At 69.0% G+C, this 52910-nt stretch carries 48 protein-coding genes and 1 pseudogene (1 of these 49 cut by a window edge); 26 read left to right on the forward strand and 23 right to left on the reverse strand.

The features are described 5' to 3' along the window. The 6 genes from DID96_RS06475 to DID96_RS06500 all read left to right on the forward strand — a co-directional run. Window positions 1-1381: the 3' portion of a circularly permuted type 2 ATP-grasp protein gene (locus DID96_RS06475; RefSeq protein WP_185732185.1), read on the forward strand. Its footprint begins 35 nt before the window's first position; only the last 1381 of its 1416 coding nucleotides appear in the window; its start codon lies off the left edge, out of view; its stop codon occupies window positions 1379-1381. Window positions 1382-1448: 67 nt separating this feature from the next. After that, window positions 1449-2390, forward strand: a complete 942-nt coding sequence (locus tag DID96_RS06480) for an alpha-E domain-containing protein (protein WP_124598433.1) — start codon at window positions 1449-1451, stop codon at window positions 2388-2390. Window positions 2391-2398: 8 nt separating this feature from the next. Beyond that, complete coding sequence (locus tag DID96_RS06485; protein WP_124598435.1) at window positions 2399-3373, forward strand: transglutaminase family protein; 975 nt, start codon at window positions 2399-2401, stop codon at window positions 3371-3373. An 81-nt stretch (window positions 3374-3454) separates the two neighbouring features. Then, window positions 3455-6865: a DUF2126 domain-containing protein gene (locus DID96_RS06490; RefSeq protein WP_124598437.1), complete on the forward strand. Its 3411-nt coding sequence runs from the start codon at window positions 3455-3457 to the stop codon at window positions 6863-6865. Between the two features lie 85 nt (window positions 6866-6950). Beyond that, window positions 6951-9683, forward strand: coding sequence for a circularly permuted type 2 ATP-grasp protein (locus tag DID96_RS06495; protein ID WP_409333760.1), 2733 nt, complete (start codon window positions 6951-6953; stop codon window positions 9681-9683). Then, the gene (locus tag DID96_RS06500; RefSeq protein WP_124598439.1) at window positions 9677-10720 is read left to right on the forward strand and encodes a transglutaminase family protein; all 1044 of its coding nucleotides are present in this window, start codon (window positions 9677-9679) and stop codon (window positions 10718-10720) included. Before DID96_RS06495 ends, DID96_RS06500 begins: the two co-directional genes overlap by 7 nt. A gap of 60 nt (window positions 10721-10780) precedes the next feature. Here the strand turns inward: DID96_RS06500 and pip are convergent, their stop codons facing one another. After that, window positions 10781-11713 carry a prolyl aminopeptidase gene (gene pip / locus DID96_RS06505; RefSeq protein ID WP_124598441.1) on the reverse strand — a complete coding sequence of 311 codons (933 nt, stop codon included), beginning with the start codon at window positions 11711-11713 and terminating at the stop codon, window positions 10781-10783. A gap of 337 nt (window positions 11714-12050) precedes the next feature. On the opposite strand from pip, the gene DID96_RS06510 reads away from it, so the two are divergent. Next, entirely contained in the window at window positions 12051-13202 is a 1152-nt protein-coding gene (locus DID96_RS06510) for an acyltransferase (RefSeq protein WP_124598442.1), read from the forward strand. A gap of 26 nt (window positions 13203-13228) precedes the next feature. Here the strand turns inward: DID96_RS06510 and DID96_RS06515 are convergent, their stop codons facing one another. The 4 genes from DID96_RS06515 to DID96_RS06530 form a co-directional block, all read right to left on the reverse strand. Continuing rightward, window positions 13229-14431: an acyltransferase gene (locus DID96_RS06515; protein ID WP_124598526.1), complete on the reverse strand. Its 1203-nt coding sequence runs from the start codon at window positions 14429-14431 to the stop codon at window positions 13229-13231. Continuing rightward, window positions 14431-15303, reverse strand: coding sequence for a class A beta-lactamase (bla, locus tag DID96_RS06520; RefSeq protein WP_260463817.1), 873 nt, complete (start codon window positions 15301-15303; stop codon window positions 14431-14433). Before bla ends, DID96_RS06515 begins: the two co-directional genes overlap by 1 nt. Before the next feature lie 64 nt (window positions 15304-15367). Further along, on the reverse strand, window positions 15368-17197 hold the full coding sequence (locus tag DID96_RS06525) for a M56 family metallopeptidase (RefSeq protein ID WP_124598444.1): 1830 nt from the start codon (window positions 17195-17197) through the stop codon (window positions 15368-15370). Beyond that, window positions 17194-17577, reverse strand: a complete 384-nt coding sequence (locus DID96_RS06530) for a BlaI/MecI/CopY family transcriptional regulator (protein ID WP_124598447.1) — start codon at window positions 17575-17577, stop codon at window positions 17194-17196. The genes DID96_RS06525 and DID96_RS06530 overlap by 4 nt, the downstream gene beginning before the upstream one ends. Window positions 17578-17716: 139 nt before the next feature. Here DID96_RS06530 and DID96_RS06535 point away from each other — a divergent pair, with 139 nt between their 5' ends. Beyond that, a complete protein-coding gene (locus tag DID96_RS06535) occupies window positions 17717-18061 on the forward strand; it encodes a carboxymuconolactone decarboxylase family protein (RefSeq protein ID WP_221624573.1) in 345 nt (114 codons plus the stop codon). A gap of 101 nt (window positions 18062-18162) precedes the next feature. Here DID96_RS06535 and DID96_RS06540 read toward each other — a convergent pair whose 3' ends face one another. The 7 genes from DID96_RS06540 to DID96_RS06570 are packed head-to-tail and all read right to left on the reverse strand — an operon-like array spanning window position 18163 to window position 25393. Continuing rightward, a complete protein-coding gene (locus DID96_RS06540; protein ID WP_124598450.1) occupies window positions 18163-19227 on the reverse strand; it encodes a 2-aminoethylphosphonate aminotransferase in 1065 nt (354 codons plus the stop codon). Further along, window positions 19227-20417 (reverse strand): phosphonopyruvate decarboxylase, encoded by a 1191-nt coding sequence (gene aepY / locus DID96_RS06545; RefSeq protein WP_124598452.1) that lies wholly within the window; start codon window positions 20415-20417, stop codon window positions 19227-19229. The genes DID96_RS06540 and aepY overlap by 1 nt, the downstream gene beginning before the upstream one ends. Next, window positions 20414-22102, reverse strand: coding sequence for a phosphoenolpyruvate mutase (aepX, locus tag DID96_RS06550; RefSeq protein WP_124598454.1), 1689 nt, complete (start codon window positions 22100-22102; stop codon window positions 20414-20416). Before aepX ends, aepY begins: the two co-directional genes overlap by 4 nt. Further along, window positions 22099-22866 (reverse strand): NTP transferase domain-containing protein, encoded by a 768-nt coding sequence (locus DID96_RS06555; protein WP_124598456.1) that lies wholly within the window; start codon window positions 22864-22866, stop codon window positions 22099-22101. The genes aepX and DID96_RS06555 overlap by 4 nt, the downstream gene beginning before the upstream one ends. A 42-nt stretch (window positions 22867-22908) precedes the next feature. After that, window positions 22909-23910, reverse strand: a complete 1002-nt coding sequence (locus tag DID96_RS06560; protein WP_124598458.1) for an HpnL family protein — start codon at window positions 23908-23910, stop codon at window positions 22909-22911. Next, window positions 23907-24716: a 2OG-Fe(II) oxygenase gene (locus DID96_RS06565; RefSeq protein ID WP_124598460.1), complete on the reverse strand. Its 810-nt coding sequence runs from the start codon at window positions 24714-24716 to the stop codon at window positions 23907-23909. The genes DID96_RS06560 and DID96_RS06565 overlap by 4 nt, the downstream gene beginning before the upstream one ends. Then, window positions 24713-25393: a CDP-alcohol phosphatidyltransferase family protein gene (locus DID96_RS06570; protein WP_124598461.1), complete on the reverse strand. Its 681-nt coding sequence runs from the start codon at window positions 25391-25393 to the stop codon at window positions 24713-24715. The genes DID96_RS06565 and DID96_RS06570 overlap by 4 nt, the downstream gene beginning before the upstream one ends. Window positions 25394-25840: 447 nt before the next feature. Here DID96_RS06570 and DID96_RS06575 point away from each other — a divergent pair, with 447 nt between their 5' ends. Further along, a complete protein-coding gene (locus tag DID96_RS06575; RefSeq protein ID WP_124598463.1) occupies window positions 25841-27355 on the forward strand; it encodes an acetyl-CoA hydrolase/transferase family protein in 1515 nt (504 codons plus the stop codon). Window positions 27356-27416: 61 nt separating this feature from the next. Here DID96_RS06575 and DID96_RS06580 read toward each other — a convergent pair whose 3' ends face one another. Then, window positions 27417-28904 carry an MDR family MFS transporter gene (locus DID96_RS06580; RefSeq protein ID WP_409333761.1) on the reverse strand — a complete coding sequence of 496 codons (1488 nt, stop codon included), beginning with the start codon at window positions 28902-28904 and terminating at the stop codon, window positions 27417-27419. A 186-nt stretch (window positions 28905-29090) separates the two neighbouring features. Here DID96_RS06580 and DID96_RS06585 point away from each other — a divergent pair, with 186 nt between their 5' ends. Continuing rightward, on the forward strand, window positions 29091-29531 hold the full coding sequence (locus DID96_RS06585) for a MarR family winged helix-turn-helix transcriptional regulator (protein WP_124598467.1): 441 nt from the start codon (window positions 29091-29093) through the stop codon (window positions 29529-29531). A 97-nt stretch (window positions 29532-29628) separates the two neighbouring features. Here the strand turns inward: DID96_RS06585 and DID96_RS06590 are convergent. Further along, a pseudogene (locus DID96_RS06590) lies at window positions 29629-29760 on the reverse strand (DUF2938 family protein); the annotation flags it as partial. A gap of 108 nt (window positions 29761-29868) precedes the next feature. Here DID96_RS06590 and DID96_RS06595 point away from each other — a divergent pair. Together DID96_RS06595 and DID96_RS06600 are read left to right on the forward strand one after the other, a co-directional pair. Further along, window positions 29869-30303 carry a helix-turn-helix domain-containing protein gene (locus tag DID96_RS06595; protein ID WP_124598470.1) on the forward strand — a complete coding sequence of 145 codons (435 nt, stop codon included), beginning with the start codon at window positions 29869-29871 and terminating at the stop codon, window positions 30301-30303. Between the two features lie 62 nt (window positions 30304-30365). Beyond that, entirely contained in the window at window positions 30366-30980 is a 615-nt protein-coding gene (locus DID96_RS06600) for an HAD family phosphatase (RefSeq protein ID WP_124598473.1), read from the forward strand. Between the two features lie 46 nt (window positions 30981-31026). On the opposite strand, the gene DID96_RS06605 is transcribed toward DID96_RS06600, so the two are convergent. Further along, entirely contained in the window at window positions 31027-32355 is a 1329-nt protein-coding gene (locus DID96_RS06605) for a PLP-dependent aminotransferase family protein (RefSeq protein ID WP_124598475.1), read from the reverse strand. Window positions 32356-32437: 82 nt separating this feature from the next. Here DID96_RS06605 and DID96_RS06610 point away from each other — a divergent pair, with 82 nt between their 5' ends. Together DID96_RS06610 and DID96_RS06615 are read left to right on the forward strand one after the other, a co-directional pair. After that, window positions 32438-33067: a LysE family translocator gene (locus tag DID96_RS06610; RefSeq protein WP_124598477.1), complete on the forward strand. Its 630-nt coding sequence runs from the start codon at window positions 32438-32440 to the stop codon at window positions 33065-33067. 48 nt (window positions 33068-33115) lie between these two features. Beyond that, window positions 33116-33511 carry an antibiotic biosynthesis monooxygenase gene (locus tag DID96_RS06615; protein WP_124598479.1) on the forward strand — a complete coding sequence of 132 codons (396 nt, stop codon included), beginning with the start codon at window positions 33116-33118 and terminating at the stop codon, window positions 33509-33511. Between the two features lie 12 nt (window positions 33512-33523). Here the strand turns inward: DID96_RS06615 and DID96_RS06620 are convergent, their stop codons facing one another. Then, window positions 33524-34405 carry a helix-hairpin-helix domain-containing protein gene (locus DID96_RS06620; RefSeq protein WP_124598480.1) on the reverse strand — a complete coding sequence of 294 codons (882 nt, stop codon included), beginning with the start codon at window positions 34403-34405 and terminating at the stop codon, window positions 33524-33526. Window positions 34406-34618: 213 nt separating this feature from the next. Here DID96_RS06620 and DID96_RS06625 point away from each other — a divergent pair, with 213 nt between their 5' ends. Both DID96_RS06625 and DID96_RS06630 read left to right on the forward strand, forming a co-directional pair. Then, window positions 34619-34819: a DUF2905 domain-containing protein gene (locus DID96_RS06625; RefSeq protein WP_124598482.1), complete on the forward strand. Its 201-nt coding sequence runs from the start codon at window positions 34619-34621 to the stop codon at window positions 34817-34819. Then, window positions 34816-35952: a CapA family protein gene (locus DID96_RS06630; RefSeq protein ID WP_124598483.1), complete on the forward strand. Its 1137-nt coding sequence runs from the start codon at window positions 34816-34818 to the stop codon at window positions 35950-35952. Before DID96_RS06625 ends, DID96_RS06630 begins: the two co-directional genes overlap by 4 nt. A gap of 12 nt (window positions 35953-35964) precedes the next feature. Here the strand turns inward: DID96_RS06630 and DID96_RS06635 are convergent, their stop codons facing one another. Next, window positions 35965-37488 carry a sigma-70 family RNA polymerase sigma factor gene (locus DID96_RS06635; RefSeq protein ID WP_124598485.1) on the reverse strand — a complete coding sequence of 508 codons (1524 nt, stop codon included), beginning with the start codon at window positions 37486-37488 and terminating at the stop codon, window positions 35965-35967. A 368-nt stretch (window positions 37489-37856) separates the two neighbouring features. Between DID96_RS06635 and DID96_RS06640 the strand changes: the two genes are divergently transcribed. Next, complete coding sequence (locus DID96_RS06640) at window positions 37857-38264, forward strand: hypothetical protein (protein ID WP_185732186.1); 408 nt, start codon at window positions 37857-37859, stop codon at window positions 38262-38264. Between the two features lie 125 nt (window positions 38265-38389). After that, complete coding sequence (locus tag DID96_RS06645) at window positions 38390-39262, forward strand: SH3 domain-containing protein (RefSeq protein WP_124598489.1); 873 nt, start codon at window positions 38390-38392, stop codon at window positions 39260-39262. Between the two features lie 38 nt (window positions 39263-39300). Here the strand turns inward: DID96_RS06645 and DID96_RS06650 are convergent, their stop codons facing one another. From DID96_RS06650 to DID96_RS06670, 5 genes are all read right to left on the reverse strand, one after another. Continuing rightward, window positions 39301-39852 (reverse strand): cytochrome b, encoded by a 552-nt coding sequence (locus DID96_RS06650; RefSeq protein WP_124598491.1) that lies wholly within the window; start codon window positions 39850-39852, stop codon window positions 39301-39303. A gap of 144 nt (window positions 39853-39996) precedes the next feature. Further along, complete coding sequence (locus tag DID96_RS06655; RefSeq protein ID WP_124598492.1) at window positions 39997-41016, reverse strand: Ldh family oxidoreductase; 1020 nt, start codon at window positions 41014-41016, stop codon at window positions 39997-39999. After that, complete coding sequence (locus DID96_RS06660; RefSeq protein ID WP_124598494.1) at window positions 41009-42604, reverse strand: aldehyde dehydrogenase (NADP(+)); 1596 nt, start codon at window positions 42602-42604, stop codon at window positions 41009-41011. The genes DID96_RS06655 and DID96_RS06660 overlap by 8 nt, the downstream gene beginning before the upstream one ends. A gap of 71 nt (window positions 42605-42675) precedes the next feature. Next, window positions 42676-44301, reverse strand: coding sequence for an APC family permease (locus tag DID96_RS06665; protein WP_124598496.1), 1626 nt, complete (start codon window positions 44299-44301; stop codon window positions 42676-42678). A 236-nt stretch (window positions 44302-44537) separates the two neighbouring features. Further along, window positions 44538-45458 carry a dihydrodipicolinate synthase family protein gene (locus tag DID96_RS06670; RefSeq protein ID WP_124598498.1) on the reverse strand — a complete coding sequence of 307 codons (921 nt, stop codon included), beginning with the start codon at window positions 45456-45458 and terminating at the stop codon, window positions 44538-44540. A gap of 250 nt (window positions 45459-45708) precedes the next feature. On the opposite strand from DID96_RS06670, the gene DID96_RS06680 reads away from it, so the two are divergent. From DID96_RS06680 to DID96_RS06710, 7 genes are all read left to right on the forward strand, one after another. Continuing rightward, window positions 45709-46641 (forward strand): 4-hydroxyproline epimerase, encoded by a 933-nt coding sequence (locus DID96_RS06680; protein ID WP_124598530.1) that lies wholly within the window; start codon window positions 45709-45711, stop codon window positions 46639-46641. Then, window positions 46638-47765, forward strand: a complete 1128-nt coding sequence (locus DID96_RS06685; RefSeq protein ID WP_124598499.1) for an FAD-binding oxidoreductase — start codon at window positions 46638-46640, stop codon at window positions 47763-47765. Before DID96_RS06680 ends, DID96_RS06685 begins: the two co-directional genes overlap by 4 nt. 61 nt (window positions 47766-47826) lie before the next feature. Continuing rightward, a complete protein-coding gene (locus DID96_RS06690; RefSeq protein ID WP_124598501.1) occupies window positions 47827-48060 on the forward strand; it encodes a 2Fe-2S iron-sulfur cluster-binding protein in 234 nt (77 codons plus the stop codon). Continuing rightward, on the forward strand, window positions 48057-49364 hold the full coding sequence (locus DID96_RS06695; RefSeq protein WP_124598503.1) for an FAD/NAD(P)-binding oxidoreductase: 1308 nt from the start codon (window positions 48057-48059) through the stop codon (window positions 49362-49364). Before DID96_RS06690 ends, DID96_RS06695 begins: the two co-directional genes overlap by 4 nt. 157 nt (window positions 49365-49521) lie before the next feature. After that, window positions 49522-49872 (forward strand): metalloregulator ArsR/SmtB family transcription factor, encoded by a 351-nt coding sequence (locus DID96_RS06700; RefSeq protein ID WP_124598505.1) that lies wholly within the window; start codon window positions 49522-49524, stop codon window positions 49870-49872. Next, on the forward strand, window positions 49862-50296 hold the full coding sequence (locus DID96_RS06705) for a YeeE/YedE family protein (protein ID WP_124598507.1): 435 nt from the start codon (window positions 49862-49864) through the stop codon (window positions 50294-50296). The genes DID96_RS06700 and DID96_RS06705 overlap by 11 nt, the downstream gene beginning before the upstream one ends. 1 nt (window position 50297) lies before the next feature. Next, the gene (locus DID96_RS06710; protein ID WP_124598508.1) at window positions 50298-50720 is read left to right on the forward strand and encodes a DUF6691 family protein; all 423 of its coding nucleotides are present in this window, start codon (window positions 50298-50300) and stop codon (window positions 50718-50720) included. A 48-nt stretch (window positions 50721-50768) separates the two neighbouring features. Here the strand turns inward: DID96_RS06710 and DID96_RS06715 are convergent, their stop codons facing one another. Continuing rightward, a complete protein-coding gene (locus DID96_RS06715; protein ID WP_124598532.1) occupies window positions 50769-51101 on the reverse strand; it encodes a hypothetical protein in 333 nt (110 codons plus the stop codon). 202 nt (window positions 51102-51303) lie between these two features. Between DID96_RS06715 and DID96_RS06720 the strand changes: the two genes are divergently transcribed. Then, window positions 51304-52824: a PLP-dependent aminotransferase family protein gene (locus tag DID96_RS06720; RefSeq protein WP_185732187.1), complete on the forward strand. Its 1521-nt coding sequence runs from the start codon at window positions 51304-51306 to the stop codon at window positions 52822-52824. The last annotated feature ends 86 nt before the right edge of the window (window positions 52825-52910 follow it).

A 52910-nucleotide genomic window follows, 5' to 3' on the forward strand; every position in this document is an offset into this window, starting at 1 on the left:
CATGGTCAGGGCGCCTTACGCGCGCCTGAAGCAGTGGCTCGACACGCAGAACCCCGCGAGCCTCGCCCAGAAGGCCCGTGACGCGGAGAACGTATTCCGCAAGACGGGCATCACGTTCGCCGTCTACGGCGATTCGGAAGCCGCCGAGCGGCTGATTCCGTTCGACATCGTGCCGCGCATCCTCTCCGGGCGGGAGTGGAGCCGGCTGTCGCTCGGCATCGAGCAGCGCGTGATGGCGCTCAATGCGTTCCTCGACGACATCTATCACCGCCAGGAAATCGTGCGCGCCGGGATCGTCCCGAAGCACCTGATCACGCACAACGACGCGTTCCTGCCGGAGATGATCGACTTCCGGCCGCCCGGAAACGTTTACACGCACATCATCGGCGTCGACATCGTGCGCACCGGCGAGAACCAGTTCTACGTGCTGGAGGACAACGCGCGCACGCCGTCCGGCGTGTCGTACATGCTGGAAAACCGCGAGACGATGATGCAGCTCTTTCCCGAGCTGTTCCAGCAGGTCAAGGTGCGGCCGGTCGAGACCTATCCGCAGATGCTGCGCCAGTCGCTCGCGGCCGTCTGCCCGCCGGGCGGCAACGCCGACAACCCGACCGTCGCCGTGCTGACGCCCGGCATCCACAACTCCGCGTACTACGAACATTCGTTCCTCGCCGACCAGATGGGCGTGCATCTCGTCGAGGGCAGCGACCTGCAGGTGATCGACGGCCGCGTCGCGATGCGCACGACCGAAGGCTTCCGGGCGATCGACGTGCTGTACCGCCGCGTGGACGACGCATTCCTCGACCCGCTGACGTTCCGGCCCGACTCGGTGCTCGGCGTCGCGGGGATCATGGACGTCTATCGCGCGGGCAACATCACGATCGCGAACGCGCCCGGCACCGGCATCGCCGACGACAAGGCGATCTACTCGTACATGCCGGAGATCGTCGAGTTCTACACGGGCCGCAAGGCGCTGCTCGAGAACGTGCCGACCTGGCGCTGCGGCGATGCGGACAGCCTGAAGTACGTGCTCGAGCATCTCGACGAGCTGGTCGTGAAGGAGGTGCACGGCTCGGGCGGCTACGGGATGCTGGTCGGGCCGTGCGCGTCGAAGGCCGAGATCGACGCGTTCGCCGCGAAGCTGCGCGCGCGCCCGGCGAACTACATCGCGCAGCCGACGCTGGCGCTGTCCACGACGCCGATCCTGACCGAGGCCGGCCTCGCGCCGCGCCACGTCGACCTGCGGCCGTTCGTGCTGGTGTCGGACCGCATCCGGATTACGCCGGGCGGCCTGACGCGGGTCGCGCTGAAGGAGGGTTCGCTCGTTGTCAACTCGAGCCAGGGCGGCGGCACCAAGGACACCTGGGTGCTGGCCGACTGAGCGGAACACGGCGACAGCGCGCGCCGGCCATCACGGCGCGCGAACGGAACAACGACGGAGTGGACAGATGCTTCTTGGACGCACTGCGAGCGGTCTCTACTGGATGTACCGCTATATCGAGCGCGCGGAGAACACCGCGCGGATCGTCGATGCCGGGCTGCGGATGGCGCTGACGCGCACGTCCGACGCACCGGCGGAATGGTCGTCGGTGCTCGTCAGTTCGGGCGCGGACGACGCCTACCGGCAGAAATACGACGCGTACGCGGCCGACACCGTGACCGACTACCTGCTGCGCGATCGCGAAAACGCGTCGAGCGTGCTGGCGTGCATCGAGGCCGCGCGCTCGAACGCGCGGATGGTGCGCACGGCGCTCACGCGCGAGGCGTGGGAGAGCGTGAACGGCGCGTGGCTGTCGCTGAAGCGCGTGCTCGCGCAGCCCGTGCCGGAGGGCGACCTGCCGGCCGTGCTCGACCAGGTCAAGCGCGAGACCGCGCTGATCCTCGGCAGCTTCTACAGCACGATGCTGCGCAACGAGATCTTCGATTTCGCGCAGATCGGCGCATTCGTCGAGCGGGCCGACAACACCGCGCGGATCCTCGACGTGAAGTACCACCTGCTGCTGCCGTCGGTCACGCACGTCGGCACGATCCTCGACAACTACCAGTGGGAAACGATCCTGCGCTGCGTGGCCGCGCATCGCTCGTACCGCTGGGTGTACGACGTGCAGTACAAGCCGCTCAACATCGCCGACTATCTGATCCTGAACGGCCGGATGCCGCGCTCGCTGCGCTATTGCTACGGCCGCGTCGTGTCGAGCCTCGACCTGCTCGCGAAGGATTACGGCGTCACGCACCCGTGTCACGACACCGCCACGAAGATCCTGCAAATGTTGTCCGACACCAGCGTCGAACGGATCTTCAAGAATGGCCTGCACGAATTCCTGACCGACTTCATCGGCCGCAACAACAGCTTGGGGCTCGAAATCGCCCAGGCGTACAACTTCGACTGAGACTTGCCATGCGACTCGCCATCCGACACATCTCGCGTTATCAGTTCGACGATCAGGTTACCCACGTGCTGCAGCGGCTGCGGCTGCGCCCGCAATCGGGGCCCGGCCAGACGGTGCGTGCATGGCAGGTCACGATCGACGGCGTCGAGCCGACGCTCTCCTACGCTGACGGGCTCGGCAACCGCATCGATCTCGTGCGGCACGATCGCGGCGCGAAGCCGGAGATCGTGATCGTCGCGGCGGGCGTCGTCGAGACGCAGGACCGCGCGGGGATCCTCGGCCAGGTCGAAGCCTATGCGCCGCCGTGGATCTTCGAGCGCGAGACCGAGCTCACGAAAGCGGGCGACACGGTCCGTGCGCTCGCCGACGCGCTGCCGATCGAGCAGCGCAGCCTCGACGCGCTGCACTGGCTGATGACCGAAGTGCACGGCCGCATCGCGTATGCGCCGAATGCACCGGACACGCCCGTCGACGCCGAAACCGCGCTGCAGAGCGGCGAGGGCACGAGCCGCGATCATGCGCATGCGTTCATTGCCGCCGCGCGGGTGCTGAAGATCCCGGCCCGCTACGTGTCCGGCTACGTGCTCGCCGACAGCGCGATGCAGCGCATCGCCGACGCAAAGCAGCACGGCGGCGGCGCGGACGAGGAGGAAGCCGTCGCGCTGCAAAGCGGCGAACGGATGCAGCAGGCGCTCGCCGCGTCGCACGCGTCGCAGTCGCAGGGCATGCCGCGGCCGGCGCTCGGCGCGCAGCAGCAGGCGGCCGCGCTGATGCAGCCGCCCGCCGGCCATGCGTGGGCCGAGGCGTATGTCGACGGGCTCGGCTGGGTCGGCTTCGATCCGTTCATGAACCGCTGCCCGGACGAGCGCTACGTGCGCATCGCGGTCGGCCTCGACTATCGCGACGCGCAACCGGTGACGGGCTCCGGCACGAAACCGCTCGGCGTCGACATCAGCGTCGTGCAGTCGCCGGAGTTGGTCTGACGCACCCCCGCCGCGCCGCGCGGCCGCGCCCGACCGGGCGCGACCGCCGGCCCGACCCACCCTGAACCGAGCCGTCCAGCCATGCCCATTCACGTTGCGCTGCATCACACCACCCGTTACCGCTACGACCGGCTTGTCAATCTCGGTCCGCAGATCGTGCGGCTGCGCCCCGCGCCGCACTGCCGGACGCCGATCGTCGCGTATTCGATGACCGTCCGGCCCGCGCAGCACTTCGTCAACTGGCAGCAGGATCCGTTCGCGAACTACCTCGCGCGGCTCGTGTTTCCGGAGCGCACGCGCGAATTCGAGATCACGGTCGATCTCGTCGCCGAGATGTCGGTCTACAACCCGTTCGACTTCTTTCTCGAGAGCAGCGCCGAGCAGTACCCGTTCCAGTACGACGACGCGTTGCGCACCGAGCTCGCGCCGTATCTCGCGTGCGATCCGCAGACGAGCGCGGCGCCCGTGTTCCGTGCGTATCTCGATGGCGTCGACCGCACGCCGGCCGGCACGGTGAACTTCCTCGTCGCGCTGAACCAGCAGTTGCAGCGCGACATCCGTTACCTCGTGCGGATGGAGCCGGGCGTGCAGACGCCCGAGCAGACGCTCGAACTCGCGTCCGGCTCGTGCCGCGACAGCGGCTGGCTGCTCGTGCAGCTGTGCCGGCACCTGGGGATCGCCGCGCGTTTCGTGTCGGGCTACCTGATTCAGCTCGCGCCGGACGTGAAATCGCTCGACGGCCCGAGCGGCACGACGGTCGACTTCACCGACCTGCATGCGTGGTGCGAGGTCTATCTGCCGGGCGCGGGCTGGATCGGCTTCGACCCGACGTCGGGCCTGCTTGCCGGCGAAGGGCACATCCCGCTCGCGTGCACGCCGCAGCCGACCAGCGCGGCGCCGGTCGAGGGGCTGATCGACGAGTGCGAGGTCGCGTTCGAGCACGAGATGGCGGTCACGCGCGTGTACGAATCGCCGCGCGTGACGAAGCCGTACACCGACGCGCAATGGGGCGCGGTGCGCGCGCTCGGCGCGCAGGTCGATGCGGAACTGGCGGCCGGCGACGTGCGGCTCACGCAGGGCGGCGAGCCGACCTTCGTGTCGATCGACGACCGCGACGGCGCCGAATGGAACACCGACGCGCTCGGGCCGACCAAGCGCGGCTATGCGACCGAGCTCGTGCAGCGGCTGCGCGCCGAGTACGGCGAGGGCGGCTTCCTGCATTTCGGGCAGGGCAAGTGGTATCCGGGCGAGCAACTGCCGCGCTGGGCGCTGTCGATCTTCTGGCGCGCGGACGGCCAGCCGGTCTGGCACGATCCGGCGCTGTTCGCGGACGAGCGCGAGCCGTCTGCGCAGTCGACCGACGACGCGAAACGCTTCATCGATGCGCTGGCCGCGCGCCTGAACCTGAGCGGCGAGCATATCCGGCCCGGTTACGAAGACGTGTGGTACTACCTGTGGCGCGAGCGCCGGCTGCCGGTCAACGTCGATCCGTTCGACTCGCGGCTCGACGACGAGCTGGAGCGCGCGCGGCTGCGCAAGGTGTTCGAGCAGAAGCTCGACAGCGTGGTCGGCTACGTGCTGCCGCTCAAGCGCGCGGACGAGGCGCCAGGCCTCGAAGGCCCGCGCTGGCAGACGGGCCCGTGGTTCTTCCGCGACGAGCGGATGTACCTGATGCCCGGCGATTCGCCGATGGGCTATCGGCTGCCGCTCGATTCGCTGCCGTGGGCGAGCCGCGGCGACTATCCGTACCTGGTCGAGCGCGACCCGTTCGCGCCGCGCGAGCCGTTGCCGGGCGCCGACGCCTTCCGCGCGCGCTACGTCGCGGCGGGCGATGCGCCGCGCTATCTGGCCGGCGTGCACCGCGAGGCGCCCGCGCAGACGATGATGCAGTGGCGCGACGACGGGACGGCCGGAGACGGCCGCGCGCAGCGGGACGCGAGCCGGCATCCGGAGCGCTTCGAGTCGGCCGCGTGGATCACGCGCACCGCGCTGTGCGTCGAGGTGCGCAACGGCATCCTCTATGTGTTCATGCCGCCGCTCGCCGCGCTGGAGGACTATCTCGACCTGCTGAACGCGATCGAGCTGACCGCTGGCGCGCTTGGCGTGAAGCTCGTGCTCGAAGGCTACCCTCCGCCGCGCGACGCGCGCCTGAAGCTGCTGCAGGTGACGCCGGACCCGGGCGTGATCGAGGTCAACATCCACCCGGCGCACGATTTCGACGAGCTCGTCGGCCATACCGAGTTCCTGTACGACGCCGCGTGGCAGTCGCGGCTCAGCAGCGAGAAGTTCATGGTCGACGGCCGCCACGTCGGCACGGGCGGCGGCAACCACTTCGTGCTCGGCGGCGCGACGCCGGCCGACAGCCCGTTCCTGCGGCGCCCGGACCTGCTCGCGAGCCTGATCGCTTACTGGCACAACCATCCGTCGCTGTCGTACCTGTTCTCGGGGCTGTTCATCGGCCCGACGAGCCAGGCGCCGCGTGTCGACGAGGCGCGCAACGACCAGGTGTACGAACTGGACATCGCGTTCGCGGAGATCCAGCGCAACAAGCTCCTGTATGGGCAGGACATGCCGCCGTGGCTCGTCGACCGCGTGCTGCGCAACCTGCTGATCGACGTGAGCGGCAACACGCACCGCAGCGAGTTCTGCATCGACAAGCTGTATTCGCCCGATTCGGCGACGGGCCGCCTCGGGCTGCTCGAACTGCGCGCGTTCGAGATGCCGCCGCATGCGCGGATGAGCGTGGTCCAGCAATTGCTGCTGCGCGCGCTGATCGCGCGCTTCTGGGCGCTGCCGTACACGACGCCGCTCACGCGCTGGGGCACCGCGCTGCACGACCGCTTCATGCTGCCGACGTTCCTGAAGATGGACTTCGACGACGTGCTGACCGAGCTGCGCGATGCGGGCTTCGCTTTCGATCCGGCCTGGTTCGCGCCGCACTTCGAGTTCCGCTTCCCGCAGTTCGGGCAGATCGCGGTGAACGGGATGCAGCTCACGCTGCGCGGCGCGCTGGAGCCGTGGCACGTGATGGGCGAGGAGGGCGCGAGCGGCAGCACGGTGCGCTATGTCGATTCGTCGCTCGAGCGCCTCGAGGTGCGCGTGACCGGCCTGAACGACAACCGCCACGTCGTGACCGTCAACGGCCGCGCGCTGCCGCTGCAGCCGACCGGCACCGCCGGCGAATACGTCGCGGGCGTGCGCTACAAGGCGTGGTCGCCGCCGTCCGCGCTGCATCCGACGATCGGCGTGCAGGCGCCGCTGACGTTCGACATCGTCGATACGTGGATGCAGCGCTCGCTCGGAGGCTGCCGGTATCACGTCGCGCATCCGGGCGGGCGCAACTATGCGACCTTCCCGGTCAACGCGTACGAGGCCGAGAGCCGGCGGCTCGCGCGCTTCGTCGCGATGGGGCATACGCCGGGCCGGATGGATGTCGCGGCGGCCGCGCCGAGCCGCGAGTTTCCGTTCACGCTGGACCTGCGGCGGCCCTGAGCGCCGCATGCACGAGGAGGAATCGCGATGCGCGGGCGGCGACGATACCAACCCGCCGCGGCCGGAATGTTAGGATGCCGGCTGAATGCGGCCGCCCGCCGCCGCGCGCCCGTCGCGCGGCGCGCGTGCGTGGCCGATCGCTGATTCACGACGGACCGACACCGTGCCGCCCATCCACCCCGACGATCTCGCCGCCGCCGACGCGATGCATACGCTTTTCGATACCGGATCGCAGCCGGACGCCGCCGAGCTGGCCGCCGCGCTCGCCGCACCGGCGGCCGCCGGCCGCTACGACGAACTGCGCGGCAGCGCGGCCGGCCTGCAGGCGCCCGCGCTCGCGCCCGCATGGCGCGATTTCTTCACGGCGATCGGCAGCGACGGCGTCGCCGATCTCGACCGCCGCGCGGACGCGCTGCAGCGGCGCATGCGCGAGAACGGCCTGTTCTACCAGCTGCACGAGCAGCGCGTCGGCGACGGCGCGACGGGCCCGTGGTCGCTCGACCTGCTGCCGCTGATCGTCACGCCGCAGGACTGGGTGGCGATCGAGCGCGGCGTGCTGCAGCGCACGCGGCTCCTGAACGCGATGATGGCGGACCTGTACGGGCCGCAGACGATCCTGCAGCGCGGGCTGTTGCCGCCCGCGCTCGTCACCGGACATCCGGGCTACCTGCGCGCGATGCGCGGCGCGCGGGTGCCGGGCGATACGTGGCTCCATGTCGTCGCCTTCGACCTCGCGCGCGGGCCCGACGGTCAGTGGCGGATCGTCGCGCATCACACGCAGGGTGCGGCGGGGCTCGGCTATCTGCTGGAGAATCGCCTGATCGTGTCGCGGCTCTTTCCGCGCGGCTTCCGCGGGCTGCGCGTGCAGCGGCTCGCGGCGAGCTACCGCGCGCTGCTGCAGAGCATGCAGGCGCTGAGCCCGGCGCGGAAGAACTCGCGGATCGTGCTGCTGACGCCGGGGCCGCACAGCGCAACCTATTTCGAACATGCGTATCTCGCGCGCTACCTCGGCCTCACGCTGGTTGAAGGCGGCGACCTGACCGCGCGCGACAACCGCGTGTTCCTGAAGACGCTGCGCGGGCTCGAACCCGTGCACGGGATCCTGCGGCGCGTCGACGACGCGTGGCTCGATCCGCTCGAGCTGCGGCCCGATTCGTTGCTCGGCGTGCCGGGGCTGCTGCAGGCCGTGCGCGCCGGCAACGTGCTGCTCGCGAATGCGCCGGGCGGTAGCTTCCTCGAATCGCCGGGCGTGCTCGGCTTCCTGCCGCGTCTCGCGGAAAGCCTGCTCGGCGAAACGCTGACGCTGCCGGCCGTGCATTCGTGGTGGTGCGGCGAGCCGGCTGCGTGCGACGACGCGCTGCCGCAGCTCGCGCGCTGCATCGTCAAGCCGGTGTTTCCGCCGGACGTGCAGGCGGGCGGCGGGTTCGAGCCGGTGATCGGCGCGCGGCTCACGCAGGCGCAGCTCGCCGCATGGCGCGCGCGGATACTCGCGCAGCCCGAGCACTACACGGTGCAGGCCGACCTGCCGCTGTCGCAGGCGCCGACGTGGCCGGGAAGGGGGGAATCGAATGGGCTGGGCCATGGCGGTGCGCGGATCGTGCCGAAACCGCTGCTGATGCGCGTATTCGCGCTCGCCGACGGCGCCGCGCGCTGGCGCGTGCTGCCGGGCGGGCTGTCGCGGGTCGGCACGCGCGACGCGCTGTTCAACGCGCCGATGCCGCGTGGCGGCAGCACGATCGACACGTGGGTGATGACGGAAGGCATCGTCGATTCGACGACGCTGCTGCAGACCCGTCTTGGCCCCGACGACCTGACCGCGCAGCCGCGCGCGATCGCGAGCCGCGCGGCGGAGAACCTGTTCTGGCTCGGCCGCTACACCGAGCGCGCGACCAACCTGATGCGGCTCGCGCGCGCCGCGCTCGAACGGCTGCGCGGCGAGGACGATGCGGACAGTCCCGCGCATCTGGAGCTGCTCGACACGCTGTGCCGCGACACGGGGCTGATCGCGGCCGATGCGCCGAGCGCGGTCGATGCGCCGCGCGCGTTCCAGCATGCCCTCGCCGCGTCGCTGACGCGCGGCGCGGATCGCGCGTCAGGCATCGCGGCGTGCCTGTTCGGGATGCGCGGCGCGGCGGCTGCGATCCGCGAACGCCTGTCGAGCGATCAATGGCGGCTGATCGACGACGCGACGCAGCTGTTCGCCGACAGCGCCGGCCACCCGGAAGCGGAAGAGCAGCTCGGCAACGAGGCGCTGCAGCTGCTCGAACGGCTCGGCTTGCTGCTCGGCGCGATCACCGGCGCGCAGACCGACAACATGACGCGCGACGACGGCTGGCGGCTGCTGTCGATCGGCCGGCAGATCGACCGGCTGGATTTTCTGTGCAGCGTGCTGCGGTTCGCGTTCGACGAAGGCGCGGTGCTCAAGCAGGACGGCTTCGAGCTGGTGCTCGAACTGTTCGACAGCGCGATCACGTTCCGCTCGCGCTTCCAGCGCGGCTTCGACGTCGCGCCGCTGTTGTCGCTCGTCGTGCTCGACACCGACAATCCGCGCTCGCTCGCGTGGGTCGTGCAGGCGATGCGCGGGCGCCTGACCAAGGTCGAGCACAGCGAAGGCTACGCGTTGTCCGAACTGGCCACGGCGATTCCGGACGTGCCCGGCTGGTCACTGCACGAACTGTGCGAAACCGGCGACGACGGCCGCCACGACCTGCTGCTCGACCGCCTGCTGGCGACCGCGAAGGCCGTGTGGGACCTGTCGAACCGGATCGGCGAACGCTATTTCAGCCACGTGCGCGAGGCGGGCAGGACGTTATGGTGACGAAGCTCTCGACGACGACGCGGCCCGCTGCAGCGGGCTCGCCTGCGCCGGATGGCGCGGCTTCGGCCGGCGCAGCTTCGGCCGGCGCGCCGCAAGGGCGGTTGCTGCGCGTCACGCACGATACCGAGTACCGCTACGCCGCGCGGGTCGAATCCGCGCAGCACCAGGCACGGCTGACGCCGCTCGCGACGCCGCGCCAGCAGGTGCTGTCGTTCGCGCTCGAGATCGACCCCGCTCCCGAGCACGTCGGCACCGAAATCGATGCGTTCGGCAACGCGCGCGCGTCGTTCGCGCTGAACCAGCCGCACGACGCGCTGCACGTGCGCAGCCGCAGCGTCGTACGGGTGACGCCGCCCGTCTGGTCGGCCGGCGCGCGCGGCGAGCCGCCACCCGCGATCGCCGCGGCGGACGCCGCGCATGCGAGCGCGTGGGAAGCGGTGCGCGAGCGCTTCCGGTTCCGCGCGGGGGAGCCGTATGACGCGGCGAGCGAATTCGTGTTCTCGTCGCCGCATGTCGCGTGCGATCCGGCGCTGGCCGCGTACGCGGCGGCCAGCTTCACGCCCGGCCGGCCGCTCGTGCAGGCGGCGTGGGAGCTGATGCGGCGCATCCACGCGGAATTCGTGTATACGCCGAACAGCACCGACATCACGACCACGGCACTCGATGCGCTGGCGTTGCGCAAGGGTGTCTGCCAGGACTTCGCGCACGTGATGATCGGCGCATTGCGTTCGCTCGGGCTGGCGGCGCGCTACGTGAGCGGCTATCTGCTGACGCAGCCGCCGCCCGGGCAGCCGCGCCTGATCGGCGCGGACGCATCGCACGCGTGGGTCGAGGTGTACGACCCGGCGTGGCCGGAGGATGGCGGCTGGCTGCAGCTCGACCCGACCAACGACCGCGCGCCGGGCGACGACTACGTGATGCTGTCGATCGGGCGCGACTACGCGGATGTCACGCCGCTGCGCGGCGTGATTCGCGGCGGCGGGGCCGATCAGGAGCTGAAGGTGGGGGTGACGGTCGAGCCGCTGGACGCCGTGTAACCCCGTCCGCACATTGCGGCGACGCGCGTCGCGGTGATGTTCCCCGCCCGCGCGTCGCGACTATCCCGCAAACCGGTCCGTCGCCGCGAGCAGCGCCTTCAGGATCCCGGGTTCGTCGTACGCATGCCCCGCGTCCGGCACGATCTCGAGCGACGCATTCGGCCAGGCCTTCGACAGATCCCACGCGCTGCGCGCGGGCGTTGCGACGTCGTAGCGGCCCTGGACGATCACGCCCGGGATGTTCGCGAGCCGATGCGCGTCGCGCAGCAGCTGGCCTTCGTCGACGAAGCCTTCGTTGACGAAATAGTGGTTTTCGATCCGCGCGAACGCCAGCGCGAAATGGCCGTCGCCGAAGTGATCCGCGAGCGCCTGGTTCGGCAGCAGCGTGATCGTGCGGCCTTCCCACTTGCTCCACGCACGCGCGGCTTCCAGCTTCGCGGCTTCGTCGTCCCCGGTCAGCCGGCGATGGTAGGCGGAAATCAGGTCGCCGCGCTCGTCGACGGGGATCGGCGCCAGATATTCGTCCCACAGATCCGGGAACAGCCACGACGCGCCTTCCTGGTAGTACCACTGCAGTTCCGCACGCCGGAGCGTGAAGATGCCGCGCACGATCAGCGCGCTCACGCGTTCGGGGTGCGTTTGCGCATAGGCGAGCGCGAGCGCGCTGCCCCACGAGCCGCCGAACACGAGCCATTGCTCGGCGCCGACCATCTCGCGCAGCCGTTCGATATCGGCGACGAGATGCCAGGTCGTGTTGTTGTCGAGGCTCGCGTACGGCGTCGAGCGGCCGCAGCCGCGCTGGTCGAACAGCAGGATGTCGTAGCGCTCGGGGTCGAACAGGCGGCGATGCTCGGGGCTGCAGCCGCCGCCCGGGCCGCCGTGCAGGAATACGGCCGGCTTGCCGGCCGGGTTGCCGCAGCGCTCCCAGTACACCTGATGGCCGTCGCCGGTGTCGAGAAAGCCGTGCGCGTAGGGTTCGATCGGTGGGTACATGACATTTCCCGGATTGAGGGGTCGACAGGATTCCGGCCGGGTGCGGAGCGCGTGGCGCGAATGGCGCGAATGGCGCGAACGGGACGCGGGATCGCGCGGATGCCGGCGCAATGACGCCGAGCCGAACCTGGCCGGAACGGAATCGCCATTATGCCGCCGGATTCAGGCCGGTATGCGCCGGCCGTCAATTCCGGCATTCCGTGAGCGGAATTCGCAACGATATTTTTGGCAATTTTGTTTCGATATTTTTTTGCGGAGACTAATGGCTGCATTTCGGCATCCATTCGAAAACACCAATCAATAACCGGCCATTCGCCATTGCGACGGAAACCAATAAATGAAACATCGCGTGATGCAGCTTACGGGGTTGCGCGCCGTCGCGGTGGCGATGGTCGTCGTCGGGCATGCCGAGCACGTGGTTCCCGGCGGCTATACGGGCTGGCTCGCGCCGCTGCGCGCGATCGCCGACGGCCGGCTCGGCGTGCTGATCTTCTTCGTGCTGAGCGGCTTCCTGATCACCAACGTGCTGAAGGCGGAACTGAAGCGCACGGGCGACATCGCGCTGACGGCGTTCTATGTGCGGCGCGCGTTGCGGATCTGGCCGGCGTGCTACGTCTATCTCGCGGCGGTCGCGATCTTCGCCGCGGCGGGGTGGATCGACGTCGACCGCAACCAGTGGCTGTATGCTGCGCTGCACTTGTGGAACTACTCCGCGTGGCTCGGGCTGAACCCCGACAACGCGCTGCATCCCGACGGCGCCTGGTATCTCGGCCATTTCTGGTCGCTTGCGCTCGAAGAGCAATTCTACTGGTTCTGGCCGCTGCTGTTCCTTTACCCCGTCCGCCGCTTCGGCACGCGCTGGCTCGCGGCGCTGATCCTGGTCGTGCCGCTGGTCCGGGCCGGCACCTATTTCGCCGCGCCGGCGCTGCGTGGCCAGCTCGGGATGATGTTCCATACGGGCATCGATCCGATCCTGATCGGCTGCTTCGCCGCGCTCAACCAGGAGCGGCTGGATGCGTGGATCCGCTCGTGGCCCGGCGAGTCCCGCATCGTGACCGCGATCATCGGCGTGGTGCTGTTCGTGATGCCGATCGCCGAGTCGAGGCTCGGCGGGTTCTGGAATGCGACTTACGGCGTGACGCTGGAAGCCGCCTTGATCGGCATCGTGATCGTCGTGCTGAATTTCCGCAGTGAATTCTGGTGTGCGCGATTGCTGCGAATGAAACTGCCGGTATTTATCGGCACGATTTCATTCAGCCTGTATCTGTGGCAACAGCCGTTTGCTTATTCGCACCTGCCGATCGCGCATGGTTTTCCGCTCGGTATTTTGTGGGCGCTGACGGCGGCGACGGCCAGTTATTTCCTGATCGAAAAGCCGTTCCTGCGGTTGAAGGATCGTTATTCGGCGAGCATGGAGCGGTCGCCGAATAACGCGACGCCATTGATGCCGGCGGCGACGGAGTGTCTCGGCGCGAAAGTGGCCGAGTAGGGGGGAACCGGCAGCCGGCATGTGCTTCATGCGTCGGGGCCGGGAACCGCCGATCCATCCCGGCTCCGCTCGCCGAATTCGGGCGTCGGGCGCCTGTTCCCGGGCCGGTAAAGTCCCGGAACCAGCCGCTGCCGGATGCTGCGATTCAACGGCTCCGAATAGAGCCGCGCGATCGACAGGCTCAACCCGGCGGAGAGCAGCAGATAGCTGGCCAGCAGTGCCAGCTTCACGTCTCCGGTCACGCTCGACGGCGGGAAGATCGTCCGCAACAGGCCCAGCACGATGAGGTGGAACAGATAGAGCTCGTAGCTCAGTCTGCCGAGCCAGCCGAACACCGCAGGCACGCGCGCGCGTCGAAACCCGGACTCCGCCGGACGGTCAGCTGCGGCCAGCAGCAGGACGGCGGTTCCGATGGCCATCGCGGTGACACCCAGCACATTGCCATCCGCGATCGGCCGATAGAGATAGACGAAGGTCATCGCCGTTGCCGCAAGCCATTGCAGCAAGGTCCGCGACCGGCCGCGCCACGCGATCCGCTCGGCGAGCAATGCGGTGAAGCAACCCGTCGCGATCGCATCGAAGCACGCGAAATATGCATAGAGAAAGCCCCCTTCATCGCCTTGATGGGCGAACCGGTACACGGGACCGACGACGATGATCGCGCACCAGAAGGCAACGAGCCGCGACTCCCGGCGAAGCGCGACGCAGAGCAGCGGGAACGTCAGGTAGAACACCTCCTCGACCGACAGCGACCACAGCACGCCCAGCGGATAGTTGACCCACCCGTGCGCGCCGACGAGCACGTTCATCCAGAACGTGACGGATGCGAGATTCACGAGCCAGAAGGACAGCGGCGTGCCCGTCGGTGCATGGTTCTGAAAGATCGCAATACCGGCGCGCGCGAGCAGATTGACGGCAACCAGCAGCAGAAGCAGGCACGGGATGATGCGTGCGACGCGCAGGCCATAGAACGCCCGCGCGTCGATGTTGCCGAGTCCGGACCAGCGCCGGTTCGCATTCGTCGTGATCAGGTAGCCCGAGATCACGAAGAACATCGTCACCCCGTAGTTGCCGTTCCGGGCGACGGCGCGCACGGCTTCCCATCCGAATGCGCTCGCCAGCGACGTGTCGTTCAGGCGGTAGCCGATATTGAAATGGTGAAACAGCACGAGGAGGATCGAGATGCCGCGAAGCAGGTCGATCCTCGGGTTGCGGGCGTCGGCGCTCATCATGCTGCGGTCGTGGCCCATTGCACGAATGCGGTGCCGGCCTCGCGCAACACGGCCTCGCGAGCATCCATGCCGACGCCTGGCGCGTCGTAGTAGGCGGCGACGAGCAATGGCGCGCGGCCGGGCGGACGCACGAGCGCGTAATCGTTGGTTTCGCCCTGCAGGCTCGTACCCGGCCGGTCGCCTGCCTGCCAGCCTGCTGGCAAGACGGCGCGAATCCGGTTGAGTCCGGGCTTGCAGTCGATCATCCCGCGTTCCAGCCGTTCTCGCGAGCCGGGGCTCAGGACATTGCCGAGCAGAACGCTGCGGGCCAGCGTCACGATGGCTCTCGGGGTCGTCGTGTCGCGCTCCCCGCCGTAATCGTTCGAGTCGGGCTCATAGCGGTCCGAGCGGGTCACCGTATCGCCGAGCCCGCGTGCGAACCCGGTCAGTCCGGCAGGGCCGCCGATGCTACGCATCAACAGGATGGCGGCCGTGTTGTCGCTATAGACCAGCATTGCATCGCAGAGCGCCGCGACCGACATCTCGCCTCGCGCGACATTGGCCTTGGTGATGGGAGACGTGAAGATGAGGTCCTGTTCCGTATAGCGCACCAGGCGGTCGAGCTGCTCGTTGCCGGCATCGACGCGCGCGAGCACCTGCGCCGCGAGTATCCCCTTGAAGGTGCTGCACATCAGGAAGCGTTCGTCGGCGCGATGGCTCAGCGTACGCCCCGAACCCGTATCGACGGCAAACACGCCGAGGCGCCCGCCGTGCCGGCGCTCGATGTCGGCGATCGGGGATTCGGCCGCGCGCAGCACGGGCGCAACGCCCATGCCGACGAGCAACGGCAGTCCAATCATCAGGTTTCGACGCATGATCGAATGAGTCACGGGATTGTCCTTTTTATTTGGAGTGCAAAATGGTGGAGGCCGCTCGATGGTGGCAGGTCCGGCGTCAAGCCAGCTTGCCGGCCAGCAGCATGCGGCGAATGTTGGTGGCATCGCGCGCGGGGAATGCGGCCGGATCGGCGTCCAGCAACACCACCGTCACGTTCTTTTCGACGGAGCGCAGCCGCATGGTCAGGCAACGTCCCGCTTCGCTGTTGAAGCCGGTCTTCGACAACGCGATGTCCCAGCCTTGCTGCCCGACGAGCGGATTGGTGTTCCGGTACTCGACCGGCATGCCGTTGATCCTGACGACGCGGCGGGAATCGGTGGTCGCCCGCGCGATGGCCGGATAACGCGCCGCCGCGTTCACCATGGCCGCGACATCGCTTGCCGTCGACGTGTTGAGCGGCGACAGGCCGGTAGGCTCGTCGATCGTCGTGTGCTTCAGGCCCAGCGCGGCAATCTTCGCGCGCATCGCGATCCGGAACGCCGGCAGGCCGCCCGGATAATTGTGCGCAAGCGCGTACGCGGCGCTGTTGTTGGACGACATCAGCGCAAGCTGCAACACCTCGCGAAGCGGCAGGCGCGCGCCGACCGGCAACCCGGTGCGACTGTGCTGCAACGCGCGCGTGTCGGCCTCGTCGATACGGATGGTCCGGCTCATGTCGGGCTGCGTGTCGAGCACGACCATTGCGGTCATCAGCTTGGTCAACGACGCGATCGGCACGACGTCGTCGGGGCGTTTCTGGAACAGGACCTTTCCGGAGTTATCGTCGACGACTACGACGTGGTTCGATTCGACCCGCGCGAGCAGCGTCTGAAGCGTCTCGCCCGTCGCGACATCGGCTTCCCGTGCCGACGCGGCCGTCACGCGGGCCGGCGCGGTTCCGGCGGTTCCGTCGACCGGCCCGGGTCCCGATCGGAATGCGTGAGTCGCCACACAGAGCGCGACAAGGCCGAACGCGATGGCCGGGGCGTGCGCATGCCGGTTCAGCGGCCGGTCGGCGGGTTCGCACAGCCGCCGGATGCGGTCGAGCAAGTGACCGCCTTTCGCCCATTGCGCGACGGGCGAGCCCGGCACGTCGGCCGCTTGAAGCATGCTCAGCTGCTCGAGCGCCAGCGCAAGACGCCGGGGATTCTCGATGAGCGTGGCGGCCACGTGGTCGGCGACAAGCTCTCGCTCGATGCGCATGCGTCGCGACAGCCACCATACTGCCGGGTGATAGAACAGCAATGCCTCGATTGCACGCTGCAGCAGGTTGATCGGGTAATCGAAGCGCCTGATATGCGCGACTTCGTGTGCCAGCAATGCGTCGAGCAGATCCGGCGGCATCCCGGTCAGCAAGCCGGCGGGCACCAGCACCAGTGGCCGCCACCAGCCTACGGTCAGCGGGCTGGAAAGACCGGTTGCAACGCGCAACCTGATCTTGCGGCCGATGCCGCAACGCGCGGCCAGACCGGATACGCGGGCCTGCCACGCGGCGTCCTCCTGTGCGGAGCGCGCGCGGCTGAACCGGCGCACCCAGAGCATGCCGGCCGCCAGCCGGCACGACATGACGGTCACGCCGAGCAGCCATGCGGCAACCAGCGATGGCAGCGCGTACCGCAGCGCGGACGGCGCGTCCTCACCTGTCACCGGCAACGCGATGGCGACAGGCGCGCCGACCGGATCGGATGCCCGGGCCGCGATCTCGAGGTACTGGTACACGTCGAGCAGCGGTGCGCCGAGACACGCAAGAAGCGACAGGCAGAGCAGCGCGTAGCGCTCCTGCGGGCTCGCATCGCGCATCAGCCTGAGCGACAGCGCCGTTGCCGCGCCGATCAACGCGCCTTTCCAGACGAAGTGCAGCAGCGCCCACCCCAACGCCTGAACGAGAACCCAGGACAAAGCGCTCACCGATCCTCTCCGTGCAGGATTTTGCGGATCTCGGCACGTTCTTCCTTGGTGACATGCCCACGCAACGCGGCCAGCACGAGTGCCTTGCCCGACCCGGAAAACGCCTTGTGTATCAGTTCCTTCAACAGGCTGGTCTGCAACGCGTTCTGGCTCTGCGCGGGTGCGTAGACATGCGAGCGTTCGCTCTCGTCGCGCGTCAGCAGTCCTTTCGAATGCATGAGCTGCATCTGGCGCAATACGACAGCATAGGTGATGTCCGGGCGCTCGGCCTGCATGGCATGATGCACCTGCTTGACGGTGGCAGGCCCGAGCGGCCACAGAACGCGCAGGAGATCGAGTTCGGCTGCGGTCGGTTTGATCGGAGGAGCGGTCTTGGCCATCACGGCATCTCAACGAAGGGAGCAACGGGATGTAGATTAATTTGTCTAGAACAAAATGTCTACATCGATGCGAAGGTGTCGCCGCGCGACAGGCAGCGTGCCGATACCGGGACGATTGATTTGGGAGACACGTGTGATGTTGAAGAACTGGCGACAATTCCTGCCGAAGATCGGGCAAAGCATGAAGGACATCAAGGAACTGAGTCCGTTGACGATCGACGGCTATCGGACGCTGCATCAGGCGGGTGCCGAAACCGGCAACCTCGATGCGAAGACACGCGAACTGATTGCGCTGGCCGTGGCCGTCACGACCCGATGCGACGGCTGCATTGCCAACCACGTGAAGAAGGCGATCGAGCTTGGCGTATCGAAAGCCGAGCTGACGGAGGCGCTCGGCGTCGCGGTGGCGATGAATGCCGGGGCGGCGCTCGCGTATTCCGGGCGCGTGATGGACGCGTACAACGATCTGTCCGAAGTGGCTTGAGACGGTGGTGCGCGATACGGTCGACCAGGACGTCAGACCTGCGGACAACCAAAAGAAAAGGCCCTTGCGGGCCTTATTCATGTGGACAGGAACCTGGCCGCTTACCGCGTCAGTTCGCTGAAGCCGTGCAGCAAGCGCTCGACGTCGGCCGCTTCGATCGCGCCCATCGTCGAGATCCGGAACAGCTCCTTCGACAGCCCGCCTTGCCCCGCGTAGATCACGAAGCCGCGCGCCTTCAGCCCGTCGTGCAGCGTTTCGTACGTGACGCCCTGCGGCAGACGGTACGCGCGCAGCACGACCGACGATGCGCCTTCCGGCAGCACGAGCGGCATGCCGCGCGCGGCGAGGCCGGCTTGCGCCTGGTCCGCGAGCGCCTTGTAGCGCGCATGGCGCGCACGCCAGCCACCGGCGTCGTCGAACTCGCGCAGCGCCTCGACGAGCGCGTAGTATGCGTGCACCGACGGCGTGAACGGCGTGTTGCGCTGGTCCTGCAGCTTCGCGAGGCGGCCGAGGTCGAGGTAGTACGTACGGCTCGCAGCCTGCGCGAGCGCACTGCGGCGCACGATCACGAACGCCGCGCCCGGCACGCCGTGCAGGCACTTGTTCGCGGTCGCCGCGACCGCGTCGATGTCGCCGCCGGCGAAATCGATTGCCTCCGCGCCGAAGCTGCTGACGGCGTCGACGAGCAGCTTCACGCCGCGTGCGCGGCACACTTGCGCGATCGCGCCGAGATCGTTCAGGCGGCCGGTCGTCGTCTCGTGATGGATCACGGCGACGTGCGAGAACTGGCCGGCATCGAGCCGCGCGGCGATCTGCGCGAGATCGGGCGCGGCCATCCATTCGTGCTTCAGCACTTCATGCGGGATCGCGTACTGCGTTGCGATCTGCGTGATCCGCTCGCCGTACACGCCGTTCTCGATCACGAGCAGCTTGCCGCCCTGCGGGACGAGCGCGGCGATCATGCTTTCGACCGCGGCGGTGCCCGAGCCCGTCATCAGCACGGCGCTCCATTCGGCCGGATCGAGCTCGTACGCGGCGACGAGGCGCGCACGGGCTTCGTCCTGCAGGTCGAAGAATTCGCTTTCGCGATGGCACAGGTCGGGTTGCAGCAGGCTCTGGCGCACGCGTTCGGTCAGCGTCACCGGGCCGGGGTTCAGCAGCAGCATCAATGGGCTCCTTCAGCTTCAGTGTGAGCGGCGCCGATGTGCCGCATCAGGCGCGTCTTGACCTCGACCGGCGTCACGGTCGGGCGAGGCAGGCCGTCGGGCACGCCGGTACGGATCGCGAGCCGCACGAACTGCGCACCGTTCGCGCGAGGGGTGTCGCGGGATGCGGCCAGCGCTGCATCGAGCACGTCGAGCGTATCGCCTTCGACCGCCGACGCGTAGCCGCACGCGGCCGCGACGCCGGCGAACGACACGTGCTGCGACACGGTCGCCTGGCCGCCCGTCGATTCGTGCGCGCCATTGTCGAGCAGCACGTGCGTGAGGTTCGCGGGGCCGTAGGTGCCGAGCGTCGCGAATGCGCCCATCCGCATCAGTGCGGCGCCGTCGCCGTCGACGGCGATCACGTGAAGATCGGGCCGGGCCAGCGCGAGACCGAGCGCGAGCGGCGTCACGCAGCCCATCGAGCCGACCATGTAGAGCTGGTTCGGACGATCGTCGAGCGCGTACAGCTCGCGGCCGCAGAAGCCGGTGGACGCGAGCACGACAGTCGAATCGACCGGCGTGTGCGCGATCACGCGCTGCAGAGCGTCGTGGCGGGTCGGCCGTGCGTCGGACGATGCGGCGCGCGACGACGATTGCGCGGCGACGTGCGCGCGCGGCGTGGCCGCCGGGTTCGCCTTCAGTTCATACGGCGCGACGCTGCCTTTCTGCATCACGAGCGCGTACGGGCGGCCGGTTGCGTCCATGTGCGCGATCGCGCGATCGAGCGCCGGGCCGACCGCGTCGGGATCGGTCGGGAAGGTTTCCCACGGGATCTCCATCGTGTCGAGCATCGCGGGCGTGATCGGCCCCATCAGCGCGTGCTGCGGCTCGTCGGGCACGCCCGGCTGGCCGCGCCATGTGACGATCAGCAGTTGCGGCAGCCGGAACGTCCATGTGAGCGACGTGAGCGGGCTCACCGCATTGCCGAGCCCCGAGTTCTGCATCATCGCGATCCCGCGCTTGCCGGCGAGCGTCGCGCCTGCAATCAGCGCGACCGCGTCGCCTTCGTTCGCGGCCGACAGGTAATGCAGCGTCGGATCCTGCAGCACGTAATTGATGAACGGCGTCAGGTACGAGCAGGGCACGCCCGCGTACCAGTCGAAGCCGCGCGCGCGCGCGGCCTCGACGAACTGGGCCGCTTCGATCATTGCGCGCCTCCGTTGCCGGCGTTCGACTCGGACAGCGGCGTCTGGCCGTGCGCGAAATCGCCCGCGCGGCGGAAGTCTTCCAGATCGTTGACACCGCGCCAGTGGCCGTGCACGTACTGCACCTCGATCTTCTCGCCGGCGGCGATCAGTTCGTTGAGCAGGGTGGGGATGTCGAGCGTGTCGAAATCGTCGCGTGCCTGCAGCGTCGCGAGCAGCGTCTTCAGGCGCGCAACGCCTGCGCCGCGCACGTTCAGCAGGCCGATCCAGCGGCCGTGCGACGCGCCGTCGGCCGCGTCGCTCGACACGCGCTCGAGCAGCGCCTTCTGGCCGAACAGCCCGCGGTCGTCGGCGGCCGAGCAGAACGCGAAATCGCGCACGCTCTGGTTCGACGGTTGCGTCAGCGACGAATCGACGACGACGCTGAACTCCGCGTCACTCTCCGCGAGGTCGCGCAGGATGTAGCTGCGGAACAGCAGGTCGCCGTACGAGATCACGGTGTCGCCGGTCAGGCGCTCGGCCGCGCATGCGAGCGACGCGAGCTCGCCCGTCTGCGCATGGCGCTCGTTGACGACGAGCTTGATGCCCGACGTGTCGATCGCGTCGGCGCGGTAGCCGCCGACCACGGTGATGTCGTTCACGCCTTGCTTCTTGAAGCCGTCGACGAGCCAGCGCAAGAGCGGCTTGCCGGCGACCGGCAGCATCACCTTGGGCTTGTCTTCGGTAACGACCTCGAGCCCCTTGCCGCGGCTCGCGGCGAGCACGATCGCGGCGTTCGACGCGCGCGACGACGACGACAGGTAGATCCGCTCGGCCGCCGAATATTCGTCGGCGTCCTGCAGGCGGAAGATCTCGTTGACCGACGCGACGCGATCCTCGACGTTGATCAGCGTCTCGCTGTCGTGGATCTCGCGCGCGACCGCCTGCATCGCCGATGCCGATGCGCGGATCAGGTGGTTCGCCCAGATCACGGTGCTGATGCCGGCCTGGCGGAACACGTCGGTCGGCGTGCTGTAATACTTGGTCGGCACGATCACGAGCGGCGCGCGGCCGCTCCATTCGCGCGCGAACTGCAGGATCTCGTCCGGGCGCGACAGCTTGCTGTGAATCAGGATCGCGTCCGCGCCGGCTTCCGCATACGCGTTCGCGCGGCGCAGCGCTTCGTCCATCCCCCAGCCGGCGATCAGCGCCTCGACGCGCGCGACGATCGAGAAGTCCGGGTCGCTCTGCGAATCCTTGCCGGCCTTGATCTTGCCGCAGAACTCGTCGATCTCGGCAAGCGGCTGGCGCTCGCCGTCGATGAAGCTGTTGGTCTTCGGGAACTGTTTGTCCTCGATGCACACGCCCGCGATGCCGCGCTGCTCGAGCTTCCTCACGAGCCGGCGCACGTTGTTGAAGTTGCCGTAGCCGGTGTCGCCGTCGAGCAGGATCGGCAGGTCGCTCGCGTCGGCCATGAACTCGAGCACGTCGACGACCTGGGTCCAGCTCGCCTCGTTGTTGTCGCGCACGCCGAACTGCGCGGAGATCGCGAGGCCCGACGCCCAGATCCCCTTGAAGCCTGCCTCGCGGACGATCCGCGCGGACAGGCCGTTGTGCGCTTCCATCAGGAATTCGAGGTCGCTGCTGACGAGCATGCGGCGCAGGCGCGCGCTGCGCGATTCGGTGAAGTTGGGTTCACGTACGTTCATCGTGCGGCCCCCTCGGTGGTGCGTTGAATGAGCGGGAGCACTTCCTGCGTCGCGCGAGCGACGTCGTTCGGGAAGTCGATCTCGATCCACGGCGCGCCCGTCACGTCGGCGACGTCGAACGTGTGGCCGCCCTCGAGCAGCAGGTCGCGCACGGCTTCCTCGTGCGGCATGTTCGCGCGGCCGCTGTCGACGTAGCCGGCGACGATCGCCGCGAGGCGGCGCGCGGTGGCTTCGGTGAAGCGGAAGAAGCCGACCGATTCGCCGATCGTGTCGTAGTCGAGGTCGACCGCGAGCTGCTTGCGCAGTTCGACCGGCACGCCATTCTTCAGGCACAGCTTGACGGGTTCGTCGCCCGCTTCGAAATCGCGGTCGATCAGCAGGCGGTCGACCGCCTGGTCGGGGTTGGCCACGAGCGCGTGCAGGATGCTTTCGTCGTACAGCACGTCGGCGTCCATCAGCAGCACGTCGCCGCCGCGCGTCATCGCGTCGGCGATGGTGTGCACGGTCAGCACGCTGCCGAGATCGTAGCGGTCGTTCAGCACGATCTCCGCACGGCGGCCGAGGCGCGCGAGCTCCTCCTCGACCTTGTCGGCCTGGAAGCCCAGCGCCAGCACGATCTCGTCGACGCCCGCGGCGTCGAGCACGCGCAGGTGCCGCTCGAGCAGCGTCGTGTCGTCGAAGCGCAGCAGGCACTTCGGGAATTGCGCTTCGGGAGGCTGTTGCAGGCGCAAGCCGAGGCCTGCCGCAAGAATGATGGCTCGCATGTGTTCTCCAACCAAAAATCAGACAAACCGGTTCGTGACCGGTCAATCGGCGAGGGGCTGCGGCGCACGGCGCCGCTGCCAGTTTCTTTCACTGAAATGCAGGTAGAGCAGGCCGGGCAGGCCGAGCGCGAGTTCGCGCGCGCGCTTCGCGAGCGACAGCGCGAGCGCCGCGTCGGGCGGCAGGCCGACGAGCGGCGCGAGCAGCAGGTAGCCGCCTTCCTGCGCGCCGAGCGAACCCGGGATCGCGAACGCCGCGCCGCGGATCGCCTGGCCGACGCTCTCGAGCAGCAGCGCGTCGAGCCAGCTCACTTGATGGCCGAGGAAGTGCAGCGCGAGCCACACTTCCGCGGTGCCGACGATCCAGCCGACGAGGCTCAGCGCGAAGGTCGACGCCACCGTGCGGCGGTCGCGGTACAGCGTGCCGACCGCGTCGTCGATCGCGTCCGCGCGCGTCGCGAGCGACGACCAGTCGCGCGGGCCGAGCAGCTTCGACGCGAGCCGCAGGCCTCGGCCGAACAGCCCGCGCCGCTGCGCGGCATAGAACAGCACCGCGCAGCCGCCGAGCACGCCGGTCGCGATCAGCGCGGGCGTGCGCAGGTGCTGGACCGAATCGTGCGTCGCGTACACGCTGAACGCCGCGATGCCGATCAGCGCGAACGCCATCTGCGCGAGCGCCTGCATCGTCGTGCTGACGGTGATCGCCGCGGCGGCGTCGGCCATCCGCGTGCCGCGCTGTGCGAGGTAGCGCACCATCAGCACCGGGCCGCCGATCTGCCCGGCGGGCAGCAGGCTGTTGACCGATTCGCCGACCCAGCGCGCGCGCAGCGCGTTGCCGAGCTCGGCGCCGGGCTCGCCTTTGCGGAACATCACCGAGATTGCCGCCGCGTCGATCACGAGCGGCACGACGTGGAACGCCGCGACGAGCGCGAGCCCCCAGCCGGCCGCGAGAAACGTCGACGCGACCGCGCCGAAGCCCTGCCACGCAAGGAGGGCTACGAACAGCGCCGTCCCGAGGGACAGCAGGAGCATGCCGGCGCGTGTCATGACGCCTTCGTGCGGCGCGGCGCCAGTTGCTTGAACACCTGGCGGAAACCGAAGTACGCGATCGCGTCCTTCATGTTCGAGATGAAGCGCTTCCACGGCCGCATGCCGGGATCGGTCACGTATTCGAACGTGAGCGACACGCGCATCTCGTTCTGGCCGAGCGGCGTCACGCGGTGGCGCAGCTTGTCGCCGTCGAACAGCACGATGCCGCCGTCGGCGATCTGCACCGAGCCCGGTTCGTCGGGCACGCCGGGGTTGCGCGTGTGCAGCTCGTAGTCGAGACGGCACGACGAATCGTCGATCACGCCGATCAGCAGCGTGTAGCGGCGGCCGTCGTAGTACGACGTATCGTAGTGCCAGCCGATGTGGTCGCCGGGCTTCGTGTAGTAGTAGAGCGCGTACGCGTGCGGATCGTCTTCCGGCGACAGCAGCAGCGTGTCGCCGGTGAGCTTCTCGAGCAAGCCGATCAGCGCCTTCGAGCGGTACAGCTCGGCGATGTACGGCGCCTTCGCGTCGATCGTGTGGCGGCTCACGCTGCCGCCCTGCTTGTGGCCGGGCAGGTAATTGCGGTTGATGTCGGCCGTGAGCGCACGCGCGGCATCCGCGAGCTTCGCGTGCGCGTCGGGCGGCAGGAACGTGTCGAGATACAGGAACGAGCCTTGGCGCGCATAGTCGTCGCGCAGGCGGCCGACGTCGAGCCGGCCGATGCAATCGGCCACGGTGCGGTCAGGAGCGGCCGCCGCTGCGCGGGCAGCCGCCGGGCGTGCCGGGGTCAGCACGGAGTCGTCGCGCATGCCTGGAGTCATTTGCTTGCCTGGATTTCGGTTGGATTCTGCGGCAGGCTGCCGCGCTTCACGATGCGCCACCAGTCGATCACGACCCACGCGGCGAACAGCGGTGCGCCGATCGACGCCGCGAGCAGGAACGGCTCGACGCCGTCCGCGAGGGTCACGAGCGGCAGCAGGTAGAGCACGTCCTCGGTTTCGAAGCCGCCGACGAACGCCTGCTTCGTGCCGGCCTTGCCGGCGAACGACTCGATGCGCATCCGCAGGTAGAAGATCAGCGCGACCGCCGCGCCGGCGAGCGCGCCCAGCAGCACCGGCGGCGCGGCCATCTGGCCGCCCTGCGCAACGATGCCGACGCCCATGCTGACGAACAGCGCAATCGTGACGAGCGCATCCGCCGCGAGGTCGTAGAAATGGCCGATCTTGCTGGACTTGCCGCTGATGCGCGCGAGTTCGCCGTCGGTGTGGTCGACGAAGTTCGACAGCACGATCAGGAATGCGCCGGCGTTGCACCAGCCGAAGGTGCCTTGCGCGAGGCACCAGGCGCCGGCGAGGCCGATCAGCAGACGGACGGTGGTGAGGTGGTTCGGGGTGACCGGGGTGTCGACGAGCGGCCGGACAAGCGAGCGCGCAAGCCGAGCATCCCAGGTGCGCGGCAGGGGTGGTTCGGAACGTTTGGCGGTTTTTCTTTGGTCCATCGACGAAATATATACGGATTTGTAAGTCGTTGCTTTTTTCCGCTCAATTTCCTGACATGTTCGGGTGTTACCGGTCATGGTCGGAACGGGGCCGGGGGCCGGCCTGCGCGAGCGGAAGCCGCTGCCGTGCGCGGGCACGGCAGCGAGGCGGCACAATTCAGTTTCGTTTCCGCCGCGCGCTTGTTCAAGGCGGGGCGGCGCCGAATTTCGCGGGGCGGCTGCCCGTCACCGCGCGCCCGGGCCGCCTGTCACAGAACGATCGTTCGATATCCGGCAAATTCAGCAAGGGTCTTTTGCATCCGGTGGACATTTCGCCACCGCGGCCTCTGCGATACTCCGGTCGTGCCTGTGGTGCCGGCCGCCGATCGCGGCCCCAGGGTTTCACGCCGCTCAGGAGACACCGCCCGCGGCGTTAACGACAGACCAAAAAGCGTTCGAACATCTGCCATGTCTTCATCACGCATCCTCGCTCCCGCCCTGCGTTCGCTCGTCCGCACCGCCGACGAAGCCGCCGCACTGATCCGTCCCGACATGACCGTCGCCATGAGCGGCTTCACCGGCTCGGGCTACCCGAAAGCAGTGCCGTCCGCGCTCGCCGCGCGCATCGAAGCGGCCCACGCGCGGGGCGAAGCGTTCCGCATCAACGTGCTGACGGGCGCGTCGACCGCGCCTGAGCTCGACGGCGCGCTCGCCCGCCAGAACGGCATCTCGATGCGCCTGCCGTACCAGTCCGACCCGACGCTGCGCGACAAGATCAACGCCGGCGAGGTCGAGTACCAGGACATCCACCTGAGCCACGTCGCGCAGTACGCGTGGTTCGGCCTGTTCGGCGAGCTCGACGTCGCGATCGTCGAAGTCGCGGGCATCCGCGAAGACGGGCTGCTGATTCCGTCGGCGTCGGTCGGCAACAACAAGACGTGGCTCGACCAGGCGAAGCACGTGATCCTCGAGGTCAATTCGCGCCAGCCGCTCGGCCTCGACGGGATGCACGACATCTATTACGGCACCGCGCTGCCGCCGCACCGCAAGCCGATTCCGCTGACGAACAGCGACGACCGCATCGGCGAGCCGTACCTGCGCTGCCCGGCCGAGAAGATCGTCGCGATCGTCGAGACCGACGCGCCGGACCGCAGCAACGCGTTCTCCGCGCCGGATGAGACGTCGAAGCAGATCGCGCACCAGCTGATCGATTTCCTGCGCCACGAAGTGAAGCGCGGCCGCCTGCCGGAAAACCTGCTGCCGCTGCAGTCGGGTGTCGGCAACATCACGAACGCGGTGCTCGCGGAGCTCAGCTCGGCCGGGTTCTCGAATCTCACCGCGTACACCGAGGTGATCCAGGACGGCATGCTCGACCTGCTCGCGGACGGCACGCTGAGCTTCGCGTCGGCCACCGCGCTGTCGCTGAGCCCTGACGCGGTCAAGCGCTTCGCCGACGAGATCGCGACGTTCCGCGAAAAGATCCTGCTGCGTCCGCAGGAGATCAGCAATCATCCGGAGCTCGTGCGCCGGCTCGGCTGCATCGCGATGAACGGGATGATCGAGGCCGACATCTACGGCAACGTGAACTCGACGCACGTGATGGGCACGAAGATCCAGAACGGCATCGGCGGCTCCGGCGACTTTGCGCGCAACGGCTACCTGTCGTGCTTCATGTCGGCGAGCACCGCGAAGGGCGGCGCGATCTCGCGGATCGTGCCGATGGCGAGCCACGTCGACCACACCGAGCACGACGTCGCGGTGGTCGTCACCGAGCAGGGCCTCGCGGACCTGCGCGGCCTGTCGCCGAAGCAGCGCGCGCGCAAGATCATCTCGACCTGCGCACATCCGGACTTCCGGCCGATGCTCGAGGATTACTTCGAGCGCGCGTGCCGCGAAAGCTTCGGCAAGCAGACGCCGCACCTGCTCGCCGAGTCGCTGTCGTGGCACGAGCGCTTCGTGCGGACGGGGTCGATGAAAGCCTGACAGCGGCCTGACAGCGGCCCGACAGCGGCCGCCCCGACGCGCGCCGCGCCGCCGGCGCGCGTCAATCCATCGCCGCGTGCGTGACGCTGTCGGCCTCCGCGTGCCCCTTCGGCCGGATCAGCAGCAACAGCGGAATCATCAACAGCGTCGCGACGAACATCAGCTTGAAGTCGTTCAGGTACGCGATCATCGACGCCTGCTGGTTGATCGTCCGGTCGAGCAGCGCGAGGTCGACGCGGCTGCCGCTGCCGACGATCGACTGCACCGCCGGATTGAACGGCGTCACGTGGGTCGCGAGGTCCGCGTGCGCGACCTGCGTGTTGCGGGTCATCAGCGTCTGCACGATCGAGATGCCGATGCTGCTGCCGATGTTGCGCATCAGGCTGTAGGTGGCCGTGCCGTCCGCGCGCAGCTCGGGTGGCAGCGTCGAGAACGACAGCGCGCTCAGCGGCACGAACACGAGCCCGAGCCCGAATCCCTGCACGACGCCGGGCCACACGATGTCCGCTTCGGACAGCACGACCGTGTACTGCATCATCTGCCACAGCGCGAGCGCGGAGATCGACAGCCCCGCGAGCAGCAGCATCCGCGCATCGACGTATTTCAGCAGCCGCCCGACGAACAGCATCGCGATCATCGTGCCCGCGCCGCTCGGCGCGGTGACGAGCCCGGTCGTCGCGACCGGGTAGCCCATCAGGTTCTGCAGCATCGGCGGCAGCAGCGCGCGCGTCGCGTAGAGCACCGCGCCGACCACGAAGATGAACAGCGTGCCGGCCGCGAAGTTCGGGTCGCGCAGCAGTTCGGACTTGAAGAACGACGCGCTGCCGACGGTCGCCGTATGCACGAGGAAGAACGCGAACGCGAGCGCCGCGACGAGCGCTTCGATCTGGATTTCGCGGGAGCCGAACCAGTCGAGCTGCTCGCCGCGGTCGAGCATCGCCTGGAACGCGCCGATCGCGAGCGCGAGCGTCGCGAAGCCGAACGCGTCGAACCTCACGTGCGGGCGCGGCGCGCGCGCGGGCAGGAACGTGAGCACGCCGGCGAGCGCGAATGCGCCGATCGGCACGTTGATGAAGAACACCCAGCGCCAGTTGTAGCTGTCGGTCAGCCAGCCGCCGAGCGTCGGGCCGAGAATCGGCCCGACCATCACGCCCATCCCCCAGATCGCCATCGCCTGGCCCTGCTTCTCGCGCGGGTTGGTGTCGAGCAGGATCGACTGCGACAGCGGCACGAGCGCGGCGCCGAACACGCCCTGCAGCAGTCGCGACGCGACGATCTGCACGAGCGATTCGGACAGCCCGCACAGCGCGGACGCGAGCGTGAAGCCGGCGATCGAGATCGTCAGCAGCCGCTTGACGCTGAGCCGGTCGGACAGCCAGCCGGTGAGCGGCGTCGCAATCGCGGCGGCGACGATGTACGAGGTCAGCACCCACGTGATCTCGTCCTGCGACGCGGACAAGCTGCCCTGCATGTGCGGCAGCGCGACGTTCGCGATCGTGCTGTCGAGCGTCTGGATCAGCGTCGCGAGCATGATCGACAGCGTCAGCATCGGGCGGTTCAGGGCGGGAGGCGGGGCAACGTCGGCGTGAGCGGGGCTCAAGGGGGATGTCTCCGTGGGGCCGGCACCGCGTCGGCAAACGGGTGTCGTGCAAATAATGAGTGTGCTTATTATATCCGGACTCATATCCGGGCCGGTTCACTGCGGCGGCTTTCGGCTCGACCCTATAATTCGCGGATGGACAAGACTTACGAGAACCGGATCGGCTATCTGATTGCCGACGTCTCCCGGCTTTACGGGCGCCTTTACGACCGGCGCGCGAAGCAGCTCGGGGTGACCCGTGCGCAGAGCCGCGTGCTCGCGTATCTGACGTGGAAGGGCGAGATGAACCAGGCGCGGCTCGCCGAATGGCTGGAGATCGCGCCGATCTCGCTGACGCGCCTGCTCGACCGGATGGAGAGCTGCGGCTGGATCGAGCGCGTGGCGAGCAACGACGACCGGCGCGCGTTCGTGATCCGCCTGACGGACAAGTCGCGCGAGATCTTTCCGCAGATGCTCGAAGTGGGCGATACGGTTGCCGAGGACGGCCTGCGCGGCCTGACGCGTGACGAAAGCGACACGCTGATCCGCCTGCTCGGGCGGGTCCGCCACAATCTCATCGACAGCAGCGGGGACTGAGCCGCGCGAGTGGGCCGACTCGGTTCAGACACCGAAGGAGGCCGTGCGCCGGTATCGGCGCGCGCCGCTCGACCGGTATCGGGAAACGCGCATTGCGTCACGGCACGAGCGCCCGCACCACGAGCGCCGCCAGATAAAGCCCGAGCCCGTACGACAGGTGCGAGACGATGCTGCGGCGGCGCACGACGGCCGGCTGCGGCGTGCGCGCCGCGGCGATTCCGAAGCCGAAGGGCGCGTTGGCACGTCGCGCGGTTCGGATCGGTTTCATTGCAGCTTCGGCTTGTTTTATCGGGTTCGGGCGATTATCTTGCTACTTCAAGTTCACTTGAGGTCAAGCATGGGCAGTCTGGATATCGGCGAAGTTGCGCGTCAAGCGGGGTTGCCTGCTTCGACGCTGCGCTATTACGAGGAGAAGGGGCTGATCGCGTCGAACGGGCGTCGCGGGCTGCGCAGGCAGTATGGCGATGGGGTCCTGCAGCGGCTCGCGCTGATCGCGCTCGGCCGCGAGGCCGGGTTTTCGCTCGACGAGATCGGCGTGATGCTCGGCACGGGCGGCGAGCCCGTGATCGATCGCGCGCGGCTCGACGCGAAGGCCGACGAACTCGATCGCACGATCCGCCGGCTCAGCGCGGTGCGCGACGGCCTGCGGCACGCAGCGGTCTGCCCCGCGCCGAGCCATCTGCAATGTCCGTCGTTCCGCAAGCTGCTGCGCATCGCCGAACATCGCAGCGGGGTACGGGGGACGAAACCGGCCGCCGGAGACGCACAATAGCGCAGTGAGCGGGCCGCCGCGCGGCGGTTTCGTCCGATCGTTTTCCGAACCGAGGGGGCGCCATGAGCTTGCCGATCGCGTGGGTGCTGTTCGACATGGAAGGGGTGCTGACGCACTACGATCGCGCGGCGCGGGTCGCGCGCCTCGCGGCGCTCACGGGCCGGCCGCCGGAGATGATCCGCCACGCGATCTGGGAGTCCGGCCTCGAAGCCCGCGCCGATGCCGGCGAGATCACGCCGGATGCGTATCTGGACGCGCTGGGCGACAGGCTCGGCTGCCAGGTGAGCCGCGACACGTGGCTCGATTCGCGCCACGCATCGATCACGCCGAACGCCGAGACGCTCGCGCTCGCCGAACAAGTGGCCGCGCGGCACCCGATCGCGGTGCTGACGAACAACAGCCGCCTCGTTACCGATCATCTCGACTATCTGAACCCGCCGGTCGCGCGCCTGTTCGGCGCGCACGTGTACGCGTCCGCATCGTTTGGCGCGGTCAAGCCGGCCGCACAGGCGTATCTCGGCTGTGTCGGGCAGCTCGGCGCGCGGCCGGACGCGACGCTGTTCATCGACGACACCGACGCGAACGTCGCCGGCGCGGTCGACGCGGGGCTGCTCGGCTATCGCTTCGTCGACGCGCGCTCGCTTGCGGACGCACTGCGGGCGCGCGGCGTGATCTAGCCGTGCGCTGCATCGGGCGGCCGCGCGATGCACACGCGGCATCGCGTCAGCCGATCACCGCGCGCCTGACACACCGCAGCGCCGCTTCGAGCGCGTCCATCGAAATCGAACCGAGCGCGACGCGCAGCGCCTGCGGCGCGCTCGCGGTCGTCGCGAACGGCTCGGCTGTCGTCACGAGCACGCGATCCCGCTCGAGCGCGGCCGCGACGTCGTCGGCGCGCAGATGGTCGGGCAGCATGAGCCATACGTAATACGACGACGGATGCGCGAGCAGCGTGGCGCCGTCCAGCACCCGCCGCGCGAGCTTCTGCCGGCGCCGCGCATCGCGGCGCTTCTGTTCCTCGAGCGTATCGACGACACCCTGGTCGATCCACTGGCAAGCGAGCGCGACCGTCAGCGACGGCGTGTTCCACGTCGACACGCGGATCGCGCGTTCGAGCGCGGGCACCCAGCGCGGCGGCGCGGCGACGAAGCCGAGCCGCAGGCCGGACGCGACGCTCTTCGACAGGCCCGATACGTACAGCGTGCGCTCCGGCGCGTGCGTGAACACCGGTTTCGGCGCGGGCTCCGCGAGGAACGCATACGCGCCGTCCTCGACGATCAGCAGGTCGTGCCGTTCCGCCAGCGCCGCGAGCCGGACGCGGTCCGGCTCGTCCATCACGGTGCCGAGCGGATTGTGCAGCGTCGGCATCGTGTAGACGGCCCGCACGGGGCGCTTGCGGCACAGCGCCGCGAGCCGGTCGAGATCCATGCCGCCGCCTGCGCGCATCGGCAGCGGCGCGAGCTCGAGCCGGTGCGCGTGGGCGAGCGCCTTCATGCCCGGATACGTCAGCGCGTCGATCGCGACGACGTCGCCCGGCTGCAGCAGCGCCATCGCGCCGACCGCGAGGCCCTGCTGCGCGCCGTTGACGATCAGCACCTGCTCGCCAGGCACGCGGATGCCGCGGTTCCGAAGATGGCGGGCGACAGCCTGCCTTTCATGCGGCCGCCCGCCTTGCGGCGCCGAATGCAGCAGCGCGTCGAGATCGCCCGCTGCGGCGAGCGCGCGCAGCCCGTTGCGCAGCAGCTCGACCTGTCCGGGCAGCGACGGATAGTTGAAGGTCAGGTCGATCGTGCCGGCGCGGGCCGGATGCTGTTCGAAACCGAGGCCGCGCGGCAGCGACGTATCGCGGACGAACGTGCCGCGCCCGGTCTCGCCGACGACGAGGCCGACCGCCTCGAGTTCCGCATAGACGCGGGCGGCCGTCGCGAGCGCGATGCCGTGCTGCTGCATCAGCGCGCGCACGGTCGGCAGCTGGGCGCCGGGCGCAAGCCGGCCCGCGCGGATTTGCGCGGCGAAGTCGTCGACGATCGGCTGATAACGGGGTTCGCGCATCGTTTGTATCTGGAACAATTCTTTGTTTGTATCGAATGGGAAGATTACGCTGCCGGCATCGCTCACGCAAACCTTCATATCCATGATCGCACTGACGACTCTCTCGATCTTTTCCGCGGCGGTGCTGCTGCTGCTGCTGTCACCGGGGCCGAACATGACGTTCGTGCTCGCGCACGGCGTCACGTACGGCCTGCGCGGCGGCGCGGCGGCCGCGCTCGGCATCGGCGTCGCGGACCTCGTGCTGACCGCGTTGACGGCCACGGGCATCACGGCGGCCGTCAACGCGTGGCCGCCTTCGTTCGACGTGATCCGCTACGCGGGTGCCGCGTACCTGCTGTGGATGGCGTTCAACGCGCTGCGGCGGCCAGCGCGCCTCGGCATCGCGGGCGCGCCGCAGCGGTCGCTTTCGTCGGTCGTGTGGCGGGCGATGCTGAACAGTCTGCTGAATCCGAAGGCGCTGCTGTTCTTCGTCGTGTTCCTGCCGCAATTCGTCGAGCCGCACCACGGCGCGGTCACGATGCAGCTGATCGAACTCGGCTGCGTGCTGACCGCGATCAGCACGGTGTTCCACCTGCTGCTGGGCGCGGCGGGCGGCACGGTGCAGCGCCTGATGTCGCGTCATGCGCGCGCCGCGACGATCCAGTCGCGCGGGCTGGCCGCGGTGCTCGTGCTGCTCGCGGTGCGGCTGGCGGTCATGTCGCGGCCGATCTGAGCCGCGCGCCCAAGCGGAAATCACCAAGCGGAACCACAAGGAGACCGAATGTATATTGCAGCGTTCATTTACCGGCCAGGCGAGATCGACGATACGTTTCGCGAACTCAGCGCGACGATCGATGCGGTCGCTGCGAGCCTGCCGGGGTTCGCGGGCGCGGAGTCGTGGCGCTCGGCCGACGGGCAGCTGGTCAACGCGTCGTATTACTGGCATGACGAAGCATCGTTGCGCGCGTTCGCGACGGACCCGCGGCATCTCGATGCGAAACGCCAGTACCGCAACTGGTACGGCGGCTATCACGTGGTCGTGTCGAAGGTCGAGCGTGCGTATGGCGACGGTGCATTTCCGCATATCGTTGCCGATACGCGCAGGGCCGGCCGGCGGCACGGCGACGCGAGCCCTGCGGCCGCGCCGGACGCAGGGTCAGCGGTGCCCGCGCGCTGACAAGGAAGCGCGTCAGCCGGCGTCGTAATACGCGCGGCACTCCATCTCGCGGCCGCGCACGACCCGCTTGCCGACCAGCGCGCCGTGCGCTTCGGTGACGACGGTGCGCTGGTGTTCCTCGTGCGAATCGTCGTAGAAATACAGCACGACCCAGTCGGTCGTACGGCCGAGTTCGTGCGCGCGCCCGGTGTTCGAGAACAGCGCCGTGAAATGCCAGCCGCCTCTCGTCTCGTGCATCACGGGCAGCCAGGCAACGCCTTCCGGGTTCAGGCGCTTCGGCGCGATCGTCGGCAGTTTGCCGGTCGAGGCCCGCGCGCGATAGAGGCGGTCGATGTGAAGCAGCAGTTCGACGGGTGGCTCGGCGCCGAGGCTGTCGCCGTGCGTGCGCCCGTGCCAGCGCCGGCGGCGGCTCAGCACGTCGTCGAGTGCCGCGCGAATTCCGGCCGCCCGGCGCGGGCCGACGCCCGCGACCGTTTCGAGCCGGCCGCTGCGCGCTGCGATCTCGAGATCCTCGAGCGTATCGATGTGCAGCGTATCGTGAATGCGCATCGCGAGTTCGCGGCCGATGCCGGGCACCGACTCGAACGCGGAAGACGGGTCGATTTCGCCGCGCAAGCGGTCGAGCTGGCGCCAGTGCCCCGTGATCAGCAGTTCCGCGATCGCTTGCGCGATACCCATGCCGATATGCGGCAGCGCGTCGAGCGCGTCGAGGCCGCCCGCGTCGAACAGGGTTCGAACGCTATCGTCGAGTTTGTCGACGGTGTCGGCCGCGGCGCGATACGCGTCTGCCCGATACGGATTCGCGCCCTGATCCGCAAGGCGCTGCGATGCCTCGCGGAGACACTCCGCGATCTGCCGGTTTTCCTCGTGTGTTGGTCGGGCGGTCGTCAGCATGGCGGAATGCAGATGAGCGCTAGTGCAAAAAAGACGCGGCGTGCGGTGCGCCGGTCTGGCCTCCGGCCATTGTCCCGGCGGCCGGTCGCGGAAAATTGATACGTATCAAAGGCAAACGTTGCACGGGTTCGTGCCCCGAAATATATGCACGCGTTCCCGATGGGCGCCGTGCGGCGTTACGCTGTGTGCGGGATCCGACGCAGGAGGGCGGCGATGCAACGGGTGCTTTTGATCTGCGGAATGCTGCTGATCGCGGCGGGCCTCGGCTGGCGCTGGCTTTCCCGGATTCCGTTCGGCCGGTTGCCGGGCGACATCCATGTCGTGCGCGACGGGTTCAGCTTCTACTTTCCATTCGCGACCTGCGGGCTGCTGTCGGCTGCACTGACGGTGCTGGTCTGGCTGCTGCGGCGATGAACGACACGCGCGGCGCGCGGCCGCCGGCCTGCGCGCGACTGTTCCTGTGCGGCGACGTGATGACGGGGCGCGGCATCGACCAGATCCTGCCGCATCCGGGTGATCCGCGCCTGTTCGAGCCCGTGTGCGGTTCGGCGCGCGACTACGTGCGGCTCGCCGAACAGGAAAACGGCCGGCTGCCTGCGCATCGCGACGAGGCGTACCCGTGGGGCGACGCGCTCGCCGAGCTCGAGCGCGTGCGGCCCGACGCGCGGATCGTCAATCTCGAGACGGCCGTGACCACGAGCGACGACCGCTGGCCCGGCAAGTCGGTGCTGTACCGGATGCACCCCGGCAACGTCGGCTGTCTGATGCGCGCGCAGGTCGACTGCTGCGTGCTCGCGAACAACCACACGCTGGACTGGGGCCATGCGGGCCTCGACGAGACCTGCGCGACGCTCGCGCGCGCCGGCATTGCGACGGCGGGCGCGGGACGCGACGCGGCGCAGGCCGCCGCGCCGGCGATCGTCGAATGCGCAAGCGGAGCGCGGGTGCGGGTTGCCGCGTTCGTGACGGCCAGCGCCGGGGCGCCCGCCGGATGGGCCGCACGCGCGACGCACGGCGGCGTGAACGTGCTCGCCGATCTGTCGCCCGCGCGGGCCGACGCAATCGGCCGCCGGCTTGCGGATGCGCGGCGCGCGGCCGGCGACGTGAACGTCGTCTCGCTGCACTGGGGCGGCAACTGGGGCTACGCGGCGAGCGCCGACGAGCGCGTGTTCGCGCAGCGGCTGATCGACACGGGCGGGGTCGACGTCGTGTATGGCCATTCGTCCCATCACATCAGGGGCCTCGAGCGGTATCGCGGCCGGCTGATCCTGTACGGCTGCGGCGACTTCCTGAACGACTATGAAGGGATCGGCGGCTATCGCGCGTGGCGGCCGGAGCTCGCACTGATGTATTTCCCGCTCGTCGACACGCACAGCGGCGCGCTCGGCGATCTGTTCATGGTGCCGATGCAGATCCGCCAGTTGAGCGTGCGCCGTGCGCCGGAGGAGGGCGTCGCGTGGCTGGCCGATACGCTCGAGCGCGAAAGCGCGGTGTTCGGCACGCACGTGCACGTCGACGCGGCCGGCAGGCTGGTGTTGCGGGATTGATGCGAGGCGGCATCACATGTCGAGAAACGTATGCGCGTCCTCGGCCGCCTCGGATTCGCGCAATGCCGCGAGTGCGCGCCGTTCGATCTGGCGCACGCGTTCGCGCGACATGCCGGCCTGCTTCGCGATCGACTCGTAGGTGTCCGGCTCCGCGCCGTCGATGCCGAAGCGCCGGCGCAGCACGTCAGCCTCGAGCGGCGTGACCGACTTCAGCAGCGCGGCGACGCAATCGCGCAGGCGCGCATCGGCAAGCGTGTCGAACGGGCTGAGCGCCGCGCGATCCTCGATCATTTCGCCGAGCCCGACGTCGGCATCGGGCAGCGGCGTGTCGAGCGACACCGGTTCGCCCGGCAGCGCGAGCAGCGTGCGCAGCTTGTCCTCGGTGAGGCCGCTTTCGGCCGCGAGCTGTGCGGGCGTTGCCTTGCGGCCGGTGCGCTGGTGCAGGCGCTGCGCGGTGCGCTTGACCTTGTGAACCTGATCGCCGACGTGCACCGGCAGGCGAATCGTCCGCGCCCGTTCCGCCACTGCGCGCGCAACCGCCTGGCGAATCCACCACGTCGCGTAGGTCGAGAACTTGAAGCCGCGGCGATATTCGAACTTCTCGATCGCGCGCAGCAGGCCGATGCTGCCGTCCTGGACGAGATCGGACAGGTCGACGCCGCGGTTCGCATACTTGCGGGCGACCGACAGCACGAGGCGCAGGTTGGCCTCGAGCATCCGGCGCGTCGCGTCGTGCATCGTGCGTTGGCCGTTGCACAACGCGGCGGCCAGCGCGTGCCGCGTGACTGCGTCGAGCAGCACCGGGTCGGCGTCCGGCGTCGCACCGCCGTGTGCGGTCGACGCGGCCAGCGCGTGCAGGATCCGGCACGCGTTTTCGAGTCCCGCAGCCGGCCATGCAATCGTGTCGAGCCGTGCCGCGAGCCGGCGCTGGGCGTTTCGGTATCCTGCCGATTGGCAGCCCTCCGCGTGCAGCGCGCGGCGTACTGCGGCGACGGCCTTGCGCAGCGCAGCCAGCGTGACGGCAGCCGGCGTATCGGTGTCGTCGCCGGCCGGCGCGAGGCTGCCGTAATGCGCGAGCAGAGCGTCGGCGGCGGCCGGGCAGCCGGCGAGCGCGTGCAGCAGCTGGCGGCGGCCGGCCTCGATTTCGCGGGCGAGCGCGATTTCGTCGTCGTGCGTCAGCAGCGGCACCGCATGCATGCGGTGCAGGTAGACGGCGAGCGGGTCGGTCGACGCACGCGCACCGCGTGCAATGTCGTCGAGCAGCGCGCTGCTTTCGTCGAGTGCATCGCGATCGATGTCGACGGCGGCGGTTTCGGCGAACGGCGCCGGCTGCGGCCGTTCGTCGAGCACCGCGATGCCGAGATCCGCGAGCGCGGCGTGCACTGCGTCGAGCGCTTCCGCGGTATCGCGGCCGGCCGGCAGCGCGTCGATCAGGTCGGCGTGAATCAGGTAGCCCTGTTCGCTGGCGAGCGCCAGCAGGCGGGCAATCGTGTCGGGAGAATCGTCCGCGCGTGGCGCGCGGCCTGGCGTGTCCATGTCGCTGGCGGCCTGGGCCGCTGTCCTGCTGTGGCGGGCTTGCGTCCGCCGGGGCCGGCTGCCGGGGAATCGCGGACGCCCGTCCGCGCCAGCACGCCTGATGTCCACCAGAATGAGGCTTGCAGCGTCGCTTTCAATGGGCCGAAACCCGCATGCCGGACCGATCCGTCATGTGCCGAACGGGATAACGCGGGCTTTGACACGGTGTCCGGCGGTCGGCGCACCCTGTATCGGCGAAGCGGGTGCACGTTCGTTCGTTGAATGAAACAAACAGTAACGGATCATACGTCCCGAAATGTGCGGGAAGCATAAGCTAGAGTCGTAGGCTCGCGCCGGTTGGCGCGGTGCCGATCTGGCCGGAGCGTGAGGTGAACCCGATGTCCGCATTGACGCCCGCCGCCTGCGGGTTGGCTGCGCTGGTGCTCGGCGGTTGCTATTACACGAGCCCGTACGGCTACGCGCCGTACTATGCGCCGGGGCCGGTCACTTATTCGCAGGCGCCCGTGACATCGGGCAGCCAAACCACGCCACCGGGCGCGACGACGACCGACGAAGCGGTGCCTGTTTACGCCGGCCCCGTCTACCCGGCATATCCGCCGTATCCGTATTACTACCCGCCGTACTATCCGGGCTGGTACGACTGTTGCTGGCCGCCGGTCGCGATCGGGTTCGGCTTCGGATTCGGCGGCGGACGGCATTTCCATGGCCACGGTGGCGGCGGACACTTCGGCCGTCCGCCGATGGGCGGGCATTTCGGCGGCGGGCACCGACACTGAGCCGCAGGCGACGTTGGCGCGACCGTGCGCCACCGGATGTCGCGCAACGCAACGCCGTGTCGGCTGTGGCCGATGCGACAGGCGTTGACGCAGCGGGCGCCCGCGCCGCCGTGCAGGAGAACATCATGAGAAACACGATCGTGCGCTGCATCTGCATCGCGCTGCTCGGTCTGCTGGCATTGCCGGGTATGGCGAATGCGCAGACCGCGGCGTACACGAACGCGCCGGCCAACCTGCGTGCCGGCCCGGCGGAGGACTATCCGCTCGTCGCGCAGATTCCGGAGGACACGATGGTGTCCGTGATCGGCTGCGTCAGCGACTACACGTGGTGCGACGTCGCGCTGCCGGGGTTGCGCGGCTGGATCTACGCGGGGCTGCTCGACTATCCGTATCAGGGAGGCTACGAGCCGCTGCTCGACTACGGGGCCGACCTTGGCTTCCCGGTCGTCGTGTTCGCGATCGGGCCGTACTGGGACAACTTCTATCGCGACCGGCCATGGTTTCATGACCGCGACCGCTTCATGCATCACCGCGCGGAGCCGCGACTCGGCCCGGGCGGCGTCCCGCCCGGACGCGGCCACCCGCAGATCGGCGAGCCGATGCCGGGCGGCGTAGCGCCGGGCGTGGGCGGCAGGCCGGGCGAGCACGGCGGGCATGAAGGGCATGAAGGGCACGACGCACGGCCGTCGGCAACGCGCGGTGGCTGGAACGGCGCCATCCGCACGCCGGCACCGGCGCCGATGCCGCAGTCCGGCGGAAACATGCGCGCGCCGGGTCCGCCAGCGGTAATGCATGCGCCTAACCCGTCGGCCCAGATGCATGCGCCGAACCCGCCGGCCGTGATGCATGCGCCGGCGCCCAACGGCGGCGCGGTCGTCGTGATGCCGCCGCCGGGCCATCAGGGCGGTGGTGGCGGTGAGCGCGGCAGCTTCGGCGGCCGACAAGGCGGCGGGGGCGGAGGCGGCGGCGCCCACGGCGGCGAGTTCCGGCACGAGTGACGCCGGACGGGCTCGATATCACACGCGTGGAACCCGCGTTACAACATCCGCGCCAACACGCCGTCCTTCATGAAGAACCGATGCGCGAGCGCTGCGCACGCGTGCAGCCCGATCAGGATCGCGAGCGCGGTGGCCCACGCGCTGTGCAATTCGCCGATCGATGCGCCAAGCGAGTGCGGCGCGGCGATCGTCGGCAGTGTCAGCCAGTGGCCGACGCCGACCTGCCAGGTGCGGCCGTTCGAGTTCAGCCAGCCGAGCAGCGGCACCGCGATCAGCGACGCATACAGCAGCTTGTGCGTGACGTTCGCCACGAACGCGAGCGCCGGGTGCTGCTCGACCGGCGCGATCGGCCGGCGCGCGCCGGACCACAGCAGGCGCGGCACCGCAATCAGCAGCAGCAACACGCCGAGATTGACGTGCAGCAGCACAAGCCCCAGCGGCGGCGCGGTGCCGTGGACGTCCGGCATCGTCCAGCCGAGCGCGAACTGGGCGGCGACCAGCAGCACCATGCACCAGTGGAACAGGCGCGTGAGCCGGTCGTAACGGGCTGTCTGGCGGGCAATATCGGACGTAGCGGACGTGGCAGACATGGCGGACTCTTCTGACGAATGTGGGGCGCGGCGGTCGATGCGGCCCTGAACGAGGGCCGGACTGCCGACGCGTCCATCATCGATGCGCGAACCTTATGGGAACGTTAAGGGGGAACGTTAAGGTGCCGGCGCCGCGCGCGCGCATCAATCGAGCAGCGTCATGATTTCGTCATACAACGGCCGCGGCACGAGCACACCATGCGCGATGCTGCGCGCGCGGGCGTCGAAGCGCCGTTGCGACGGCAGGCGCGCGCCTTGCGCGACGATCGATTCGAGCACCCGTTCGCCGCGCGCGAGCCCCGCGTCGAGATCGTCGCCGAGGAACACCTTCGGGTCGAACGCGATCACGAGCTCGCCATGACACGGTGTCGCGCCGACACCTTCGTCGAATGCCATCGACTCCTGGCTCGTCATGTCGCCGATCAGCGCGCCGCCGAGCAGCTCGACCATCGCCGCGAGTGCCGAGCCCTTGTGGCCGCCGAACGTGCGCATCGCGCCCTGCAGCGCGGCCTTCGGATCGGTTGTCGGCTGGCCGTCCGCATCGATTGCCCAGTGCGGCGGAATCGGCTTGCCTTGCTTCGCGTGCAGCTCGATGTCGCCGCGCGCGATCGCGCTCGTTGCGAAATCGAACACGAACGGCACGCCGCCCGGCCGCGGCCACGCGAATGCGATCGGATTGGTGCCGAACACGGGCTGGTTGCAGCCTTCCGGCGCGACCCAGCTATGGCTCGGGTTCATCGCGATGCCGGCGAGACCAGTGGCTGCGATCGCCTCGACTTCTGGCCACAGTGCCGAGAAGTGGTAGCAATTGTTGATCGCCAACGCCGCGATGCCGTGCTGCTTCGCCATGTCGACCAGCACCGGCAGGCCCGTCTCGAAGCTCAGCAGCGAAAAGCCGCGATGTGCGTCGACCGCGACGATCGACGACGACAGCCGGCGCAGCGTCGGCACCGCCTGCGGATCGACCTTGCCTTTCTTCAGCGAGCGCACGCAGACGAGCAGCCGGTACACGCCGTGCGAATGGCATTCGTCGCGCTGGCCTTGCGTGATCACGTTCGCGATCGCGCGCGCATGCGCGTCGGACATCCCGTGGCGGGTCAGCACGCGCAGCGCGAGCGCGTACACGTCATCGAGCGACAGGACGACTTCGTTCGCGTCAGACATCTTGAGTCTCCTTCGGCAGGACCATCACCCCGTCGATCCGCTGCGCGACGTGCAGCGGATTGCCGTCACGGATCGCCGCCGGCAGCAGTGCGGCCGGCACGTCCTGATACGAGACGGGCCGCAGGAAGCGCTCGATCGCGCGCGCGCCGACCGACGTCGTGCGCGTGTCGGACGTCGCCGGGAACGGGCCGCCGTGCACCATGGCATGCCCGACCTCGACGCCGGTGCCGAAGCCGTTGACGAGGATGCGGCCGGCCTTGCGCTCGAGCGTCGGCAGCAGCTTCGCGAACAGCGGTGCGTCGCCGTCGGCGAGATGCGCGGCGATCGTCAACTGGCCTTCGAGCGACTTCAGTACGCGGTGCAGCGTGTCGGCGTCCGGGCAGCGGACGATCAGCGATGTGGGGCCGAACACTTCGTCGCGCAGTTCGGGGCGCGCGATGAACGCATCGGCAGACGTCGCGAACAGTGCTGCGCGCGCCTGGAAGCGGTCGCCTTCGACGCCTTCGGCGAGCGTGTCGATTGCGTCATGCGCGCGCAGCTTTGCGACGCCTTCGGCATAGCTCGCGTGGATGTGTGGCGTCAGCATCGTCTGCGCCGCAGCCGTGCGGACGGCGTGAGTAGCGGCGGCTTCGAATGCGCGCAGCGCGGGCCCGTCGATGCCGAGCACGAGGCCCGGATTCGTGCAGAACTGGCCGGCGCCGAGCGTCAGCGACGCGACGAACTGTTGCGCGATCGCATCGTGCCGCGCGTCGAGCGCGTCGGGCAGCAGCAGTACGGGGTTGATCGAGCTCATTTCCGCATAGACGGGAATCGGCTCGTCGCGCGTGGCCGCGATATGCATCAGCGCGACGCCGCCGCGGCGCGAGCCGGTGAAGCCGACCGCCTTGATGCGCGGATCGGCGACGAGTGCCTGGCCGATCTCGCGCGACGCGTCGAACAGCAGCGAGAACACGCCATCCGGCAGCCCGCATTCACGCACCGCCTGCTGGATCGCGCGGCCGACGAGCTCCGACGTGCCCGGATGCGCGGAATGCGCCTTGACGATCACCGGGCAGCCGGCCGCGAGCGCGGACGCCGTATCGCCGCCCGCGACCGAAAACGCGAGCGGGAAGTTCGACGCGCCGAACACGGCAACCGGCCCGATCGCGACGTTGCGCAGCCGCAGGTCGACGCGCGGCAGCGGCTTGCGGTCGGGGCGGGCCGGGTCGATGCGCGCATCGACAAACCCGCCGTCGCGCACGAGCGACGCGAACAGCCCGAGCTGGCCGACCGTGCGGCCGCGCTCGCCTTCGATGCGTGCGCGCGGCAGCCCCGATTCGGCGACGCAGCGCTCGATCAGTTCGTCGCCGAGCGCCATGATGTTGCGGCCGATTGCTTCGAGAAACGCTGCGCGCGCTTCCGGGCTCGTCTCGCGATACGTGTCGAACGCGTCGTCGGCGAGCGCGCAGGCCGTCTCCAGATCGTGCAGGCTCGCGCCGCCGAACGCGGGTTCGAGCCGTTCGCCGGTCGCGGCGGCGATCGCGTGGAGGGTGCCGTTCTGCCCGGTGACGGCAGCGGAGCCGATCAAAAGCTGACCTGTGAGTCGCATGGTTCTCCTCGAAAAGTGCGGGCCGGGCGCACGGCCCGGCCAATGGGGAAATGGAAAGGGGGCAGGGCGCGTCAGCACTCGTCGTCGTCGAGCTGCAGCTTCGCGGACGGCACGCCGGTATGCGCGCCCCAGTAATAGATGACGAGCGCGATCGCCGCGACGGCGAGCGTGTCGTACGGATGCGCGAGCTGGCCCGTGCCGCCGAAGCCGCCGAAATACGACGCGACGATCATCGCCGCGTAGAACGCGATCAGCCACGCCGACGAACGCACCTGTTCGGCGAGGCTCAGGTGCGCGGTCGGCACCCAGCGGCGGCACGCGAGATAGACGACGAACATCGCGATCTGCAGGCCGAGCAGCCAGGACACGGTGCTCCAGCCCGACCAGTAGACGATCAGCGCGGCGATCACGAACGATGCGGGGCCCGTGATCGCGAACGCGCTTGCACGGAACGGCCGCGGCAGGTCGGGCGCATTGCGGCGCAGCGCTGCGACCGACACCGGCGCGACCGCGTAGCTGAGCACCAGCGCGGCCGACACGATGTTGATCAGCGCTTCCCACGACGGGAACGGCATCGTCCAGAAAATCGCAAGGCCGAAGGTCAGCCACAGCCCCGCGCGCGGAATGCCGGACGCTTCGTCGATGCGCGTGAACACCTTGAAGAACGTGCCGGTCTTCGCCCAGCCGTAGACGACGCGCGGCGTCGCGTTCATGTAGATGTTGCCGCAGCCGCTCGGCGAGATCATCGCGTCGGCGACGACCATCACCGCGAGCCAGCCGACGCCGAGCGCGAGCGCGATGTCGCGGTACGGCAGCGAGAACGCCTTGCTGACGTCATGCCAGCCGGCGGCGAGCATGCCGGTCGGGATGCTGCCGATGAACGCGATCTGCAGCAGCACGTAGATCAGCGTCGACAGCAGGATCGACAGGATCAGCGCGATCGGGATCGTGCGCTGCGGATTGCGCACCTCGCTCGCGACCGACACGATCGGCGTGAGCCCGAGGTACGCGAAGATGATGCCGCCGGCGGACACCGCCATCTCGATGCCCGGCATGCCGAACGGCGCGAAGCCGTGGATCGTCAGGTTCGCGGGCTTGAAGAACGTGAACAGCACCGCGATCACCGACAGCGGCACGACGAACTTGAAAATGCTGATGATGTTGTTCGCCTTCGCGAACGTCTTCACGCTCGAATAGTTCAGGTAGAAGAAGAAACCGAGGAGCGCTGCCTGCACGAGCCAGCCGAGCGTGGTCGGATCGCTCGATCCGACGACGGTCAGGCCCGGAAACCACGCGGCCGCGTACTGGCGCGCGGCGACGACTTCGATCGCGATCAGGCTCGAAAAGGCGATCAGCGTGATGAAGCCCATCAGGTAGCCGAGCAATGGGCCGTGCGAGAACACCGGATAGCGCACGACGCCGCCCGCGCGCGGCAGCGCGGCGCCGAGTTCGCAGTAGACGATGCCGAGCAGCAGCACCGCGAAGCCGCCGAGCAGCCACGAGAAGATGCCGGCCGGGCCCGCGATCGTCGATACGTGACTTGCGGCGAACAGCCACCCCGAACCAAAGATGGCGCCGAGACCGATGAACGTGAGGTCGGTCAGCGACAGCTGTTTCTTGAACTTGCCGTGACCCGCGTCGGGGTGCGCGGTACGGGAAAGCGGCACGGACGGTTGTGCATTGCCTTGGCCTGGCATGGGCTTGTCTCCTATGGGAATGTCGGCACAGGCGGAAATCGCGCCGCGCTCCGACGGAGCTGCGGCGCGCGCCTGCCGGCCGGCGACGCCCGGTTCGAACGACCGGGGCGGGCCGCGGGGCGTTCACGCGCGACGCGGGCTGGCGTTGGCGTGAGCGGGCCCGCGCGGGCCATGCCGGACCGGAAGCGGCAGCGGGGCGACGGGCAACGCCCGCGCCACCGCTGCGGGGAGATCGATCAGAGACCGACGTCCGGCAGCGTCGGGCGCGTCTCGAGCGCCTTCGCGACGATCGCCTTCACTTCCGCGAGCGTGTCGCCTTGCAGCGCGAGGCGCGGCGGGCGCGTGACTGCGCTGCCGCGGCCGACCAGCTCTTCGCACAGCTTGATGCACTGCACGAGATCGGGACGTGCATCGAGGTGCAGCAGCGGCATGAACCAGCGGTACAGCGCGAGCGCTTCGTCGAAGCGCTTCTGCTTCGCGAGGCGGAACAGCGTCTCGCCTTCCTTCGGGAACGCGTTCGACATGCCCGACACCCAGCCTTCCGCGCCAACGGCGATGCTCTCGACCACGACGTCGTCGAGGCCCGCGAACAGCACGAAGCGATCGCCGACCGCGTTGCGCAGGTCGATGAAGCGGCGCGTGTCGCCCGACGAATCCTTGAAGCAGACGATGTTCTCGCAATCCTGCAGCGCGATCAGCACGTCCGGCGTCACGTCGTTCTTGTAGATCGGCGGGTTGTTGTAGACCATCACCGGCAGGTCGGTGCTCGTCGCGACCGCGCGGAAGTGCGCGGCGGTTTCGTGCGACTTCGCCGAGTAGACGAGCGCGGGCATCACCATCACGCCGTCGACGCCGACGCGCTGCGCTTCGCGCACGGTATTGCGCGCGAACTCGGTCGTGAACTCGGCGATGCCGGCGATCACCGGGATCTTGCCGCCGGCTGCGTCACGCGCGGCTTCGATCACCTGGAGCTTTTCCGACGTGGACAGCGACGTGTTCTCGCCGACCGTGCCGCAGACCACGAGGCCCGACACGCCGTCGTTCACCAGGTTCTTCACCACGCGGTGCGTGGCGTCGATGTCGAGGGAAAAGTCCGGCTTGAACTGGGTGCTGACGGCCGGGAAAACCCCGGTCCACTTGATGGCGTTTCGGCTCACTGAAATCTCCTACGTTTGTATCGGTCGGCCGACGGGTGTCGGTGTGGTGACCAGTATCGCCGCGCAAACGCCCATCACGCTTGAGTCGTTTCCCGGAGCAAAATGACGAAATCGGCACAGTCGTCGAAAGGTCCGCGGAAGGTGCCGCGTACTATGCCGATTTCGTCGTCGTCCTTATCGAAAACCCACAAGCGGGCGGACGCGCGACGGAGGAAGCTGTGCTCCTTTCCCCACTTTCGGACGACACATGATGAAGCGCATCCAGATCATCGATTCGCACACGGGCGGCGAACCCACGCGGCTCGTCGTGTCCGGTTTTCCTGCGCTCGGCAGCGGCTCGATGGCCGAGCGGCGCGACGTGCTCGCGCGCGAGCACGACCGCTATCGCACCGCCTGCATCCTCGAGCCGCGCGGCAGCGACGTGCTGGTCGGCGCGCTGTTGTGCGAGCCGGTTTCGCCCGATGCGGCCGCCGGCGTGATCTTCTTCAACAACAGCGGCTATCTCGGCATGTGCGGGCACGGCACGATCGGCGTCGTGCGCACGCTGCATCACATGGGACGCATCGACCCGGGCGTGCACCGGATCGAGACGCCGGTCGGTACCGTCGAGGCGACGCTGCATGACGACCTGTCGGTCAGCGTGCGCAACGTGCCCGCGTATCGGCATGCGAAGGATGTCGTCGTCGACGTGCCGGGCTACGGCCCCGTGAAGGGCGACATCGCGTGGGGCGGCAACTGGTTCTTCCTGATCAGCGACCACGGGCAGCGCGTCGCCGGCGACAACGTCGCGGCGCTGACGGCCTATGCATCGGCGGTGCGCGAGGGGATCGAGCGTGCGGGCATCACTGGCGCGAACGGCGGCGAGATCGACCACATCGAACTGTTCGCCGACGATCCCGAGCACGACAGCCGCAGCTTCGTGCTGTGTCCGGGCCTCGCGTACGACCGCTCGCCGTGCGGCACCGGCACGAGCGCGAAGCTCGCGTGCGTCGCGGCGGACGGCAAGCTCGCGCCGGGCGTCGTGTGGCGCCAGGCGAGCGTGATCGGCAGCGTGTTCCACGCGAGCTACGCCGAGAGCGACGGCGGCATCGTGCCGACGATCCGCGGCAGCGCGCACCTGAGCGCGGAAGCGACGCTGCTGATCGAGGATGACGATCCGTTCGGCTGGGGCATCGTGTCGTGAGCGGCGTGCAGACCGACGTCATCGTGATCGGCGCCGGCATCGTCGGTGCGGCATGCGCGCACGAGCTCGCGCAGCGCGGGCTGCGTGTGCTCGTGTTCGACGATGCGAGCGGCGGCGCGACCGGCGCGGGCATGGGGCACCTCGTCGCGATGGACGACAACGCCGCCGAGCTCGCTCTGAGCCACTACTCGATCGAGTTGTGGCGGGGGCTGAGCGCGCAGATGCCCGACGGTTGCGCATATCGCAACTGCGGGACGCTGTGGCTCGCGGCCGATGCGAGCGAAATGGACCTCGCGCGCGCGAAGCAGGCGACGCTTGCCGCGCATGGCGTGGCCGGCGAGCTGGTCGACGGCGCGGCGCTCGCCGCGCTCGAACCGATGCTGCGGCCCGGGCTCGGCGGCGCGCTGAAGATTCCCGGCGACGGCATTCTGTACGCGCCCGTGACGGCGAACTGGCTGCTTCGGCGCGTGCCGGGCATCGCGTTGCGCCGCGACAAGGTCGTCGCGGTCGACGGGCCGAGCGTGATGCTCGCGAACGGCGACGTGCTGCGCGCGGAACGCGTGGTCGTTGCGAATGGCGTCGCCGCGCGCACGCTGCTGCCCGAACTGCCGCTGCGGCCGAAGAAGGGCCACCTGTTGATCACCGACCGCTATCCGGGGAGGGTGTCGCACCAGCTCGTCGAACTCGGCTATGCGGCGAGCGCGCACGCAAGCGACGGCACATCGGTCGCGTTCAACGTGCAGCCGCGCCCCACCGGCCAGCTGCTGATCGGCTCGTCGCGCCAGTTCGACACCGAGGACTCGCGCGTCGAGCCGCCCGTGCTCGCGCGCATGCTGCGCCGAGCAGTCGGTTACTTGCCGGCGCTGGCCGACCTGAATGGCATCCGCGCGTGGACGGGCTTCCGTTCCGCGAGCCCGGACGGCCTGCCGCTGCTCGGCGAGCATCCGTCGCAGCCGGGCGTGTGGCTGGCGGTCGGACACGAAGGGCTCGGCGTGACGACCGCGCCGGGCAGCGCGCGGCTCGTCGCCGCGCTGATGGTCGGCGAACGGCCGGGCATCGACATCGAACCCTATTTGCCGGGACGTTTCCTGACGACGTCTCCCGTAGCCGGAGCGCTGAAATGAAACGACCCCCACGCTCACTTCGTTCGCTGCCCCCCGCGGGGGTGGCCCGGCGGAGGCTGACATGATCATTCATCTGGACGGCCGCGCGCTGACGGTGGCGGACGGCGTGACCGTCGCGGCCGCCGTCGCGGCGAGCGGCGACGACACGACGCGTACGTCGTGCACCGGCGCGCCGCGCGCGCCGTTTTGCGGGATGGGTATCTGCCAGGAGTGCAGGATGACGATCGACGGCCGCCGCCGGCTCGCATGCCAGACGCTGTGCCGCGACGGGATGCAGGTGGAGCGCACGCGATGAAACACGAGATTCTGAGCGTCGACGTCGCGATCGTCGGCGCGGGCCCGGCCGGGCTGTCGGCCGCGCAGGCGGCCGTACAGGGCGGCGCGTCGGTCGCGATCGTCGACGACAACCCGCGTGCCGGCGGGCAGATCTGGCGGCAGGGGCCCGGCGCCGGTTTGCATGGGGCCGCGGCAGGCGCAGACGCGCGAACCCGGGTCGACATGCCGCCGCCGGCCGCCGTCGCGCGCTTCAAGGTGCTATGGCATCCGAACGTCACCTATCTCGCGGCGACGCGCATCGTCGCCGAATCGAGCCCCGGCACGCTGCTGCTGGAAGACGACGAGCGGGCGCTGCTGCTCGAGTACCGGACGCTGATTCTGTGCTGCGGCGCGCGCGAACTGCTGCTGCCGTTTCCCGGCTGGACGCTGCCGGGCGTCACGGGCGCGGGCGGGCTGCAGGCGCTGATCAAGCACGGCCTGGACGTGCGCGGACAGCGGACGGTGATCGCCGGCAGCGGGCCGCTGCTGCTCGCGAGCGCGGCGACTGCGCGCGCGCGGGGTGCGCGGGTGCTGCACGTGCTCGAACAGGCGGCGTGGCCGGACGTGCTCGGCTTCGGCCTCGGGCTGCCGCGCTGGCCGTCGAAGCTGGTGCAGGCGGCGAAGCTGATGACGCCGGTCTATCGGGCGAATGCGCACATCGTCGAGGCATACGGCGACAAGCGGCTCGAAGGCGTGCGGATCCGGCAGGGCGGCCGCGACGTCGATGTCGAATGTGACCGGCTCGCGTGCGGCTTCGGGCTCGTGCCGAACACCGCGCTGCCGAGCCATCTCGGCTGCCGGATCGAAAACGGCGCGGTGGCCGTCGACGCGCACCAGCGCACGAGCCGCGCCGGGCATTTCGCGGCAGGCGAATGCACGGGCGTCGGCGGCAGCGAACTCGCGATGGTCGAAGGCGAGATCGCCGGCTGCGCGGCGACGGGGCAAACCGCGCGGCTCGCCGAGCTGGCCGAGCGACGCGCACGCTGGCAGGCATTCGCGGATGCGGTGCGCGAGCGCTTTGCGATACGCGAGCCGGTCCGCAAGCTCGCGCGGCCCGATACGCTCGTCTGCCGCTGCGAGGACGTGCGCTATGACGCGCTCGCGAACGAAGCCGGCTGGACCGCCGCGAAGCTGCAGTCGCGCTGCGGGATGGGCGCGTGCCAGGGCCGCGTGTGCGGCGCGGCTGCGCAGGCGCTGTTCGGCTGGACGCCGCCCGCGCCGCGACCGCCGCTCGTGCCGGCGCGGGTGGGGACGCTGATGCTGGACGGGGGCGACGACGCCTGAAGAGGCGGCGGTCGGGCGTAGCTCGGCCGCCAGCTTGGGGCGGAGAAGCGTGCGCAGTCGCCGGCGGCGACGAGGCCGCGTCGCACCGAAGGGCGTTCCAGCGACAAATGATATATAAAACAATATAATGTTTGTTCGTAAATTGTTGGCGCCTTCGATGAAACCCGACACTTCATCCCCGTTACCCGACCCCGAGCAGATGCGCGCTGCGGCCGAATCGGCCTGCGCGCTGCTGAAGGTCCTGTCGAATCCCGACCGCTTGCTGCTGCTGTGCGAGTTGTCGCAACGCGAAAGCTGCGTGAGCGATCTCGAGACGCGGCTCGACATCCATCAGCCGACGCTGTCGCAGCAGCTCGGCGTGCTGCGCGACAACGCGCTAGTCCGCACGCGCCGCGAAGGCAAGAACATCCATTACTCGCTCGACAGTCCGGCCGCGATCGCGGTGATGGCGGTGCTGTACGAGCAATTCTGCGGCCCGGCTGCAAAGGGGAAGCGCGATGCAGCTTGATGTGACTCATTTCACGCCGTGGCTGTCGCTCGCGGGCGGCGTGCTGATCGGGCTCGCGGCCGCCGCGTTCGTCGCGTTCAACGGCCGCGTGGCCGGAATCAGCGGCATCGTCGGCGGATTGCTCGCGCCCCGTGCGGACGGGCGAGACTGGCGGTGGGCGTTCGTCGCGGGGCTGATCGTCGCGCCGCTCGGGTTGCGCGCGGCCGGAATCGGCCCGATGCCGCAGGTCGACGCGAGTTGGCCCGTCGTCATCGCGGCCGGCCTGCTGGTTGGCGTCGGCACGCGTTACGCGGGCGGATGCACGAGCGGCCACGGCGTGTGCGGGCTGTCGCGCGGGTCGCTGCGTTCGCTGGTCGCGACAGCGACGTTCATGGCCGTCGGGTTCCTGACCGTGTTCGTGCGGCGGCACTTGCTGGGAGGCTGACATGGCTGCATGGTTCGCATTCCTCGCGGGGCTGGTGTTCGGCGGCGGGCTTGTCATGTCAGGCATGGCCAATCCGCAGAAAGTCCTCGGGTTTCTCGATCTCGCCGGAAGCTGGGATCCGTCGCTTGCCTTCGTGATGGCCGGCGCGACGGGCGTCGGCGTGCTCGCCTTCGCATGGGCGAAGCGCCGCACGCGGTCGTGGCTGGGTCTGCCGATGCAGGTGCCGACTGCGCGGGCGATTACCGTGCGGCTCGTCGCCGGAAGCGCAGCGTTCGGCGTCGGCTGGGGTCTGGCGGGTTTCTGTCCGGGGCCGGCGATCGTGTCGATCGGCTTCGGCTCGCTGAAGGGGATCGGGTTCGTCGTCGCGATGCTGGCGGGGATGGCCGCGTTCGAGTGGATCGAGCGGCGCCGCGCAGCACGATGACGGGCGAGCCGTGAGGCCGGCGCGCGATCGGCACCGAACCCCGACGCATCAGGACGCCGCCGTCCGTCGCTTCGGCAAGCGTGCACGCAAAGCGCCGACCACCCCGCGCCATCCGGCGCGTGGTTCCGGCTCGACCACCGCAGTGTTCGCGGTTCCCGCACCAGCGGCGGCGAGCGACGCATGGCCGGCGGTTTCGATGGTCAGGCAGTCGCCGGCGTCGAGCACCCTGCGCATGTAGTGCGGCGCGTCCGGCAGCCAGTCGAGGCTGCCGTGCCGGAGCGTGACGGCGAGCGCGCCATCCAGCACGATGACTTGGCTGCCCTTGTCGAACCACGCGATGTGGCTTTGGCCGGCGTCGAGCCGGATGTGTCGAGTCCGCATGGCGAATCCTTTCCCGGTTGCGTGCTCCGCATCGTGCGAAGCGATCGCATGCCGACAGGTTAAGGAGGCGGGCGAAAGCGCGACAGATTCAGGGGCCGGGAATCTGTTGCGATGCAGACGGGCAATTTGCGCGGCTGTATCGGTCGGTTTTCCCGGGTTCTGTATCTGGCATGCGCGTGGTCGCGCGGGCACGATGGCCCGCATGACGCCTACCCACGACACCTCCCGCCTGCATCTGCCGATGCTCGACGAACCGCTGTACGAGCGGCTCGCCGAGCATTACCGCCGCATCATCGCCGCCGGTACGCTCGCGCCCGGCGACCGGATGCCGTCAGTGCGCGCGGTGATGGAGCAGCACGGCGTCAGCCTGTCGACGGCGATCCAGACGTTCCGGCGGCTCGAGGACACCGGCTGGTGTCACGCGAAGCCGCGGTCCGGCTACTTCGTCCGGCATCGCGCGGCAGCCGCGATCGAGACGCTGCGCGACAGCGACGCGCCGCCGCTGACGTCGGTCGAGCCGCCGTTCGCCGGGCTGCACGAGCGCGTGTCGCGCGTGATCGATCGCGGCAACGCCGCGCTCGACGCGCTGAACCTCGGCGGCGCGTCGGCGACGTCGGCGTTGTATCCGACGGAGCGCCTGCAGGCGCTCGCGATCCGGCAACTGCGGCACAAGCCGACGCTGCTGACCGACGCCGGGCCCGTCGGCGGCTCGCCCGAATTCCGGCAGACGATGGCGAAGCGCGCGCTGTCGTTCGGGGTGACGGTGTCGCCGGACGACGTGATGTCGACGAGCGGCGGCGTCGACGCGGTGAACCTCGCGCTGCGCGCGGTCGCCCGCCCTGGCGACACGATTGCGATCGAATCGCCGGCGTTCTTCGGGCTGATCCAGTTGCTGGAAAGCCTCGGCCTGCGTGCGCTCGAAATTCCGGCCAGCCCGACGACCGGGCTGTCGATCGAGGCGCTCGAAGTGGCGCTGTCAGCGTATCCGGACATCAAGGCTGTCGTTGTCGTGCCGAATCTGCAGAACCCGCTCGGCAGCGTGATGCCCGACGACCGCAAGGCCGCGCTCGTCGCGCTTTGCGCGCGTCACGGCGTGGCCGTGATCGAGGACGAACCGTATCGCGAGCTCGTCGAAGCGCCGCAAGTCGTGAAGCCCGTGAAGGCATGGGACCGCGACGGCACCGTGATCTACTGCCCGTCGTTCAACAAGGTGCTCGCGCCCGGCATGCGGCTCGGCTGGATCAGCGCGGGGCGCTGGCACGCGCGCGTGAAGATGCTCAAGTTCGCGCAGAGCCGGCACAACGCCGCGCTGCTGCAGGCGGTGGCGGCCGAGTTCGTCGGCTCGGGCGCGTTCGATCGCCATCTGCACCGGTTCCGCGAGCAGTTGCGCGCGCAGCGCGACGCAACGATCGATGCGATCGCGCGCCACTTTCCGTCCGGCACCCGGCTGAACCGGCCGCCCGGCGGCCTGATGCTGTGGGTTGCGTTGCCGGGCGGCGTGCGTTCCGAGGCGCTGTTTACGGCGGCACTCGCGCACGGCATCAGAATTGCGCCCGGTGCGATCTTTTCCAACACCGATCGCTTCGATGCGTTCATCCGCGTTGGCTGCACGCGGGCGTTCGATCCGCAACTCGAGGCGGCATTCGAGACCCTCGGCCGGCTCGTGCGCGACGCGGCAGGCCCTAGGAGTCTGGGCGGCAGACGGTTTGCAGCGGTTAAATGAGGTCAACTCAGGCGACGCGACGTCGTCGGGCGCTGCAAGCCGGGGCCGCGCTGCGCTCGAGACCAGCATGCGTGCACAAGGCGGCT

The sequence above is a fragment of the Burkholderia sp. Bp8963 genome (genome assembly GCF_003854275.1).
Taxonomy (GTDB): Bacteria; Pseudomonadota; Gammaproteobacteria; order Burkholderiales; family Burkholderiaceae; genus Burkholderia.

Coding starts and splice junctions, on each gene's coding strand:
- aepY (WP_124598452.1), bottom strand. CDS start 20,417: ATGATCGAAGCGGCCCAGTTCGTCGAGGCCGCGCGCGCGCGCGGCTTC.
- DID96_RS06630 (WP_124598483.1), top strand. CDS start 34,816: ATGAACGACACGCGCGGCGCGCGGCCGCCGGCCTGCGCGCGACTGTTC.
- DID96_RS06710 (WP_124598508.1), top strand. CDS start 50,298: ATGGCTGCATGGTTCGCATTCCTCGCGGGGCTGGTGTTCGGCGGCGGG.
- DID96_RS06690 (WP_124598501.1), top strand. CDS start 47,827: ATGATCATTCATCTGGACGGCCGCGCGCTGACGGTGGCGGACGGCGTG.
- DID96_RS06485 (WP_124598435.1), top strand. CDS start 2,399: ATGCGACTCGCCATCCGACACATCTCGCGTTATCAGTTCGACGATCAG.
- DID96_RS06680 (WP_124598530.1), top strand. CDS start 45,709: ATGAAGCGCATCCAGATCATCGATTCGCACACGGGCGGCGAACCCACG.
- DID96_RS06490 (WP_124598437.1), top strand. CDS start 3,455: ATGCCCATTCACGTTGCGCTGCATCACACCACCCGTTACCGCTACGAC.
- DID96_RS06480 (WP_124598433.1), top strand. CDS start 1,449: ATGCTTCTTGGACGCACTGCGAGCGGTCTCTACTGGATGTACCGCTAT.
- DID96_RS06600 (WP_124598473.1), top strand. CDS start 30,366: ATGAGCTTGCCGATCGCGTGGGTGCTGTTCGACATGGAAGGGGTGCTG.
- DID96_RS06540 (WP_124598450.1), bottom strand. CDS start 19,227: ATGCTGCTGCTGAACCCCGGCCCGGTGACGCTGACCGAACGCGTGCGC.
- DID96_RS06645 (WP_124598489.1), top strand. CDS start 38,390: ATGAGAAACACGATCGTGCGCTGCATCTGCATCGCGCTGCTCGGTCTG.
- DID96_RS06570 (WP_124598461.1), bottom strand. CDS start 25,393: ATGGACCAAAGAAAAACCGCCAAACGTTCCGAACCACCCCTGCCGCGC.
- DID96_RS06495 (WP_409333760.1), top strand. CDS start 6,951: ATGCGGCCGCCCGCCGCCGCGCGCCCGTCGCGCGGCGCGCGTGCGTGG.
- DID96_RS06700 (WP_124598505.1), top strand. CDS start 49,522: ATGAAACCCGACACTTCATCCCCGTTACCCGACCCCGAGCAGATGCGC.
- DID96_RS06595 (WP_124598470.1), top strand. CDS start 29,869: ATGGGCAGTCTGGATATCGGCGAAGTTGCGCGTCAAGCGGGGTTGCCT.
- DID96_RS06615 (WP_124598479.1), top strand. CDS start 33,116: ATGTATATTGCAGCGTTCATTTACCGGCCAGGCGAGATCGACGATACG.
- DID96_RS06650 (WP_124598491.1), bottom strand. CDS start 39,852: ATGTCTGCCACGTCCGCTACGTCCGATATTGCCCGCCAGACAGCCCGT.
- DID96_RS06720 (WP_185732187.1), top strand. CDS start 51,304: ATGACGCCTACCCACGACACCTCCCGCCTGCATCTGCCGATGCTCGAC.
- DID96_RS06510 (WP_124598442.1), top strand. CDS start 12,051: ATGAAACATCGCGTGATGCAGCTTACGGGGTTGCGCGCCGTCGCGGTG.
- DID96_RS06635 (WP_124598485.1), bottom strand. CDS start 37,488: ATGGACACGCCAGGCCGCGCGCCACGCGCGGACGATTCTCCCGACACG.
- aepX (WP_124598454.1), bottom strand. CDS start 22,102: ATGAACGTACGTGAACCCAACTTCACCGAATCGCGCAGCGCGCGCCTG.
- DID96_RS06660 (WP_124598494.1), bottom strand. CDS start 42,604: ATGCGACTCACAGGTCAGCTTTTGATCGGCTCCGCTGCCGTCACCGGG.
- DID96_RS06715 (WP_124598532.1), bottom strand. CDS start 51,101: ATGCGGACTCGACACATCCGGCTCGACGCCGGCCAAAGCCACATCGCG.
- DID96_RS06530 (WP_124598447.1), bottom strand. CDS start 17,577: ATGGCCAAGACCGCTCCTCCGATCAAACCGACCGCAGCCGAACTCGAT.
- DID96_RS06560 (WP_124598458.1), bottom strand. CDS start 23,910: ATGACACGCGCCGGCATGCTCCTGCTGTCCCTCGGGACGGCGCTGTTC.
- DID96_RS06655 (WP_124598492.1), bottom strand. CDS start 41,016: ATGTCTGACGCGAACGAAGTCGTCCTGTCGCTCGATGACGTGTACGCG.
- DID96_RS06555 (WP_124598456.1), bottom strand. CDS start 22,866: ATGCGAGCCATCATTCTTGCGGCAGGCCTCGGCTTGCGCCTGCAACAG.
- pip (WP_124598441.1), bottom strand. CDS start 11,713: ATGTACCCACCGATCGAACCCTACGCGCACGGCTTTCTCGACACCGGC.
- DID96_RS06585 (WP_124598467.1), top strand. CDS start 29,091: ATGGACAAGACTTACGAGAACCGGATCGGCTATCTGATTGCCGACGTC.
- DID96_RS06515 (WP_124598526.1), bottom strand. CDS start 14,431: ATGAGCGCCGACGCCCGCAACCCGAGGATCGACCTGCTTCGCGGCATC.
- DID96_RS06500 (WP_124598439.1), top strand. CDS start 9,677: ATGGTGACGAAGCTCTCGACGACGACGCGGCCCGCTGCAGCGGGCTCG.
- DID96_RS06695 (WP_124598503.1), top strand. CDS start 48,057: ATGAAACACGAGATTCTGAGCGTCGACGTCGCGATCGTCGGCGCGGGC.
- DID96_RS06620 (WP_124598480.1), bottom strand. CDS start 34,405: ATGCTGACGACCGCCCGACCAACACACGAGGAAAACCGGCAGATCGCG.
- DID96_RS06625 (WP_124598482.1), top strand. CDS start 34,619: ATGCAACGGGTGCTTTTGATCTGCGGAATGCTGCTGATCGCGGCGGGC.
- DID96_RS06665 (WP_124598496.1), bottom strand. CDS start 44,301: ATGCCAGGCCAAGGCAATGCACAACCGTCCGTGCCGCTTTCCCGTACC.
- DID96_RS06580 (WP_409333761.1), bottom strand. CDS start 28,904: ATGCTGACGCTGTCGATCATGCTCGCGACGCTGATCCAGACGCTCGAC.
- DID96_RS06575 (WP_124598463.1), top strand. CDS start 25,841: ATGTCTTCATCACGCATCCTCGCTCCCGCCCTGCGTTCGCTCGTCCGC.
- DID96_RS06605 (WP_124598475.1), bottom strand. CDS start 32,355: ATGCGCGAACCCCGTTATCAGCCGATCGTCGACGACTTCGCCGCGCAA.
- DID96_RS06610 (WP_124598477.1), top strand. CDS start 32,438: ATGATCGCACTGACGACTCTCTCGATCTTTTCCGCGGCGGTGCTGCTG.
- DID96_RS06565 (WP_124598460.1), bottom strand. CDS start 24,716: ATGACTCCAGGCATGCGCGACGACTCCGTGCTGACCCCGGCACGCCCG.
- DID96_RS06705 (WP_124598507.1), top strand. CDS start 49,862: ATGCAGCTTGATGTGACTCATTTCACGCCGTGGCTGTCGCTCGCGGGC.